The sequence below is a fragment of the Pseudomonas sp. QS1027 genome (assembly GCF_002814235.1).
Lineage (GTDB): Bacteria > Pseudomonadota > Gammaproteobacteria > Pseudomonadales > Pseudomonadaceae > Aquipseudomonas.
Map to the genome: position 1 here is coordinate 1 of NZ_PHSU01000007.1, position 57,671 is coordinate 57,671.

The 57,671-nt window shown below is 61.6% G+C and carries 52 protein-coding genes (1 of these 52 running past the window's edge); 28 read left to right on the forward strand and 24 right to left on the reverse strand.

The genetic code is table 11. The annotated features are described in order from the left end of the window. Positions 1-5: 5 nt before the first annotated feature. Positions 6-1,430: a type VI secretion system-associated FHA domain protein TagH gene (tagH, locus tag CWE01_RS06910; RefSeq protein WP_100939792.1), complete on the reverse strand. Its 1,425-nt coding sequence runs from the start codon at positions 1,428-1,430 to the stop codon at positions 6-8. A 392-nt stretch (positions 1,431-1,822) separates the two neighbouring features. Here tagH and tssA point away from each other — a divergent pair, with 392 nt between their 5' ends. From tssA to CWE01_RS06980, 14 genes are all read left to right on the forward strand, one after another. Next, the gene (gene tssA, locus CWE01_RS06915; RefSeq protein ID WP_177410456.1) at positions 1,823-2,851 is read left to right on the forward strand and encodes a type VI secretion system protein TssA; all 1,029 of its coding nucleotides are present in this window, start codon (positions 1,823-1,825) and stop codon (positions 2,849-2,851) included. Between the two features lie 81 nt (positions 2,852-2,932). Continuing rightward, positions 2,933-3,448: a type VI secretion system contractile sheath small subunit gene (gene tssB / locus CWE01_RS06920; protein ID WP_100939794.1), complete on the forward strand. Its 516-nt coding sequence runs from the start codon at positions 2,933-2,935 to the stop codon at positions 3,446-3,448. Between the two features lie 15 nt (positions 3,449-3,463). Beyond that, positions 3,464-4,957 carry a type VI secretion system contractile sheath large subunit gene (gene tssC / locus CWE01_RS06925; protein WP_100939795.1) on the forward strand — a complete coding sequence of 498 codons (1,494 nt, stop codon included), beginning with the start codon at positions 3,464-3,466 and terminating at the stop codon, positions 4,955-4,957. Positions 4,958-5,042: 85 nt separating this feature from the next. After that, positions 5,043-5,531, forward strand: coding sequence for a type VI secretion system tube protein Hcp (locus CWE01_RS06930; RefSeq protein WP_100939796.1), 489 nt, complete (start codon positions 5,043-5,045; stop codon positions 5,529-5,531). A gap of 146 nt (positions 5,532-5,677) precedes the next feature. After that, entirely contained in the window at positions 5,678-6,202 is a 525-nt protein-coding gene (gene tssE / locus CWE01_RS06935) for a type VI secretion system baseplate subunit TssE (RefSeq protein ID WP_152736654.1), read from the forward strand. Then, on the forward strand, positions 6,199-8,058 hold the full coding sequence (gene tssF / locus CWE01_RS06940) for a type VI secretion system baseplate subunit TssF (RefSeq protein ID WP_100939797.1): 1,860 nt from the start codon (positions 6,199-6,201) through the stop codon (positions 8,056-8,058). Before tssE ends, tssF begins: the two co-directional genes overlap by 4 nt. Further along, positions 8,022-9,074, forward strand: coding sequence for a type VI secretion system baseplate subunit TssG (gene tssG / locus CWE01_RS06945; RefSeq protein ID WP_100939798.1), 1,053 nt, complete (start codon positions 8,022-8,024; stop codon positions 9,072-9,074). The genes tssF and tssG overlap by 37 nt, the downstream gene beginning before the upstream one ends. Further along, positions 9,067-11,742: a type VI secretion system ATPase TssH gene (gene tssH / locus CWE01_RS06950; protein WP_100939799.1), complete on the forward strand. Its 2,676-nt coding sequence runs from the start codon at positions 9,067-9,069 to the stop codon at positions 11,740-11,742. Before tssG ends, tssH begins: the two co-directional genes overlap by 8 nt. Before the next feature lie 138 nt (positions 11,743-11,880). After that, positions 11,881-13,812 (forward strand): type VI secretion system tip protein VgrG, encoded by a 1,932-nt coding sequence (locus tag CWE01_RS06955; protein WP_100939800.1) that lies wholly within the window; start codon positions 11,881-11,883, stop codon positions 13,810-13,812. 15 nt (positions 13,813-13,827) lie between these two features. Continuing rightward, positions 13,828-14,262: a DcrB-related protein gene (locus tag CWE01_RS06960; protein WP_100939801.1), complete on the forward strand. Its 435-nt coding sequence runs from the start codon at positions 13,828-13,830 to the stop codon at positions 14,260-14,262. Between the two features lie 12 nt (positions 14,263-14,274). Beyond that, positions 14,275-18,720: an RHS repeat-associated core domain-containing protein gene (locus CWE01_RS06965; RefSeq protein ID WP_256579325.1), complete on the forward strand. Its 4,446-nt coding sequence runs from the start codon at positions 14,275-14,277 to the stop codon at positions 18,718-18,720. A gap of 2 nt (positions 18,721-18,722) precedes the next feature. Next, entirely contained in the window at positions 18,723-19,184 is a 462-nt protein-coding gene (locus CWE01_RS06970; RefSeq protein ID WP_100939802.1) for a hypothetical protein, read from the forward strand. Further along, the gene (locus CWE01_RS06975) at positions 19,153-19,653 is read left to right on the forward strand and encodes an immunity 22 family protein (RefSeq protein ID WP_256579326.1); all 501 of its coding nucleotides are present in this window, start codon (positions 19,153-19,155) and stop codon (positions 19,651-19,653) included. The genes CWE01_RS06970 and CWE01_RS06975 overlap by 32 nt, the downstream gene beginning before the upstream one ends. A 113-nt stretch (positions 19,654-19,766) precedes the next feature. Further along, positions 19,767-20,105: an Imm43 family immunity protein gene (locus CWE01_RS06980; protein ID WP_256579327.1), complete on the forward strand. Its 339-nt coding sequence runs from the start codon at positions 19,767-19,769 to the stop codon at positions 20,103-20,105. On the opposite strand, the gene CWE01_RS33270 is transcribed toward CWE01_RS06980, so the two are convergent. Together CWE01_RS33270 and CWE01_RS06985 are read right to left on the reverse strand one after the other, a co-directional pair. Further along, positions 20,073-20,582 (reverse strand): hypothetical protein, encoded by a 510-nt coding sequence (locus CWE01_RS33270; protein ID WP_157815191.1) that lies wholly within the window; start codon positions 20,580-20,582, stop codon positions 20,073-20,075. The two genes, CWE01_RS06980 and CWE01_RS33270, sit on opposite strands and share 33 nt — an antisense overlap. Beyond that, on the reverse strand, positions 20,575-21,048 hold the full coding sequence (locus tag CWE01_RS06985) for a Panacea domain-containing protein (protein WP_100939803.1): 474 nt from the start codon (positions 21,046-21,048) through the stop codon (positions 20,575-20,577). Before CWE01_RS06985 ends, CWE01_RS33270 begins: the two co-directional genes overlap by 8 nt. 509 nt (positions 21,049-21,557) lie before the next feature. Between CWE01_RS06985 and CWE01_RS06990 the strand changes: the two genes are divergently transcribed. Continuing rightward, complete coding sequence (locus tag CWE01_RS06990; protein ID WP_100939804.1) at positions 21,558-21,980, forward strand: hypothetical protein; 423 nt, start codon at positions 21,558-21,560, stop codon at positions 21,978-21,980. Between the two features lie 104 nt (positions 21,981-22,084). Here the strand turns inward: CWE01_RS06990 and CWE01_RS06995 are convergent, their stop codons facing one another. Both CWE01_RS06995 and CWE01_RS07000 read right to left on the reverse strand, forming a co-directional pair. Next, positions 22,085-22,558, reverse strand: a complete 474-nt coding sequence (locus CWE01_RS06995; RefSeq protein ID WP_100939805.1) for a type II toxin-antitoxin system HigA family antitoxin — start codon at positions 22,556-22,558, stop codon at positions 22,085-22,087. Between the two features lie 55 nt (positions 22,559-22,613). Continuing rightward, entirely contained in the window at positions 22,614-22,967 is a 354-nt protein-coding gene (locus CWE01_RS07000; RefSeq protein WP_100939806.1) for a type II toxin-antitoxin system HigB family toxin, read from the reverse strand. 240 nt (positions 22,968-23,207) lie between these two features. On the opposite strand from CWE01_RS07000, the gene CWE01_RS07005 reads away from it, so the two are divergent. From CWE01_RS07005 to CWE01_RS07015, 3 genes are all read left to right on the forward strand, one after another. Beyond that, the gene (locus tag CWE01_RS07005; RefSeq protein ID WP_256145624.1) at positions 23,208-23,546 is read left to right on the forward strand and encodes a hypothetical protein; all 339 of its coding nucleotides are present in this window, start codon (positions 23,208-23,210) and stop codon (positions 23,544-23,546) included. A 261-nt stretch (positions 23,547-23,807) separates the two neighbouring features. After that, on the forward strand, positions 23,808-28,229 hold the full coding sequence (locus tag CWE01_RS07010; RefSeq protein WP_256579328.1) for an RHS repeat-associated core domain-containing protein: 4,422 nt from the start codon (positions 23,808-23,810) through the stop codon (positions 28,227-28,229). Continuing rightward, positions 28,229-28,486 (forward strand): hypothetical protein, encoded by a 258-nt coding sequence (locus CWE01_RS07015; RefSeq protein ID WP_218274278.1) that lies wholly within the window; start codon positions 28,229-28,231, stop codon positions 28,484-28,486. Before CWE01_RS07010 ends, CWE01_RS07015 begins: the two co-directional genes overlap by 1 nt. 92 nt (positions 28,487-28,578) lie before the next feature. Here the strand turns inward: CWE01_RS07015 and CWE01_RS07020 are convergent, their stop codons facing one another. From CWE01_RS07020 to CWE01_RS07030, 3 genes are all read right to left on the reverse strand, one after another. Beyond that, positions 28,579-28,854: an HU family DNA-binding protein gene (locus CWE01_RS07020; RefSeq protein WP_100939808.1), complete on the reverse strand. Its 276-nt coding sequence runs from the start codon at positions 28,852-28,854 to the stop codon at positions 28,579-28,581. Between the two features lie 188 nt (positions 28,855-29,042). After that, positions 29,043-30,191, reverse strand: coding sequence for an NAD(P)/FAD-dependent oxidoreductase (locus CWE01_RS07025; RefSeq protein ID WP_100939809.1), 1,149 nt, complete (start codon positions 30,189-30,191; stop codon positions 29,043-29,045). Positions 30,192-30,233: 42 nt separating this feature from the next. Beyond that, a complete protein-coding gene (locus CWE01_RS07030) occupies positions 30,234-30,401 on the reverse strand; it encodes a rubredoxin (RefSeq protein ID WP_100939810.1) in 168 nt (55 codons plus the stop codon). A 203-nt stretch (positions 30,402-30,604) separates the two neighbouring features. Here CWE01_RS07030 and CWE01_RS07035 point away from each other — a divergent pair, with 203 nt between their 5' ends. Both CWE01_RS07035 and ubiA read left to right on the forward strand, forming a co-directional pair. Beyond that, a complete protein-coding gene (locus CWE01_RS07035; protein WP_100939811.1) occupies positions 30,605-31,168 on the forward strand; it encodes a chorismate lyase in 564 nt (187 codons plus the stop codon). Then, entirely contained in the window at positions 31,168-32,058 is an 891-nt protein-coding gene (gene ubiA, locus CWE01_RS07040) for a 4-hydroxybenzoate octaprenyltransferase (RefSeq protein ID WP_100939812.1), read from the forward strand. Before CWE01_RS07035 ends, ubiA begins: the two co-directional genes overlap by 1 nt. Positions 32,059-32,197: 139 nt before the next feature. Here the strand turns inward: ubiA and CWE01_RS07045 are convergent, their stop codons facing one another. Further along, on the reverse strand, positions 32,198-32,575 hold the full coding sequence (locus CWE01_RS07045) for a hypothetical protein (protein WP_100939813.1): 378 nt from the start codon (positions 32,573-32,575) through the stop codon (positions 32,198-32,200). Between the two features lie 154 nt (positions 32,576-32,729). Between CWE01_RS07045 and phoB the strand changes: the two genes are divergently transcribed. From phoB to CWE01_RS07060, 3 genes are all read left to right on the forward strand, one after another. Beyond that, on the forward strand, positions 32,730-33,419 hold the full coding sequence (gene phoB / locus CWE01_RS07050; RefSeq protein WP_003176964.1) for a phosphate regulon transcriptional regulator PhoB: 690 nt from the start codon (positions 32,730-32,732) through the stop codon (positions 33,417-33,419). A gap of 106 nt (positions 33,420-33,525) precedes the next feature. Next, entirely contained in the window at positions 33,526-34,848 is a 1,323-nt protein-coding gene (phoR, locus tag CWE01_RS07055; RefSeq protein ID WP_100939814.1) for a phosphate regulon sensor histidine kinase PhoR, read from the forward strand. A gap of 137 nt (positions 34,849-34,985) precedes the next feature. After that, positions 34,986-36,329 (forward strand): hemolysin family protein, encoded by a 1,344-nt coding sequence (locus tag CWE01_RS07060; RefSeq protein WP_100939815.1) that lies wholly within the window; start codon positions 34,986-34,988, stop codon positions 36,327-36,329. Between the two features lie 6 nt (positions 36,330-36,335). Here the strand turns inward: CWE01_RS07060 and CWE01_RS07065 are convergent, their stop codons facing one another. From CWE01_RS07065 to CWE01_RS07110, 10 genes are all read right to left on the reverse strand, one after another. Then, a complete protein-coding gene (locus CWE01_RS07065; protein ID WP_100939816.1) occupies positions 36,336-37,229 on the reverse strand; it encodes a M23 family metallopeptidase in 894 nt (297 codons plus the stop codon). 65 nt (positions 37,230-37,294) lie between these two features. Then, positions 37,295-37,600, reverse strand: a complete 306-nt coding sequence (locus CWE01_RS07070) for a helix-turn-helix domain-containing protein (protein ID WP_100939817.1) — start codon at positions 37,598-37,600, stop codon at positions 37,295-37,297. Beyond that, positions 37,597-37,929 (reverse strand): type II toxin-antitoxin system RelE/ParE family toxin, encoded by a 333-nt coding sequence (locus tag CWE01_RS07075; protein WP_100939818.1) that lies wholly within the window; start codon positions 37,927-37,929, stop codon positions 37,597-37,599. The genes CWE01_RS07070 and CWE01_RS07075 overlap by 4 nt, the downstream gene beginning before the upstream one ends. A gap of 252 nt (positions 37,930-38,181) precedes the next feature. Then, on the reverse strand, positions 38,182-39,108 hold the full coding sequence (locus CWE01_RS07080) for a response regulator (protein ID WP_100939819.1): 927 nt from the start codon (positions 39,106-39,108) through the stop codon (positions 38,182-38,184). A gap of 158 nt (positions 39,109-39,266) precedes the next feature. Further along, positions 39,267-40,028, reverse strand: coding sequence for a phosphate signaling complex protein PhoU (phoU, locus tag CWE01_RS07085; RefSeq protein ID WP_100939820.1), 762 nt, complete (start codon positions 40,026-40,028; stop codon positions 39,267-39,269). A 114-nt stretch (positions 40,029-40,142) separates the two neighbouring features. Next, entirely contained in the window at positions 40,143-40,976 is an 834-nt protein-coding gene (pstB, locus tag CWE01_RS07090) for a phosphate ABC transporter ATP-binding protein PstB (RefSeq protein ID WP_100939821.1), read from the reverse strand. A 160-nt stretch (positions 40,977-41,136) separates the two neighbouring features. Then, positions 41,137-42,807, reverse strand: a complete 1,671-nt coding sequence (gene pstA / locus CWE01_RS07095; protein ID WP_100939822.1) for a phosphate ABC transporter permease PstA — start codon at positions 42,805-42,807, stop codon at positions 41,137-41,139. 15 nt (positions 42,808-42,822) lie between these two features. After that, positions 42,823-44,856, reverse strand: a complete 2,034-nt coding sequence (locus tag CWE01_RS07100) for an ABC transporter permease subunit (protein WP_177410462.1) — start codon at positions 44,854-44,856, stop codon at positions 42,823-42,825. A 414-nt stretch (positions 44,857-45,270) separates the two neighbouring features. Continuing rightward, positions 45,271-46,269: a phosphate ABC transporter substrate-binding protein PstS gene (locus tag CWE01_RS07105; RefSeq protein ID WP_100939824.1), complete on the reverse strand. Its 999-nt coding sequence runs from the start codon at positions 46,267-46,269 to the stop codon at positions 45,271-45,273. Positions 46,270-46,527: 258 nt separating this feature from the next. Continuing rightward, positions 46,528-47,817, reverse strand: coding sequence for an MFS transporter (locus CWE01_RS07110; protein ID WP_100939825.1), 1,290 nt, complete (start codon positions 47,815-47,817; stop codon positions 46,528-46,530). A 372-nt stretch (positions 47,818-48,189) separates the two neighbouring features. Here CWE01_RS07110 and CWE01_RS07115 point away from each other — a divergent pair, with 372 nt between their 5' ends. Both CWE01_RS07115 and CWE01_RS07120 read left to right on the forward strand, forming a co-directional pair. Further along, positions 48,190-48,588 carry an acyl-CoA thioesterase gene (locus tag CWE01_RS07115; protein ID WP_040071787.1) on the forward strand — a complete coding sequence of 133 codons (399 nt, stop codon included), beginning with the start codon at positions 48,190-48,192 and terminating at the stop codon, positions 48,586-48,588. Positions 48,589-48,639: 51 nt separating this feature from the next. After that, positions 48,640-49,542, forward strand: a complete 903-nt coding sequence (locus tag CWE01_RS07120; RefSeq protein ID WP_100939826.1) for a D-hexose-6-phosphate mutarotase — start codon at positions 48,640-48,642, stop codon at positions 49,540-49,542. A gap of 142 nt (positions 49,543-49,684) precedes the next feature. On the opposite strand, the gene CWE01_RS07125 is transcribed toward CWE01_RS07120, so the two are convergent. The 5 genes from CWE01_RS07125 to CWE01_RS07145 form a co-directional block, all read right to left on the reverse strand. After that, on the reverse strand, positions 49,685-50,221 hold the full coding sequence (locus CWE01_RS07125) for a DUF3299 domain-containing protein (RefSeq protein WP_100939827.1): 537 nt from the start codon (positions 50,219-50,221) through the stop codon (positions 49,685-49,687). An 80-nt stretch (positions 50,222-50,301) separates the two neighbouring features. Next, a complete protein-coding gene (locus tag CWE01_RS07130; protein ID WP_100939828.1) occupies positions 50,302-50,547 on the reverse strand; it encodes a GlsB/YeaQ/YmgE family stress response membrane protein in 246 nt (81 codons plus the stop codon). 107 nt (positions 50,548-50,654) lie between these two features. Continuing rightward, the gene (locus CWE01_RS07135) at positions 50,655-51,737 is read right to left on the reverse strand and encodes a 5-(carboxyamino)imidazole ribonucleotide synthase (RefSeq protein WP_100939829.1); all 1,083 of its coding nucleotides are present in this window, start codon (positions 51,735-51,737) and stop codon (positions 50,655-50,657) included. Between the two features lie 11 nt (positions 51,738-51,748). Continuing rightward, positions 51,749-52,240 carry a 5-(carboxyamino)imidazole ribonucleotide mutase gene (purE, locus tag CWE01_RS07140; protein WP_040071792.1) on the reverse strand — a complete coding sequence of 164 codons (492 nt, stop codon included), beginning with the start codon at positions 52,238-52,240 and terminating at the stop codon, positions 51,749-51,751. Between the two features lie 211 nt (positions 52,241-52,451). Continuing rightward, the gene (locus CWE01_RS07145; RefSeq protein ID WP_100939830.1) at positions 52,452-53,369 is read right to left on the reverse strand and encodes a LysR substrate-binding domain-containing protein; all 918 of its coding nucleotides are present in this window, start codon (positions 53,367-53,369) and stop codon (positions 52,452-52,454) included. A 181-nt stretch (positions 53,370-53,550) separates the two neighbouring features. Here CWE01_RS07145 and aspA point away from each other — a divergent pair, with 181 nt between their 5' ends. The 3 genes from aspA to CWE01_RS07160 form a co-directional block, all read left to right on the forward strand. Next, positions 53,551-54,975: an aspartate ammonia-lyase gene (aspA, locus tag CWE01_RS07150; RefSeq protein WP_100939831.1), complete on the forward strand. Its 1,425-nt coding sequence runs from the start codon at positions 53,551-53,553 to the stop codon at positions 54,973-54,975. Between the two features lie 398 nt (positions 54,976-55,373). Beyond that, entirely contained in the window at positions 55,374-56,819 is a 1,446-nt protein-coding gene (locus CWE01_RS07155) for a sodium:alanine symporter family protein (RefSeq protein ID WP_100939832.1), read from the forward strand. 134 nt (positions 56,820-56,953) lie between these two features. Then, positions 56,954-57,671, forward strand: the 5' portion of a protein-coding gene (locus CWE01_RS07160; protein WP_100939833.1) for an asparaginase. The gene runs 287 nt beyond the window's last position; 718 of the gene's 1,005 nt are visible here — the first part of the coding sequence; its start codon is at positions 56,954-56,956; its stop codon lies off the right edge, out of view.

Below are 57,671 nucleotides of genomic sequence, written 5' to 3' on the forward strand. Positions count from 1 at the left end.
CGCGCCTACAGGCTCCCCGATCCCCGACGCAACCGCGCACTGTGTTCCTCATAGGCCCGACTGAACTCCCGACCAAACAGGTCCTGGAAATCCTCTTCGGCTTCACGGGAAATATTCGTGTACAGCTCGGTGAACTGCTGCCAGTACTGGGCCTGGCGCGAACCGCTGAACAGGTTCGACAACCCACCGGGCTTGCCCATGCGGGTTTCCAGCTCCGAAGGTTCGAAACGCTTGAGCAGGTGCTTGATCGCCGCCTCGACACCCGCCATCACCGCCATCTGGTGTGCCCGCAGGTCATCGAAACTGTCCCTGACCGCCTGGTCCGGCGCCATGAACGCCTGATTGCCGTGACGCAGCAGCAGGAGCAGCGCTTCATCGGCATTCGGGGCGAATTTCAGCGGATTGTTTTCCACCGGGCGAATCAGTGTCTGCTGCATGCGGAACTCGCCCTTGAGACTGCTACGGGCCCGCAGCACATCGATCAGCCCCTCGACCATCAGCCGGTAGCTGCGACCGATGGCCTCCATCTGCGCCTCCACCTGGGCGGTGTCGAGGCGCAACTGATCAAGGCCGGCACCGCGCAGGAAGGCTTGCAGCAAATCGGCTTGGGGCGCACCGCTCGACACCGCCACGGGGGCCGGTTGACTGACCGGAGCCACTGTCGGCGTGGGCATGGGCGTGGGAATCGATGTCGGCGCGGATATCGGCTCGACGACAACCTCGGCAATCGCCACGGGAACGGGCACGGCAATCGGCGCGCTGACCGGCACCTTGGGCGTATCGCCGAGCAGATCCCAGTCCTCGGGAATCACCCCGGCGCCCGGCGCTTTCGGCGCTACCACGGGGGCCGGAATAATCACCGGCGTCGGCGGACGAAAGTCATGCTGCTGGGCCGGCACATGGTCCGACTGGGTCGCCGGAGGCACGCTCGCCGGCGCCAGGAAATCAAACAGGTCCGGCAGCGTGTCCATCGCCGAACCGCCCTGGAAATGCGCGGCCGGGATATTCACCGGCGAGGCTGTCGGTACGGCGGCCGCCCGCCCCATCAACGCTTCGAAACTGTTGGACGAGTCGCCCCCCGACAGGCTGTCCTGGGCCAGTTGCAGGTTGAAATCGATACGCGCACGGATCTCGTACTCACCGATACGGATGATTTCGCCATCCTGCAACGGCTCGCTGTTACCCCGACGCAAACGAATACCGGCCTGAACCAACTCCACGCCATTGGTACTGGTGTCCGTCAGATAGTAACGGCCATCCTTGTATTGAATAACGCAATGTTTCGAGGAAACCAGCCGCTCCGGATCGGGAAGAACCCAGTCATTCTCGGGGGCACGGCCAATTGCCATCACTCCGGTGTCCATGGATTTCTCCGGACATTGACCTGGGGTGATCTTGTGATAACTAGTGATAGTCAAACACAGCGACATTGCGCCTCCTTGCAGTACATCCACGCACGAGCCGCCCGGCACAAACACCTTGCACCGGGCCCCGCCATGGCCACCAGAATCTTGTAAAAAGCCTATCGTTTTCAGCCAGTTCGCCGATTCTAGCGAATTCTACCTACAGAATTATGAAAAACGCACACGGTCTGACTCAGCAGTCGATAGCCTTGACGAGTGTGTCACAACGGTAACAAAGGGCCGATAGCTTACCTTGACAAGCTATAACTACTACACCAAAAATGCACAACTTCTTGTTTATGCGTAATAGCTAAATGATATCACTGCGTATATACCAGCAAGAAATATGAGAGTTTTCTGAAGGAACTTTCGGAACAAATGCCTGACTATCCCGCAGGCCGATAAGGAGATCGAATTTGGTGGATGTGCCGTTGTTGCTCGCCGCTGTTTCAGCCAACTCGCCTTGTGGCGAGGACCTGGAATATGACGCGCAATTCTTGCAATTGGAGCGTGATGCCCAAGGTAGACCCGAGCGCATCATGGGCGACTCGGTGCAAGCGGCCGAACCTCCAGCGTGGCGCGCCATCGAGCAGTCGAGCACGCTGCTCCTGCAACGCAGCAAAGACCTGCGCATCACCCATTTTCTCGTGCAAAGCGCCCTGGCCCTCGACGGTCTGCCGGGGCTCGCCAACGCCCTGACGCTGGTCAGCCAGATGCTCCAGCAGTACTGGGCCGAACTCTATCCGTTGCTCGACGCCGATGACGACAACGACCCCACGGTGCGGATCAACGCGCTCTCGGGGCTGGCCTGCGAGACCAATATCCGCCTGTTGCGCGAAAGCGTGCTGACCCGCTCCCGGGCCTTCGGCACCGTGAGCCTGCGCGCGGCGCTGCATGCCAGCGGCCTGCAAGGTTTCTCCGACGAAAGCCTGAACGCCGACGAGCTGTCCGGCGCCCTGCGCGACAGCGACCCCGAGCAGCTGGCTACCGTGCGCGCGGCGCTCAACGAAGCCCGCGGCGCCGTCGACGCCATCGAGCGTTTCGTCAGCGACCAGGTCGGCTCGGCCGAGGGCGTCGACCTCAACGCCCTGCGCCAACCCCTCAAGCTGGCCTTGCAGATCCTCGCCGAACACGCACCCGACACTGACACCGGCGAATCGACCGCGTCCGAATACGCCTCGGAGCCCGCCGTGCATGGCGAAGAACCTGCCGCCCCGATCACCCCGCGCGGCGCGACGCCGGGCGAGATCGGCAATCGCGACGACGTCCTGCGCAGCCTCGAGCGACTGCTGAATTACTACGCCCGCCACGAGCCCTCCAGCCCGCTGCCGGTGTTGTTGAACCGGGCGAAAAACCTGGTGCACGCCGACTTCGCGACCATTGTGCGCAACCTGATTCCCGACGGCCTGTCCCAATTTGAAAACCTGCGGGGCCCCGAGGGCGAATAAGCCCGCCGAGACCGCGCCGCTTAGTTAACGGCAACCACCGATAACGCCAACACCGTCGCTTGAGCGACCAGGAGCAACAACGTGGCGAACACCAGCTCTCAGAAATTCATTGCGCGCAACCGCGCGCCACGGGTCCAGATCGAGTACGACGTAGAGCTCTACGGCGCCGAGAAAAAGGTCCAGTTGCCCTTCGTCATGGGCGTGATGGCCGATCTCGCCGGCAAGCCCGTCGAGCCGCTGCCACCGGTTGCCGACCGCAAGTTCCTGGAAATCGACGTCGACAACTTCGACTCGCGCCTCAAGGCCATGCAGCCACGGGTGGCGTTCCACGTGCCGAACGAGCTGACCGGCGAAGGCAACCTGAGCCTGGACATCACCTTCGAAAGCCTGGAGGACTTCAGTCCGGCCAACGTCGCGCGCAAGGTCGATGCCCTGAACAAGCTGCTCGAGGCCCGTACCCAGTTGGCCAACCTGCTGACCTACATGGACGGCAAGACCGGCGCCGAAGAAATCATCATGAAGGCCATCAAGGATCCGGCGTTGCTCCAGGCCCTGGCGAGTGCGCCAAAGCCCCAGGACTCCGAGCCCAGCGCTTAATCAGGACGAACGATCATGACCCAGTTGCAGCAAGACAATCAGGCGTTGCCCGGCACCACCACCGAGCCCAGCGAATTCGCCAACCTGCTGATGCAGGAGTTCAAACCCAAGACCGAGCGCGCTCGCGAAGCCGTCGAGGGCGCCGTGCGCACCCTGGCCGAACAGGCCCTGGCGCAGACCGACCTGGTGTCCAACGACGCCATCAAGTCCATCGAGTCGATCATCGCCGCCATCGACGCCAAGCTCACCGCGCAGATCAACCAGGTGATCCATCACCCTGAGTTCCAGCAGCTGGAAAGCGCCTGGCGCGGCCTGCACTACCTGGTCAACAACACCGAAAGCGACGAACAGCTGAAGATCCGCGTGCTGAACATCGCCAAGCCGGAACTGCACAAGACCCTGAAGAAATTCAAGGGCACGGCCTGGGATCAGAGCCCGATCTTCAAGAAGATGTACGAAGAAGAATACGGCCAGTTCGGCGGCGAGCCCTACGGCTGCCTGGTGGGCGACTACTACTTCGACCAGTCGCCACCGGATGTCGAGCTGCTCGGCGAGCTGTCCAAGGTCTGCGCGGCAATGCACGCGCCGTTCATTGCCGCCGCCTCGCCGACCGTGATGGGCATGGGCTCGTGGCAGGAACTGTCGAACCCGCGCGACCTGACCAAGATCTTCACCACCCCGGAATACGCCGGCTGGCGCTCGCTGCGTGAATCGGAAGACTCGCGCTACATCGGCCTGACCATGCCGCGCTTCCTGGCACGCCTGCCCTATGGCGCCAAGACCGATCCGGTGGAAGCCTTCGCCTTCGAAGAAGACACCGACGGCGCCGACAGCGCCAAGTACACCTGGGCCAACGCGGCCTACGCCATGGCGGCGAACATCAACCGTTCGTTCAAGCACTACGGCTGGTGCTCGCGGATTCGCGGCGTCGAGTCCGGCGGCGAGGTGCAGAACCTGCCGGCCCACACCTTCCCCACCGACGACGGTGGCGTGGACATGAAGTGCCCGACCGAAATCGCGATCTCCGACCGTCGCGAAGCCGAGTTGGCGAAGAACGGCTTCATGCCGCTGCTGCACAAGAAGAACACCGACTTCGCCGCGTTTATCGGCGCCCAGTCCTTGCAGAAACCGGCCGAATACGACGACCCGGACGCCACCGCCAACGCCAACCTGGCCGCGCGCCTGCCGTACCTGTTCGCCACCTGCCGCTTTGCCCATTACCTCAAGTGCATCGTGCGCGACAAGATCGGCTCGTTCAAAGAGAAGGACGAGATGCAGCGCTGGTTGCAGGACTGGATCCTCAACTACGTGGACGGCGATCCGGCCCACTCCACCGAAACCACCAAGGCCCAGCACCCACTGGCGGCGGCGGAAGTGGTGGTCGAGGACGTCGAGGGCAACCCGGGTTACTACACCTCCAAGTTCTTCCTGCGCCCGCACTACCAGCTCGAAGGCCTGACCGTGTCGTTGCGCCTGGTCTCGAAGCTGCCGTCGGCGAAAGGGGCGTAAGCCCGAACCCGCAACCACAGCGCACCCGCCCCACGTGGCGGGTCCTGGCTAACCACATCGTGGTGAAGACCACACTGGAGAAAACATGGCTGTTGATATCTTCATCAAGATCGGCGACATCAAGGGCGAGTCCCAGGACAAGGCACACAAAGAGGAAATCGACGTCCTCAACTGGAGCTGGGGCATGTCCCAGTCCGGCAACATGCACATGGGCGGTGGCGGCGGCGCCGGCAAGGTCAATATCCAGGACCTGGCGCTGACCAAGTACGTCGACAAGGCTTCGCCGAACCTGATGATGCATTGCGCCAGCGGCAAGCACATCGACAAGGTCACCCTGGTGGTGCGCAAGGCCGGCGGCGAAAGCCAGGTCGAGTACATGAAGATCGACCTGGAAGAAGTGCTGGTCACCTCCCTCAGCACCGGCGGTTCGGGCAGCGATGATCGCCTGACCGAAAATGTCACCCTGAACTTCGCCCAGGTCATGGTCGAGTACCAGGAGCAGAAAGCCGACGGTTCCAAACAAGGCGGCCCGGTCAAGTTCGGCTGGAACATCCGTTCGAACACCAAGCGCTGATCCCCACGCCCCCGGCGCTCAGCGTCGGGGGCGTGCGGCGTTCCCCCGAATTCGATTCATTCCCGGTGTCCGAGCATGGCCAAGCCTTCGTTTCCCGTTCAGTGGCGCCGCCGCCGCGCAGTGTCCAGCCCCTGTGACGTCGTGCGATGAGCAACGTGCCGAGCGACCTCACCCTGCGCGAACGCCTGCAACCGTCGCTGCTCGACCGGCTGACCGACGACGAGCCGGGCAATCTCCAGGAGGGCAGCGACAAGCGCGTGCTGTCCCTGAGCCAACTCAAGGCCTCGGTATTGCGTGACCTGACCTGGCTGCTCAACAGCACCAGCCTGCTCGACGCCGACGCCACCCTGCATACCCCGGCCGGTACTTCAGTGATCAACTACGGCCTGCCGGCACTGGCGGGCAACAGTGCGTCGAGCATCGATGTGGCCGCCCTCGAAGGCCTGATCCACACCGCCATCACCACCTTCGAACCGCGCATCCTCAGCCATACGCTGCGGGTCCGGGCCCAGGTCGCCCACGGCGAGATGAACCACAACGCCCTGAGCTTCGAGATCGAAGGCGATCTCTGGGCGCTGCCGGCTTCATTGCCGCTGCTGCTGCGCACCGACCTCGACCTGGAATCCGGCCATGTGCGCGTGGTCCCCGCCGAGCAACGGAGACGTTCATGAACCCGCGCCTGCTCGACCTGTACAACCAGGAGCTGCAACACGTGCGCGAGAGCGCCGCCGAGTTCGCCAAGGAATACCCGAAGATCGCCGGGCGCCTGACGCTGTCCGGGCTCGACTGCGCCGACCCTTACGTCGAGCGCCTGCTGGAAGGTTTCGCCTATCTCACCGCGCGGGTGCAACTCAAGCTCAATGCCGAGTACCCGACCTTCACCCACAACCTGCTGGAAATCGCCTACCCGCACTACCTGGCACCGACGCCGTCGATGACCGTGGTGCAGTTGCAGACCGATCCGGACGAAGGCTCCCTGGCCGGCGGTTTCACCCTGCCCCGGGACAGTGTGTTGCGCGCCACTTTGGGCAAGGACACCCAGACCTCCTGCGAATACCGCAGCGCCCATGCCGTGACCCTGTGGCCGTTGCAGGTCAGCCACGCCGAGTACTTCGGCAACCCGTCGGCGGTGCTCGGGCGCCTGGCCGCCAGCGAGCCGAAAGCCAAGGCCGGCCTGCGCCTGACCTTGCGCACCGGTGCCGAGCTGCCGTTCAACCAGCTCGACCTGGACAGCCTGCCGCTCTACCTCAACGGTGCCGACGAGCAGCCGTTTCGCCTCTACGAACAACTGCTGGGCAATGCCTGCGCGGTGTTCGCCCGTGCCCCGGGTGGTGATTGGGTCGAACGCCTGCCCGCCGACGCCCTGCGCGCCTGCGGCTTCGACGACCGCGAAGCGGCGATGCCGGTGGTGGCCCAGGCCTTCCAGGGCTACCGACTGTTGCAGGAGTATTTCGCCCTGCCCCAGCGCTATCTGTTCGTCGAGTTCGCCGAACTGGGCCGCGCGGTCAAACGCTGCGCCGGCCAGGAGCTGGAACTGATCGTGCTCTTCGAGCGCTTCGACCCGAGCCTGGAAAGCAGCGTCGGCGCCGCGCAGTTCGTGCCGTTCTGCACCCCGGCGATCAACCTGTTCCCACGCCGGGTAGACCGTATCCACCTGTCCGAGCGGGTCAACGAACACCATGTGATCGCCGACCGCACCCGGCCCATGGACTTCGAGATCCACTCGCTGACCGGCGTCACCGGCCACGGCACCGGGCCCGACCAGCCATTCCTGCCGTTCTACGCCGTGCGCGATCCATCCCGCTATGGCCGCGACCAGGCTTACTACACCCTGCGTCGTGAACCGCGGGTGCTGTCCAGCGAACAACGGCGCAAAGGCACCCGCTCGACCTACGTCGGCAGTGAAACCTTCATCAGCCTGGTGGACAACCGCCAGGCGCCCTACGGCCACGACCTGCGCCAGCTGGGCGTCAGCGCCCTGTGCACCAACCGCGACCTGCCGCTGTTCATGAACGTCGGCACCGGCAAGAGCGACTTCACCCTGGCCGACAGCGCGCCGGTCTCGGCAATCCGCTGCCTGGCCGGTCCCAGCCGGCCGCGCGCGAGCCATGCCCATGACAACCAGGCCTGGCGCCTGATCAGCCAGCTGTCGCTGAACTACCTGTCGCTGAGCGAAGCCGGCCAGGGTGCCGCCGCCCTGCGCGAATTGCTGCGCCTGTATGGCGAGAGCAACGACGCCGCCCTGCAATTGCAGATCGAGGGCCTGCGCGAAGTCAGCAGCAAACCCTGCACCCGGCGCCTGCCGATGCCCGGACCGATCGTCTTCGGGCGCGGTTTGGAGATCACCCTGGAATTCGATGAAAACGCGTTTCGCGGCACCGGGGTGTTTCTCCTCGGCGCGGTGTTCGAACGCTTCCTGGCACGCTACGTGTCGATCAACAGTTTTACCGAGACGGTGATCCGTACCACCGAACGCGGCGAGATCATGCGATGGAAAGCCAAGCCCGGACGCCGTCCGACCCTGTGAGCACGCTCACGGCGATGCAGGCCGAACCCTGGGAATACGATTTCTTCCAGGCATTGCGGCGTATCGAGTGCGAATCGCCGCACCTGCCGCGCTTCGGCCATTCCCAGCGCCTGGCCGATGACCCCTTGCGCCTCGGCCAGCAGCTCGACTGCGCCTTCGCCCCGGCCACCCTGGCATCCATGACACCGGCCAGCGAGACCACACCAGCGCGGCTGGAACAGTTCTTCTTCGGCCTCGGCGGCCCCAACGGCCCGTTGCCGCTGCACCTGACCGAATACATGCGCGAACGCCAGCGCAACAATGCCGACAGCACCAGCAAGCGCTTCCTCGATATCTTCCACCATCGCCTGCTGAGCCTGTTCTACCGGGCCTGGGCCGAGGCACGGCCGACCGTCAGCCACGACCGCCCGGACGACGACTACTGGTCCGCGCGCCTGGCCGCCCTGAGTGGCCGGGGCATGCCCAGCCTGCTGAAACAGGGACTGATCCCGGACACCGCCAAGCTGCATTTCAGCGGCCACCTCGCCGCCCAGACCCGCTATCCGGATGGCCTGCGCGCCATCCTGCAAGAGTATTTCGGGCTGCCGGTGCAGATCGAGGAATACGTCGGCCAATGGCTGCACCTGCCGGAGCGCAGTCGCGTCGGCGTCAGCGCACACCAGCTGGGCGTCGACTTCTGCCTGGGCCAGCATGTCTGGGACCGCCAGCACAAATTCCGCATTCGCGTCGGCCCGCTCAAGCTGGCCGACTACATGGGCCTGTTGCCCGACGGTGAACCCTTCCGCCACCTGGTGGCCTGGGTCGCCGAATACCTGGGGCACGAGCTGGATTGGGACCTGAACCTGGTCCTGGAACAGCCGCAAGTGCCCAAGCTGCAACTCAACGGCCAGTTCCGCCTGGGTTTCAACACCTGGCTCGGCCAACCCCAAGAAGACGCCAAGGACCTGATCCTGGCCCGGCACTACGCCGATCAGGCCACCTCGGCCCACCATTCAAGGAGCCCGGACCATGGGTGAAATCAGCCGCGCCGCGTTATTCGGCAAACTCAACAGCGTCGCCTACAAGGCCATCGAAGCCGCCACGGTATTCTGCAAACTGCGGGGCAATCCGTATGTGGAACTGAGCCACTGGCTGCACCAGCTGCTGCAATTGCAGGACTCGGACCTGCACCGCCTGATCCGCCAGTTCAATCTCGAACCGGCGCGCCTGGCCCGTGACCTGACCGACGCCCTGGACCGCCTGCCACGGGGCTCGACCTCGATCACCGACCTGTCGTCCCACGTCGAAGAAGCGGTGGAACGCGGCTGGGTCTACGGCAGCCTGATGTTCGGCGAAAGCCAGGTGCGCACTGGCTACCTGGTGCTCGGCATCCTCAAGACCCCGAGCCTGCGCCATGTCCTGCTGGGGCTGTCGTCGGAGTTCGACAAGATCAAGGTCGAGGCCTTGAGCGAACGTTTTGACGAATACGTCGGCGACTCCCCGGAAAATAACCTGGGCGCCAGCGACGGCTTCAGCGCCGGTGCGGTGCCAGGCGAAGCCAGCGGCGCCATGGCCCCCAGCGCCATGGGCAAGCAGGAAGCCCTCAAGCGTTTCACCGTCGACCTGACCGAGCAGGCCCGCAGCGGCAAGCTCGACCCTATCGTCGGCCGCGATGAAGAGATTCGCCAGTTGGTGGACATCCTGATGCGTCGGCGCCAGAACAACCCGATCCTTACCGGCGAGGCCGGCGTCGGCAAGACCGCCGTGGTCGAAGGCTTCGCCCTGCGCATCGTTGCCGGCGACGTGCCGCCGGCCTTGAAGGATGTCGAACTGCGCAGCCTCGACGTCGGCCTGCTGCAAGCCGGCGCGAGCATGAAGGGCGAATTCGAACAGCGCCTGCGCCAGGTCATCGAAGACGTCCAGGCCTCGCCCAAGCCGATCATCCTGTTTATCGACGAAGCCCACACCCTGGTCGGTGCCGGTGGCGCCGCCGGTACCGGTGACGCGGCCAACCTGCTGAAGCCGGCACTGGCTCGCGGCACCTTGCGTACCGTGGCCGCGACCACCTGGGCCGAGTACAAGAAGCACATCGAGAAAGACCCGGCCCTGACCCGCCGTTTCCAGGTGGTGCAGGTCGCCGAGCCGTCGGAAGACAAGGCCCTGCTGATGATGCGCGGCGTCGCCTCGACCATGGAGAAACACCATCAGGTGCAGATTCTCGACGAAGCGCTGGAAGCTTCGGTGAAGCTGTCGCACCGCTATATTCCGGCGCGCCAGTTGCCGGACAAATCCGTCAGCCTGCTGGACACCGCCTGCGCCCGGGTTGCCATCAGCCTGCATGCGGTGCCCGCCGAAGTGGATGACAGCCGTCGGCGTATCGAAGCGCTGGAAATCGAGTTGCAGATCATTGCCCGCGAACATGCCATCGGCGTCGATACCACCGCGCGCCGCAACAACAGCGAGAACCTGTTGGGTGCCGAACGCGAACGCCTGGCCGAGCTGGAAGTGCGCTGGGCCGATGAGAAAGCCCTGGTGGACGAATTGCTCGCCACTCGCGCCGAGCTGCGCGCAAGCGCCGGCGTGGTGGACAGCGATATCGAGCTGGGCCACGCGCTGCGGGAAAAACTGGTCGATCTGCAACAGCGCCTCAGTGCCCTGCAAGGTGAAAGCCCGCTGATCCTGCCGACCGTGGACTACCAGGCGGTGGCCTCGGTGGTGGCCGACTGGACCGGCATTCCGGTGGGCCGCATGGCCCGCAACGAACTGGAAACCGTGCTCAATCTCGACCAGCACCTGAAGAAACGCATCATCGGCCAGGACCACGCGCTGCGGATGATCGCCAAGCGCATCCAGACCTCCCGCGCCGGCCTCGACAACCCGAGCAAGCCGATCGGCGTGTTCATGCTCGCCGGCACCTCGGGCGTGGGCAAGACCGAAACCGCCCTGGCCCTGGCCGAAGCCATGTACGGCGGCGAGCAGAATGTCATCACCATCAATATGAGCGAGTTCCAGGAAGCCCATACCGTTTCGACGCTCAAGGGCGCTCCGCCGGGCTACGTCGGCTATGGCGAAGGTGGCGTGCTGACCGAAGCGGTACGGCGCAAGCCTTACAGCGTGGTGTTGCTGGACGAGGTGGAAAAAGCCCACCCGGACGTGCACGAGATCTTCTTCCAGGTGTTCGACAAGGGCGTGATGGAGGACGGCGAAGGCCGGGTGATCGACTTCAAGAACACCCTGATCCTGCTGACCACCAATGCCGGTACCGAACTGATTTCGCACCTGTGCAAGGACGCCGGCAACGTGCCGGACCCGGAGGAGATCGCCAAGGCCTTGCGCCAACCGCTGCTGGAGATTTTCCCGCCGGCGCTGCTGGGGCGATTGGTGACCATTCCTTACTACCCGCTGAGCGACACCATGCTCAAGGCGATCACCCGCTTGCAGTTGGGGCGGATCAAGAAGCGCGTGGAAAACACCCACAAGGTGGCCTTCGATTTCGACGACGGAGTGGTGGACCTGATCGTTTCGCGCTGCACCGAGACGGAGAGCGGCGGCAGGATGATCGACACCATCCTGACCAACAGCCTGCTGCCGGACATGAGCCGCGAATTCCTCACACGCATGCTCGAAGGCAAGGCGCTGGCGGGGGTGCGGATCAGTGAGCGGGATAACGAATTGCATTACCAGTTCAGCGACGCGGGCGCCTGATCCGACGTCTTCGCGGGCAAGCTCCGCTCCCACAGTGTCTGTGTCGTTCCCGTATTTTGTGTACGACAGAAGACCTGTGGGAGCGGAGCTTGCCCGCGAAGAGGCCCGCCCGAACACCACAATACCCAGAGATAACCCATGCTATTCACCCAAGCCACCCGCCTGGCCCAGATCAACAGCCCCCTCGGGCCGGATGTCCTGTTGCTCAAGGATTTCGGCGGCGGCGAGGAGCTGGGGCGGCTGTTCGACTACGAATTGCACCTGACCTCCAACGACGGCGCCCTGGACCTCAACCAGTTGCTCGGCAAGCCCATGAGCCTGTCGCTACAGGTCCAGGGCGGCCTGCGTTACTTCCACGGCATCGTCGCCCGTTGCAGCCAGAACGTCAGCCAGGGCCAGTTCGCCAGCTACTCGGTCACCCTGCGCCCCTGGCTCTGGCTGCTGACCCGCACCTCCGACTGCCGGATCTTCCAGCACCAGAGCATCCCGCAGATCATCAAGCAGGTGTTCCGCGACCTGGGTTTCTCCGACTTCGAAGACGCCCTCAGCCAGCCCTATCGCGAGTGGGAATACTGCGTCCAATACCGCGAAAGCAGCTTCGACTTCGTCAGCCGGCTGATGGAACAGGAAGGCATCTACTACTACTTCCGCCATGAAAAGGACCGCCACGTGCTGGTCCTCGCCGACGCCTACGGCGCCCACCACAGCGCCCCGGGCTACGAATCCCTGCCCTACTACCCGCCGGACGGCCAGCATCGCGAGCGCGATCACCTCAACGGTTGGCACCTGGCCCAGGAAGTCCAGCCCGGCTCCCTGGAACTCAACGACTATGACTTCCAGCGCCCCAGCGCACGGATCGACGTGCGCTCGGCCATGCCGCGCCCGCACACCGCCGGCGACTATCCGCTGTACGACTACCCCGGCACCTACGTGCAGAGCCAGGACGGCGAGCATTACGCACGCACCCGCATCGAAGCGATCCAGAGCCTGCATGAACGGGTCGAGCTCAACGGCAATGCCCGTGGTGTGGGTTCCGGGCACCTGTTCAGCCTCACCGGCTTCGGTCGCCAGGACCAGAACCGCGAATACCTGATCGTCGGCGCCCGTTACTACATCGCCCAGGAAAACCTGGAATCCGGCGCGACGGGGGCCGGCGCGCAGTTCGAAAGCAGCCTGAGCTGCATCGACGCGCAACAGAGCTTCCGCCCCCTGGCGAACACCGCGCGGCCCACCGTCAAAGGCCCGCAGACCGCCGTGGTGGTGGGCCCGGCCGGCGAGGAAATCTGGACCGACCAGTTCGGCCGGGTCAAGGTGCACTTCCACTGGGACCGCCACGACCAGTCCAACGAAAACAGCTCCTGCTGGATTCGCGTGTCCCAGGCCTGGGCCGGCAAGAACTGGGGCTCGATGCAGATTCCGCGGATCGGCCAGGAAGTCATTGTCAGTTTCCTCGAAGGCGACCCCGACCGGCCGATCATCACCGGCCGGGTCTACAACGCCGAACAGACGGTGCCCTACGACCTGCCCGCCAATGCCACCCAGAGCGGCATGAAAAGCCGTTCGAGCAAGGGCGGCACGCCGGCCAACTTCAACGAAATCCGCATGGAAGACAAGAAAGGCGCCGAGCAGCTGTATATCCATGCCGAGCGCAACCAGGACATCGTGGTCGAGGTCGACGAGAGCCATGCGGTGGGCCACGACCGCAACAAGAGCGTGGGGCGCGACGAGACGGTGACTATCGGCTCGGTGCGCCTGCGGGCGGTCAAGGACGACGACATCCTGGTGGTGGGCCGCAAGAAGACCGACAGCATCAGCCAGAGCTATGTCATCGAGGTCGGCGAAAACCTGCGCCTGGTCTGCGGTGAAAGCGTGCTGGAACTGAATGCCAGCGGCCAGATCAACCTGAGCGGCGTGCAGATCAGCTTCCATGCCTCGGGCGACGCCGAGTTCAACACCGGCGGCACCCTGCACCTGAACAACGGCGGCGGCCCCGGCGCCGCGCCCGAAGGCCAAGGCGTCAAAGGCAGCATCGACGCCAGCGTCAACGCGATGTTCCCCAAGCCCAAATAACGAGATTCGCGAGCCATGACCTACCGCCTCAATGAATTCCAGTTCGCCCTGCCCGAGAGCGAGCTGCTGGACGCCTCGATCAATATCCTCAAGTTCCCGGAGCTGGGGACTTCGCTGATCGTCAGCCGCAGCCAGCTGGCCGAAGGCGAGACCCTGCAAAGCAACTTCGACGCCCAGCTCAAGCGCCTGGAACAACAGGTCCAGGAACTGCGCTACCAGCCGGGCCAGGCCGTGCGCCTGGGGGCCGATCAGTCGGTGGACGGCATCGAGTTGCGTAGCCAGTTCAGCAAGGGTGCGGAGAAGGTCTTCCAGTACCAGCTCGCGCTGGTGTTGCCGGGCACCCGCAAGATGCTCGCCCTGAGCTACGTCAAGGCTGACAAGCTGGGGGACGCTGAAGCGGCGCATTGGGCGACGATCAAGCAGTCCTTGCAGTTCGACCGGGTGGTGTGACGGAAGCCGTGCATGTCTGACGCACTGTGGGCCGCCCGGCTGGGCGATGGACTGTCCCATACCTCGATGATGGCCGATATCCTCGGCGGCGTGCTGGAGGTGGCGGCCAACGTCGCCATCGGCGCGCTGGCGACAGCTGCGGTAGTTGCCGCGACCGGGATCACGGTGGCAACCGGCGGGCTTGGGGCCTGTGTGCTCGGCGCGGTGGTCGGGGTCATTGTCGGCGTGGCGATGAGCAAGACCGGTGCCGACAAGGGCCTGAGCAAGATGTGCGAGGACATCGGCAACGGCCTCTTTCCGCCCACGGTGCAGGCGACGATTCTCAGCGGTTCCACCGACACCCTGATCAACTCGATTCCAGCCGCCCGCGCCGCCGGTGCGGTGCCGTCCCATGTCGCTCCGGCGGGGACGCCCGAGAGCGAAGACGCCGCTCCCGCCGAGGGTGACAAGGCCGAGGAACCGGGCTTCCTCGATATGGCCAAGGGCTTTTTCTCGCAGATGTGGCGGCCCACGGTGGCGACTCCGGCCCCCGGCGCGGTGCCCAAGCCGCTGGACCTGGTGACCTGCATGAAGCATCCGCCGATGCCGCCGCAGTTTCTTGCCGAAGGTTCGGAAAAGGTCAGCATCAACGGGCAACCCGCCGTGCGCAGTGGCGATCGCAGCACCTGCGAGGCCACCGTGGTTTCGGCTGGGCTGATCTCGCCCAATGTCACCATCGGTGGCGGTTCGGTGGTGGTGCGCGAGATTCGCAGCGGCAAGACACCCGGCGTCGGATTGGCGATTACCGCGCTGATGATGCTCAAGGGCAGCAAAGGCAAGTTCCTCAGCAATCTGCCGTGCATGTTGCTGGCCGGGGTCAATTCCTTCGTTACCAGCCAGGCCATCGGTGCGCTGACCAACGCTATCGCGGGTTCGCCGAATCCGGTGCATGCCGCGACGGGCGCCAAGGTGCTGGGCAGCGAGGACGAGCTGGACTTTGTCCTGCCCGGCATCCTGCCCATCGACTGGCAGCGTTTCTACAACAGTCGTGATGAACGTCGCGACACATTGCTCGGTACAGGCTGGAGCCTGCCCTATGAAGTCGGCGTGCGTATCGAGGTGCATCCCGAAGGCGGCGAGCGGCTGATCTATACCGATGAACAGGCGCGACGTATCGATATGGGCTCGATCCCGTTGGGCGGCGCGGTGTTCAGTCCGGGGGATGGTCTGGCGGTGCGGCGCAACGGTAACGGGCAACTGCTGATCGAGAGCGATGATGGTTTGTATCGCCTGTTCGAACCGACCCTGACCGATCCTTCGACCTTGCGCCTGAGCCAGTTGGGTGACCGCAACGACAACCGAATCTATCTCGACTACGACGAGTCGGGGCGGCTGGTTCGGCTGCGCGATACCTTCGATCTTGTGCAGGTTGAATTGATCTACAGCGCCCAATGGCCCCGGCGTGTCGGTCAGGTCGAGCGCCTATACCCCGATCAACAGCGCGAAGTGCTGGTCAGCTACGACTACGACAGCAGCGGCGACCTGGCCGAAGTGCGTGACCCTCCAGGCCAAGTGCAACGGCGCTTTGCCTACGATAACGGGCGACGGATGGTCGAGCATCAGTTGCCCACCGGGCTGCGCTGTTTCTATCAGTGGGCGCAAGTCGAGAACCTTGAGTGGCGAGTGACTCGGCACTGGACCGATGACGGCGACGAGTATGTATTCGACTACGACCTGAGCAACGGCATCACCCGTGTTACTGACGGCTTGAAGCGTGGGAGTACCCGTCGCTGGAATCCGCAGCACCAGATCACCGAATACACCGACAACCTCGGCCACACCTGGCAATTCGAGTGGAACGACGAGCGCCAGCTGCTCGGCGCCACCGATCCCCAGGGCGGGCGGCATCAGTTCAGCTACGACGAAGCGGGCAATCTCAGCGCCAGCGTCGATCCGCTGGGGCGCAGCGAGTCGACCTTGTGGTTGGAGCACTGGTCGTTGCCGCTGGTGGAGACCGACGCGACGGGCAACAGTTGGCAATACCGCTATGACCCACGCGGCAACTGCACTCACGAAACCGATCCGCTGGGGCAAGTCACCCAATACCGTTTCGATGCCCAGGGCCAGGTGGTCGAGATCATCGACGCCACGGGTAAAAGCAAAACCTTGCAGTGGAACGACCTGGGGCAGTTGATTCGCCATGTGGACTGCTCGGGAACCCCGACCACCTTCAGTTACGATCGGCGTGGTCACCTGCAAACAGTCACCGATGCCCTCGGCGAACGCGTGACCTACCAGCACGATGCCCAGGGTCATCTGTTGCAGAGCCAGTTGCCGGATGGTCGTGTCGAACAGTACCTGCGCGACAGTAGCGGCCAACTTACCGGCTATGTCGATCCGGCCGGGCACAGCACGGGTTATCAATACGACCGGCGCGGCCAGGTGCGCCAACGCATCGACGCCCATGGCCGGCAGGTGCAGTTCAGCTATGACACCTATGGGCGTTTGCAGGCGCTGACCAACGAAAATGGCGAGAGTTATCGCTTTGCCTGGGATGCCGGCGACCGCCTGACCGAACAACGCGATCTCGACGGCAGCGCTCGCTGTTATGCCTATGACGTGCTGGATAACGCGATTCGTGTGGAATACGTTCCGGCACCGTTTGGCACTGGACTGGCGCTGGTACCGACGCAGCCTGTGGCGCCTATCGTTCATCAGTTGGAACGTGATGCGGTGGGTCGGCTGATCACCAAGCTCACCGACGATGGGCGTACCGAGTACGACTACAACCCGCTGGACCAACTCACCGCCATCACCTTTACCGACAACGACGCTAACGAACAAAAGCTTGGCTTCGCCTATGACGCCCTGGGCCAGTTGCTGGAAGAACAGAGCTCGGCGGGCAGCCTGCAGCATCACTACGATGAGTTGGGCAATCTGATCCAGACGCAGTTGCCGGATGGGCGTTGGCTGAATCGGCTGTATTACGGCAGCGGCCATCTGCACCAGATCAATCTGGACGGCCGGGTTATCAGCGATTTCGAGCGTGATCGCCTGCACCGCGAGGTGTTGCGCACTCAGGGCCAGCTCAGCACACGTAGTGAGTACGACCGGGTTGGACGCCTACGTTCACGCTTGCGTCGCCCTTCCAGTCAACCGTCGGCACTGCCGGCCCCCGCGCAGAAGCATTTCGACTACGACCCCAGCGACAATCTGATCGGCCGCCTTGACCGCCAGCCACGGGGCGACCAACGCCAGCTGCTGCATTACGACGCGACGGGCCGGATCATCGCCAGCCAGGACAGCGTGCAGGGCCAAAGCGAAACCTTCGCCTACGATGCCGCTGCAAACCTGTTGGACGGCCCATCAGCAAGCGCTGGGCTGGTGGTGCACAACAAGCTGCTGACCTATCAGGACAAGCGTTATCGCTACGATGGGTTTGGGCGGATGATCGAGAAGCGCAGCGGTAGTCATCGGGTGCAGCGCTTTGCTTATGACGCCGAACACCGGCTGATCGAGGTGCGCAACCAGGACGGTGCGCGGGAAACCGTTGTGCGCATGACCTACGATCCGCTGGGGCGGCGTACCGGCAAGACCGAGCACGACAACCACGGCTATCCGCTGGGCGAAACGCACTTTACCTGGGATGGCCTGCGCTTGTTGCAGGAACACCGCAATAGCCAGACCAGCCTGTATCTGTATGCCAACGACGGTTATGAACCGCTGGCCCGGGTCGATGGCAATGGCGCATTGCAGAAGGTCCGTTACTACCACAACGACCTCAATGGCCTGCCCGAGCAACTGACCGAAGCGGATGGCGCGACAGTGTGGCAAGCCCGGTATCGGGTCTGGGGCAACACCCTTGAGGAGATACGCGAGCCATATTACATCGAGGAACAGAACCTGCGATTCCAGGGTCAGTACCTGGACCGGGAGACGGGGCTGCACTACAACACGTTCCGGTTCTATGATCCGGATGTGGGGCGGTTTACGACGCCGGATCCGATTGGGCTCGCTGGCGGGATCAATTTATATGCCTATGCGCCGAACCCCACAGGCTATGCTGACCCCTTAGGTCTAAGCTGCGGCTCGCCAAAAGGCTTTGCCAGAAAAAATACGATCACCAAAAGATGGGTTGGAAAGCTGTCGGGGAAAAAACCTGCTGACGTCGATGGATATCTAACAGCCCGAGGCTGGACAAAAACCTACCCACAGGCAGGCCGCCCCGACGCCATTCAACACGTTCAATATTCCCGCACCACAAAATCCGGCGCCACCTATAAGCTCGACTACCATCCAGGCGGTAGCTCAACCCAACCTAATATCCATGGAAACGATTACTGGAAAGTGTATAAAGTCAATAAATCCGGAGAAGATGTCGTGTTCGGCAGGATTGGGCACGGTAACTTCCAGAATTACGACTTGATCAAAGATTCCCCAGTGTATGTGAATGGCAATTTAATGAATGGCGGACTTTAAAAGTGATCGATTTCACCGCAGACATAAAATCCATGTGCTCCATAGCAAACATCGCACTGGAAGAAAACATTTCCACCTATATTGACGAATTGTATGCAAGTCATAAAATCGAGATAAAAAAATACAATCTGCCGAACGGTGAAGTGAGATCAGCCTATGTAGTGGACGACATTGTTACAGTGGTTACCCTTCCTGATGGCAAAATATTCTCAATTGGTTGCAACCGTCATTATCAAGGACTCTACAAAGGAATACTTTCCACTGGCATGTCGTTTGCCCAAGTACAGAAGCTTACAAAACGCCAACGAATTTTCAATGGAGCCATTATTCTTGATGATGACTTTGGGGTTTCCTACACACTACCTTCCCCCTATGACGAGATAGCCGATAGCGTTGCTGATATACCTCAAGAGTTAATGCTTGAAGAGATATATGTCTCTGATTTTTCATCTTGGCTTGGGTGAGTCCGCAGAAGCAAAGGCCCTCGCATCAATGATGCGTTATCGTTGTAAAACGCATAGATACTTAAGCATGCTGAATGACAACAATGTTCATGTCTGGATCGGAAGCAACTTCGCTCCAGAAACTGAGTACACGGACTACTTCAAACTGGACTATTCCGTTGAAGGTGACTTTGACGATCCCAGCTATAAGCTCTGCGGGTTTTGTAAAGACATCGGTACGCTTTGGTATGACGAAGACTTCATAGGCATCATACCGCGCTGCGACAATGAAGTTTCGCTGGATGAAATTCTCGTCGAGGCCGCCGTTGATCAAGACGAACTACCTCTAGTAAAAAAGGGCTGTGAAGCGCTGGGCATTAAAAACGCCAATGCAATATTTTGGTATCAGGATGCAGATCTGCTTATCAAACAACCCATTAAAGACCACTACAACGGCCTGAAATACATCGGTTTATTCAAAGGCGACTGAATTGATTCACCATGCAATGCGCGGATCAGAAGGGAGCCGGATCTCCCCCTTTTACCGAGAGGCTGCCAGGAAGGCCTTTGAGGTAGCGATTCGGTCACCTTCAAGAGACTTTCATGTTCTACACCCTTGCATTCAAGAAAGACAAAAACTGTCCCACCTTCATCGATGGCGTCATTCATGAGTCGTTCAGCCCTGGCGCCTATGACGACTCGATGGACGCCGACTGGCACGACGCCGGCCCCGACGAAACACTCGCTCCCCTCCCGGAAAAGCTGGTGCTGATTACCAAGGAAAAGCGCTATGACTTTGATTTCTGCACAGCCTTTGAAGGGCATATTGTCAGTGAGCGTTTCCTGAAGGTCTTCCAAAACCTCAAGACCTCTCGATGGGAAGTCGCAGAACTGGAGATCGTCAATCATTCATCCTGGAAATACTTTGTGCTCCCTGTCTAATAAGACCATAAAAAATGCCGATTGCGATTGAAACCCATGAACGCGCATTTTTTGACTGACACGCAGCTCTATCAAGCTGATCTCAGGAGAAAGACCGGCCAAGACCTTTTTCACATGAGGACCACCTGCTTTCATGTCCTCAGCCTTATAGGGCGTATAACCCAACCCCGCTTTATTCCGTCCCTTGCCTCCACTCCTGTATACGCTGTCCCACGTATGCCTACCTAGTGTTGCCAGGAAATTCGAAAATTGACCAAGCTCATCTTTTGTCCAAGCGGAGAAACACTCCCAATCCTTTTGGAAATACTTTAAAACCACGTACGGATTTTTATTTAATGGTCCCTCACGCGCACCATCTTTCTTAAACGCGGGAAGGTCATATATTTTCCGTTCCAACGCAGTAGTAGCGGCAATTTCCTCTTTCTCAATCGTTCTTACTTCCTCATTAACTTTACTCTTTGGCAACTTGCTAGCCATCGATTTCCGCCGCATACTTCGTTTTGAAAAACTCGCAAATTTCAAATTTTGGCATAATGACTTCGCAACGCTCCTCTGGGCTCAAACCACCTCGAGCTTTAACCCATGGCGCATCTTTATGAGTCATGTCCTCAAGTGTTTTTGCAGGCAGGTCAGCGTAAGCCTCAAAAACCTGAATCAATATGTCTTCGGCCTCAGCGCAAACGGCTGGAATTTTTTCATCTTCGGGAGCCGGCAGCGGGCTCCACCCATACTTCTTAAGCTCCTGAAACACCTCAGGAACAACTGGCCCATGAGCCCAAGCCTGAATCTGTTCAGGGAAAAGCTCTTTACCAATCAGCGTCTGAGTCCAGGCTTCCGCATAATAAAGTAGCTTCTGAACTTTCAAATGCGTAATAAGATCGCCTGACTCAGCACACTTCGCTATAAACCAATTCGCTATATCCAGAGCTTTATGAAACGCCATAATCACCCCCTCCTATTTATTGCTGCATATTCTCACCCACCCCATAATGAGTCAATCCACCGAATTTCATGAGAGTCTTTTCTATTTTTTGCTCTACATTCCCAGAGCGCTTATCCTACAAACCTCAGAGCTATTTCCTCAATGGATCACAAATAACCGCTACGCCACACTGGACAGGCGCTGGATCGTGATAACTCACGTCACAGCAATGAGTACCGCTCGCTATGCAAATCTCATCACATACTCACTTTGCGAATAAAGAAATAGGAGTCTGCGGTACAGACTTACCAATCCGACACCATGCTCGCCCCATCCGCCGCCAACAGATGAAACATCCCACAAAAAATCCTCGTATTTCCCACGCACCTCAGCGCATGAAGGATATCGCCTGCACCACCAGTGATAAGCTACCGTTTGTTTGTCGCTGAAAATTCAGCGATACGGGGTTCGCAGCCCGGTTGTGAATAGGCACACAGCGTCGCAAAAGCGGCTGTTTAAGGAGCCTAACAATGACAAATAACATTACCCCCAATCTGCCTCTCACTCGCCAAGCACCTAGCACGGTCGAAAAAGCGGTATACCTGCGTAAAATCTCTGACGTCCCTTCCAGCGAGGCTGAGTCGGGTCCGGCAAATACGCCAGGATTACTCAGTGCCCTCGCCGTCACTTCCTCCAAACCCGTCATCCCTGAAGATCCCTGCAAGCCCACGCTGTTTTCCATCCAACCAGGCATCAACGCCCAGGATGCGCTGACCTACGTGTCGCGACTGCTCGAAACGGCTGAACTCAATGGCGACGAAATCAGCCTGCATACCAACCCCGTCGAACGGGCGCTGTTCTGGGGCATGCTGCATTCGGTGGAAGTCGCTCGGGCGGTGGTGGATGCGTTGCTGGAAGGTTCGTCCTCACCTAATCCTGCATCGCCTTCATAAATTTCCCAGGCGGTAAGCAGAGCCTTATCCGCACCCTCTGAAAATCCCGGTAACGATCAGCCTGTCGTTTTTCGGCGCGTTATCGGGATAACGCATCGCTCAAACTAAACAACACCCTGCATAAAAAATTCAGCAGGGACCTTAAAAAAATCGGAAAACTTTTTTACCTGTGCAACGGTCATCTTTCTTTTATCGTTCAAAATCTCAGAAATCGCACTTTGAGTTGCAATGGCAGAAAGATCCTTTTGCTTAATCCCTCTTTCATCCATCAGAAATGCCAATGCTTGCGACTGAGAAGAATAAGGGATCAGAACCGTTTCGTTCTCATATTCATACACACGATCAGCCACCAACTCCGCAAAGCGCGCAGCCGCATGATCCTCACTGTCCGCATGTGAGTAAAGCTCATCAATCAACGCCATTCGATCTTTAAGATCGCTGTCATCCTTGATTTTCTCACGGCATGCGGATAGCAACCGAGCCAAGGTCGCTACTTGATCGTTCAGACCTTCAAGCATGGGGGAAATATTGGCTATGAAAATATCAAAGTCTGTTGGACCGACCTTATTACGTTTCATTTCGTCACCTGCTATTGCATTTTGCAAGACTGTAGAAACCCGTCCTGAATCTTGTTTACTTAACTTCACTCTGCCACCACTTGTCATAGCTGGCATGCGGCAAAATATCTTTTATGAAAATGCTGCCATTTTTCGTATTAATCCAAGAAATAATTCGACACTCATTCTTCTTGATATCAAAGATATAGATATCCAAGGGGCCCTTTTTACTGCTGACCTTGAGCTTGGAATGAGGAATTCGGTCGACATTCCACCCTGATACAGTTGCCCAGACCTCTCGAAATTGCTCAAAGGACTCGTAGCGCAAGCCTGGCCGATCAAATGTCGTGAGCCAAAGACTCAAAGGGACTCGCCACTGGCTGTAAGTGTTCATCGCTTGTGTCACCGCTGCTTTTGCTATCACTCGCATGGTTGTTGACCTTCAGCATAGGCGAAAATATCTCAAATCCAGATATTTGTCAAAGTTCAAGCCCTCATCCTAAGTGATCGAAACCCCGTGCGGCCCCAACGGAAAAACAATGAAACGCTCTGGTGCAGAGTGCTACTACCAGACCAGTCGTCGCTCACCCGCCCCGTCAAAAGCACCATCCCCAGCGTGGTCTATCCTTGAGTCGTCACTAGAGCCGGACCTCGACACAGGAGACAGCGAATGGATGCACGAGAAAGAGCGTTGATGCGGGCCAGCGTGGCCTTGGGGTTGCTGATCAGCACCCTGAAGAAGCACGATCTGGAAGCCCCCCTTTCCCTGGACGATCCACATTTCAAGGAGCTGATCACTCACCTGCGGGACAACTTGCTGGAGGCGCAGGCAGACGAGAGCGTTTCCAGTGTCATGGTCTCGATCAACAAGGCCTTCACCGATGGCGTGCGGCTCAATGCCCGTAGCGTGGGGAGCTTGTTGACGGCGCTGAAGAAGGTCGATGGGCTGCTTATCGAGGCCGGCGAGAGGCACGCTCCGTTGCCGCTGCTTCAGGTGAACGCGGGCTGAAATAAATACAGCCCCCCTGTAGCGGCCGGCTTGCTGGCGATGGCGGTCGGACAGACGATGCAAGGCTTGCTGGCCTCTTCGCGGGCAAGCCCTGCTCCTACAAGAGGCGCGGTGTTCTTGGAGGCCTGCGCCCGCTATTTGCTCGACAACTGTGATCCACCCCCACAATCGCAGTAGGAATAATTTCCCGCCAACATCAGATCATTCATACTCAGCCCCGCTCTTGACCTGATGATGGACCACTTGTCTTGCTGACCTTCCATGTCTGACCCGCTCTGGGCTGCCCGCCTGGGTGACGCGTTGTCCCATACCTCGATGATGGCCGATATTCTTGGCGGTGTACTCGAGGTCGCGGCCAACGTCGCCATCGGCGCACTGGCCACCGCCGCCGTGGTTGCCGCCACCGGGATCACCGTCGCTACCGGCGGCCTCGGGGCCTGTGTGCTGGGCGCTGTGGTCGGGGTGATCGTCGGCGTGGCGATGAGCAAGACCGGCGCCGACAAGGGCCTGAGCAAGATGTGCGAGGGCATAGGCAACAGCCTCTTTCCGCCCACGGTGCAGGCCACCATCCTCACCGGTTCCACCGACACCCTGATCAACTCGATTCCCGCCGCCCGCGCGGCCGGCGCGGTGCCGTCCCATGTCGAAGCGGCCGGTACGCCAGACAGTGAGGAACCCGCCCCGGAAGCCAGCTACCTGGATATCGCCAAGGGCTTCTTTGCCCAGATGTGGCGACCCACGGTAGCAACGCCCGCCCCCGGTGCCGTGCCCAAGCCGCTGGACCTGGTGACCTGCATGAAGCATCCGCCGATGCCGCCGCAGTTTCTCGCTGAAGGGTCGGAAAAGGTCAGCATCAACGGCCAGCCCGCCGTGCGCAGTGGTGACCGCAGCACCTGTGACGCCACCGTCGTTTCGTCAGGGCTGATCTCACCCAACGTCACCATCGGCGGCGGCTCGGTGGTGGTACGCGAAATCCGTAGTGGCAAGACTCCGGGCGTCGGCCTGGCAATCACCGCGCTGATGATGCTCAAGGGCAGCAAGGGCAAATTTCTCAGTAACCTGCCGTGCATGCTGCTGGCCGGGGTCAATTCCTTCGTCACCAGCCAGGCCATCGGCGCGCTGACCAATGCCATCGTCGGGTCGCCCAATCCGGTGCACGCAGCCACCGGCGCCAAGGTACTCGGCGGCCAGGACGAGCTGGACTTTGTCCTGCCCGGTCTCCTGCCCATCGGCTGGCAACGCTTCTACAACAGCCGCGACGAGCGTCGCAACGGTCTGTTCGGTGCCGGTTGGAGCGTGCCCTATGAAGTCAGCGTACGGATCGAACCGCACCCCGAAGGCGGCGAACGGCTGATCTACACCGACGAACAGGCCCGGCGTATCGACATGGGCTCGATAGCCCTGGGCAGCGCGGTATTCAGTGCCGGAGAAGGTTTGAGCGTCCGCCGGCATGGCAATGGTCAGTTATTGATCGAAAGCGACGACGGCCTTTATCGCCTCTTCGAAGCCCTGCCCGGCGAGCCCACTCACTTGCGCCTGACGCAACTGGGCGACCGCAACGACAACCGGATCTATCTCGACTATGACGTCTCCGGTCGGCTGGTGCGCCTGCGCGACACCTTCGATCTCGTACAGGTCCAACTGATCTATAGCGACATATGGCCGAACCGGGTCAGCCATATCGAGCGCCTCCATCCGGATCGCCCGAACGAGCTGCTGGTCAGCTACACCTACGACTCGAGCGGTGACCTGGCGCAAGTACTGGACGCCACCGGCCATGCACAACGACGCTTCGCCTACGACGACGGTCAGCGACTGGTAGAGCATCAACTGTCCGTCGGCCTGCGTTGCTTCTATCAGTGGGCACAGGTCGACGGTCGCGAATGGCGGGTGGTGCGGCACTGGACCGACGAAGGCGATGAATATGCCTTCGACTACGACCTGGATGCCGGGACCACCCGCATCACCGACAACCTCAAGCGCACCAGCACCCGCAACTGGAACCCGCAACACCAGATCACCGAATACACCGACAACCTCGGCCAGACCTGGCAGTTCCAGTGGAACGACGAACGCCAGTTGCTCGGCGCCACCGATCCCCAGGGCGGCCAGTACCAGTTCAGCTACGACGAGTCTGGCAACCTCAGCGCCACCGCAGACCCGCTGGGCCGTAGCGAGTCGACCCTGTGGCTGGACCACTGGGCCTTGCCACTGGTGGAAACCGACGCGGCCGGCAACAGCTGGCAATTCCGCTACGACAGCCGCGGCAACTGCATCCAGGAAACCAATCCGCTGGGGCACGTCACCCGGTATCGCGTCGATGCCCAGGGCCAGACCGTCGAGATCATCGACGCCAGCGGCAAAAGCAAGACACTACGCTGGAGTCCCCTCGGCCAACTGCTCGAACATATCGACTGCTCCGGCTACCCGACACGCCTGGGTTACGACGAGCGCGGCCTGTTGCGCACGATCACCGATGCCCTGGGCGAACGTACCCAGTACGACTACGACCCCCAGGGCCGGCTGCTGAACAGCCACTTGCCCGACGGTCGCACGCACCAATACCAACGCAATGCCGACGGCCAGTTGATCGGCTACACCGACCCGGCCGGACAGACCGTCGCCTACCACTACGACCGTCGCGGTCAGGTACGCCAGCGCATCGATGCCAGCGGTCGGCAGGTGCAGTTCAGCTACGACGCCTATGGACGCTTGCAGGCACTGACCAATGAGAATGGCGAAAGCTATCGCTTCGCCTGGGATGCCGGCGACCGCCTGGTGGAACAGCAGGACCTGGACGGCAGCGCTCGCCGTTACACCTACAACGCCCGGAACGACGTCACTCGCGTCGACGCTCTGCCCGCACCTTACGGCAGCGGTCTGGCGGCGGTCCCCGCAACACCGGTCACACCGATTGTCCATCACCTTGAGCGCGATGCCGTCGGGCGCCTGACAGCGAAGATCACCGACGACGGCCGCACCGAATACGGCTACGACGCGCTGGACCAACTGACAGCGGTCACTTTTACCGACAACGACGGCAATGCACAGACACTGGGTTTCGCCTACGACGCCCTTGGTCAGTTACTGGAAGAGCAAGGCGCGGCGGGCAGCCTCCAGCATCACTACGACGAACTGGGAAATCTGATCCAGACACAGTTGCCGGATGGCCGCTGGCTCAATCGGCTGTATTACGGCAGCGGCCACCTGCACCAGATCAATCTGGACGGCCGGGTCGTCAGCGACTTCGAGCGCGACCGCCTGCACCGCGAGGTGCTGCGCACCCAAGGGCAACTCGGCACCCGTAGCGAATACGACCGCGCCGGACGCCTGCGTTCGCGCCTGCGTCGCCCGGTCGGCCAACCCTCGGCGCTGCCCGCGCCGACGCAACAACATTTCGACTACGACCCCGCCGATCACCTGGTCGGCCGCCTCGACCAGCAGCCGGGCAGCCCCCATCGACAGTTGATGCACCACGATGCCAGCGGTCGTATCGTCGCCAGCCAGGACAGCGTCCAGGGCCAGAACGAGACCTTCGCCTACGACGCCGCCGCCAACCTGCTGGACGGCCCCCAGGGTGGCCGGGTGCTGCACAACAAGCTGCTGACCTACCAGGACAAGCGCTACCGTTACGACGCCTTCGGCCGGATGATCGAGAAGCGCAGCGGCAGTCATCGGGTCCAGCGTTTTGCCTACGATGCCGAACACCGTCTGATCGAAGTGCGCAACCAGGACGGCGCGCGGGAAACGGTCGTGCGCATGAGCTACGACCCGCTGGGCCGGCGCATCGCCAAGGGCGAGCACGACAGCCACGGCTATCCCCTGGGCGAAACCCGTTTCACCTGGGACGGTTTGCGCCTGCTGCAGGAGCACCGACACAGCCTGAGCAGCCTGTACCTCTACGCCGACGACGGTCACGAGCCGCTGGCCCGGGTCGACGGCAGCGGCGCGTTGCAGAAAATCCGCTATTACCACAACGACCAGAGCGGCTTGCCGGAACAACTGACGGAAAGCGACGGCCATGTGGTCTGGCGGGCCCGCTACCGGATCTGGGGCAATACCGTCAGCGAAACCCGCGAGCCCTATTACCTGGAAGAGCAGAACCTGCGTTTCCAGGGGCAATACCTGGACCGGGAAACCGGGCTGCACTACAACACTTTCCGCTTCTATGACCCGGATATCGGCCGCTTTACCACCCCCGACCCAATCGGCCTGGCCGGTGGCATCAACCTGTACGCCTATGCGCCGAACCCACTGACCTGGGCCGATCCGCTGGGACTGAGCAAATGCAGTGGTGGGGCCGCCAAGGGACCGCCGGGGCCGACACTGCCGAAGAACATCGCCGAGACCTTCACCGGTGGCACGTACAAAAACCGCAAACTCGCCAACAACGAGACGTACTACAAGTACCATGGCGTCGATAACCGGACCGGGCGCAAATTCGCCTGGCTCACCAACCAGAAATACACATCGGAAGACCAACTGCGCGCCGACCTCGCGATCCGTCATGACTGGGGCGTCAAGATCACCCGGGTCTCGGAATTCAACGTGCCCAAGGGCACCTGGATCAGCGAAGGGCCGGCGGCGCCGCAAGGTGCCGGCTACCCGGGTGGTGGCTATCAGGGCGTGGTCTCGAACCTGCCCCGCGCGTGGGTCGTCAATACCTTAGGAGTCCCCTGGTAATGCCGTTGAACGCTTTATTGACCGCCTTGGACACACTGATCGCGCAGTTGCAGAAGAGCCGCAACGAGTCCGCGCCGTTTTTCATCGACAAGGCCGCTGAACTCAGAGCCGCCGGAGACATTCGCGAAGCCCTGGAAAGGCTCTCGACCTGCCGGGCCATGGCGCAATACGGCAATTTCTCCTACATCGAGGAGAGCCAGTTGGAAGTAGTGGTCGATGCCGCCGCCGCTTGCCTGGCAGCCCTGCCGAAACCCTGAATCGCGGGCATGAAAAATGGGCACCCGATCCAATCGGCGTGCCCATTTTTTCTACAGCACTCCCGTTGCTCCGAGAGTCGTGTACCTGATGCTTACGGGTTGACGCTGTCTTTGAGAAACTTGCCCGGTTTGAACGCGACGGTATTGCTGGCCTTGATTTTCACCGGCTCGCCCGTTTGCGGGTTCTTGCCGGTACGGGCACCGCGATGACGCTGCAGAAAGGTGCCGAAACCTACCAGGGTGACGCTGTCTTTGCGGTGCAGCGCGCCGGTGATTTCTTCGAGGACGGCGTTGAGCACGCGGCTGGCCTGTTCTTTCGTGAGGTCCGCTTTTTCAGCAATTGCAGCGGCGAGTTCTGGTTTACGCATAATGAAGCCTCTTTGACGGTTTTTTGTTGTTATGTCCGTGCTGTTCTTCCGGAACAGCGCCCAAGGCGCCGCAGGCTCTACTCTGCGGCAGACGGGAGTGAGGATGGCACGAGGCAAGGCACCGCGCCAGTCTCGTTACGACCTTTGTAGAGGCAAAAACAGGGTGTTTACGACAGAAGGACCGGTATTTACGCCAGCAGCGGCGGAAGTTCCTTGTTCAGGGCCAGTTTTTCCATCACCGCCGCACCGGTCAGGGCATAACCCAGCAGCCGACCGCCGGTGTCGCGGCACAAGGCCTTGATGTCGGCGCCCTGCCCTTCGACCGCCCAGACGCCTTCACTACCCCGGGGCGGCGGCGACACCACCAGCGGGCACACCGGCGTCTTCACGGTGATCGGCATCGCGCCGTAGCTCACCGCCGTGGCGTTGCCGGCCAGGGTCTGGGCCAGCGCCCGGGCACAGCTCATCAGCGGCATGACGTACAGCAGGTTCAAGCCATCGACCTCGGCGCAGTCGCCCAGGGCATAGATATTGGCGTGGGAGGTTTTCAGGTGACGGTCGACCACCACCCCACGATTGACCTGCAAGCCGGCCGCCGCCGCCAGGTCGATGCGCGGGCGCAGGCCGATGGCCGAGACCACCACGTCGCAGACCACGGTGGCGCCGTCTGACAGGTGCGCCTCCAGATGATCGCCGCTGCGTTGCAGGCGGGTCAGCACCGGGCCCAGGTGGAAGCGCGCACCGAGGCTTTCCAGGCCGGCTTGCACAGCAGCGGCCGCCGCCGGGTGCAGCAGCGTCGGCATGACCTGCTCGCACGGCGCGACCAGTTCCACCTGGTAACCGCCGAGGATCAGGTCATTGGCGAACTCACAGCCGATCAGCCCGGCGCCCAGCAGCAGCACGCGCTGCTTACCCGCTGCCGCCGCGCGGAAGCGCGCGTAGTCTTCCAGGTCGTTGATCGGGAAAATCGCCTCGGGGGCATCGCCTTCCACCGGCACCCGCACGGTTTCCGCGCCCCAGGCCAGGATCAGGTCACGGTAGCTCACCGCTTCCTCGCCGATCCACAGGCGCTTGTGGCCCGGGTCGATGCCGCTGATACGGGTGTGGGTGCGGATCTCGGCCTTGAGTTGCTCGGCCATGGCGCCGGGCTCGGCCATGCTCAGGCCGTCGGCGTCCTTGTTCTTGCCGAAGCCGGTGGAGAGCATGGGCTTTGAGTAGGAACGCCCGTCATCGGCGGTGATCAGCAGCAGTGGGGTTTCGCTGTCGAGCTTGCGAAACTCCCGGGCCAGGTTGTAACCGGCAAGCCCGGTACCGACGATCACGACAGGTGCGCTCATTCCTTTCTCCAAATCCATAGATTGTGTTTAAAAATTGATCAATCAGCCGATTTCGATCATTTCGAAATCTGTTTTGCCGACGCCACAGTCCGGGCACAGCCAGTCGCCGGGGACATCTTCCCAGCGGGTCCCGGGGAGGATGCCATCATCCGGCCAACCGTCTTTTTCGTCGTAGATCAGCCCGCAGACCACACATTGCCACTTCTTCATCTCGTTACTTCCTCGGTTCCCAGGCGTTTGACGGCACGGACAGTCGATAGGTGCAGCGTTGCCGTCCGGCTCAGGGCGTTTTGTACTGATCGAAGCCCGCCGATGCAAGCACGATCGACAGTGCTGATAAACCGGGCGCTCTAAACGGCCGGACCGCCTGTGATAAGCTCGGCGCCTCACTGGCTGCCAATCAACTGCCCATCGTGCCGCACAAAGCCCCCGTTCCAGCGTCTCCCGCCTGGCTCACGCAGAGCCGGCTGACCACCCCGCCAGACGCACACACCCTCGACTGGTTATTTGACGAAGGGTCTCTTACCCGTCGCCTTACCGCACTTTCCGATAATGCTTTCAGTGTCACGCCACTGTTCGAAGGCTGGCAACCGCTGCGCGACGACGAGTGCGCCGCACTGGAGTTGCCCGGTGAAAGCCTGGGTTGGGTGCGCGAGGTGTATTTGCGCGGTCACGGCCAGCCCTGGGTGTTCGCCCGCAGCGTCGCGGCGCAGAGTGCCTTGCGCGAAGGCGGCCTGAATATGGATGAATTGGGCAGCCGTTCACTGGGTGAACTGCTGTTCTGCGATCAGGCGTTCGAGCGCCAGGCCATCGAGGTCTGCCATTACCCGGCGCCCTGGCTGCCACTGGAGCACCGCGCCGATAACCTCTGGGGCCGCCGTTCACGCTTCAATCGCGGGCCGCTGAGCCTGCTGGTGGCGGAGACTTTCCTGCCGAGCCTGTGGCAAGCCGTCAGTGCCTGTAGGGAGAACTGCTGATGTACCTGAACCTGCTCAAATCCCTGAATCGCTTGCACCCACGGGCCTGGGACTTTATCCAGCTGACCCGCATGGACAAGCCCATCGGCATTTACCTGCTGTTGTGGCCGACCCTGAGTGCCCTGTGGATCGCGGCCAAGGGTGTACCGTCGCTGGGCAACCTGCTGATCTTCACCCTCGGCGTGGTCCTGACCCGCGCCGGCGGCTGCGCCATCAATGACTTCGCCGACCGCAAGGTCGACGGCCACGTCAAACGTACCGAACAACGGCCCCTGGCGGCCGGGCGGATCAGCGGCAAGGAAGCCCTGGCGGTGTTCGCGCTGCTGATGGGGATCAGTTTCCTGCTGGTGCTGTGCACCAACGCGACCACGGTGTGGCTATCGTTCGGTGCCCTGGCGGTAGCGGCCTGCTATCCGTTCATGAAGCGCTACACCTATTACCCGCAGGTGGTGCTGGGCGCGGCGTATTCCTGGGGCATCCTGATGGCCTTCACCGCCGAGACCGGCAGCCTGCCCGCCGCGGCCTGGTTGCTGTATATCGCCAACCTGCTGTGGACGGTGGCGTTCGACACCTACTACGCCATGACCGACCGTGAGGACGACCTGAAGATCGGCGTGAAATCCACCGCCATTCTGTTCGGCGAGGCCGATCGGGTGATTATCCTGACCTTGCAGGGCCTGATGCTCGGCTGCCTGCTGCTGGCCGGAGCGCGGTTCGAGTTGGGGGGCTGGTTCCATGTCGGGCTTTTGGCCGCGGCGCTGTGTTTTGTCTGGGAATCCTGGGTCACTCGGGGCAAGGACCCGCAGCTCTGCTTCAAGATGTTCCTGCACAACCACTGGGCGGGGTTGGCGATTTTCCTGGGAGTGGTGCTGGACTACGCGACGCGCTGATCAACCCTGCTCGCCAGCCAGGCACCCGTTCCAGAGGACACAACGGAACCTGTAGGAGCCTGGCTTGCCAGCGAAGCTTTTAGCGGTCTCAAGGGCCTCTTCGCGGGCAAGCCCTGCTCCTACAAGGTATTGCGGTGAATCAGTGCTTGGCCACGTGCCACATGCCGCCTTTGCCATCACCCATCATATCTCCAGGCTTGGCGTCCATCTTGAAGGTGTACATCGGCTTGCCGTCATGCGCCCACTGCATCATGCCGTCGTCGCGCTTGATCACCGTCCACTTGCCCTCCGGCTTGGCATCCGCCGGAGCCATCATCGGCGGCCAGTTCTCGGCGCACTTGTCGGCGCACATGGATTTACCACCCTTGTCCTTATCAAAGGTGTACAACGTCATGCCTTTGCTATCGACCATCATGCCGTCTTTCATCATGGCTGGCTCAGCCGCGAAAGCCAGGACCGGCAGCGTTAGCGCCGCCGTTACCATCAAGGCTTTCAACGAAAACGAAGAGTAAGTCATAAGAACCTTCCTTTTGTGGTTGTAGGTTTCGAACCCCCAGCGTAGCCCATGAATGTGACCATTGCGGCGTGCAGAAAAAAGCTGTCACATGTCTGCAATAATTTCGTTATCTAATGCGGCGCAAGACAGTTAAATGACAAGAGGGTGAAGGGATATGGTTGGCAGGAGCATTCTGATCGTCGACGACGAAGCGCCCATCCGCGAGATGATCGCCGTGGCGTTGGAAATGGCCGGCTATGACTGCCTGGAAGCCGAAAACTCCCAGCAGGCCCACGCGATCATCGTCGATCGCAAACCCGACCTGATCCTGCTTGACTGGATGCTCCCCGGCACCTCGGGCATCGAGCTGGCCCGGCGCCTCAAGCGCGACGAGCTGACCGGCGACATCCCGATCATCATGCTCACCGCCAAGGGCGAAGAGGACAACAAGATCCAGGGTCTTGAAGTCGGCGCCGATGACTACATCACCAAGCCGTTCTCCCCACGGGAACTGGTGGCCCGCCTCAAGGCCGTGCTGCGCCGTGCCGGTCCGACCGACGGCGAAGCCCCCATCGAAGTCGGCGGCCTGCTGCTCGATCCCATCAGCCACCGGGTGACCATCGACGGCAAACCGGCGGAAATGGGGCCTACCGAATACCGCCTGTTGCAGTTCTTCATGACCCACCAGGAGCGCGCCTACACCCGTGGCCAGTTGCTGGACCAGGTCTGGGGCGGCAATGTCTATGTCGAGGAGCGCACCGTCGACGTGCATATCCGCCGCCTGCGCAAAGCCCTGGGCGATGCCTACGAGAATCTGGTACAAACCGTGCGCGGCACCGGCTATCGTTTCTCGACCAAGGGTTGAGAACAGCTGCAAACAACCCGCAATACATCGGTAACCGAGCCGCTTCACACTGGCAGCGTTGAAGCGTGTCGCTCGAATGGCTTCGCCTCCAAGGACGCATGTTGAAGTGAATCAAAACTGGCATGGCACCCTGATCCGCCATCTGTTGTTGCTGGTGACCGGCTGCCTGGCGGCTGGCCTGGCCAGCGGCTATTACGGTTGGAGCCTGGCCGTGGGCCTTGGGCTTTACCTGGGCTGGACCCTCAAGCAACTGCTGCGCCTGCATCAATGGCTGCGCCAGCACAAACCCGAAGAGTCACCGCCGGACGGCTACGGCCTGTGGGGCGATGTATTCGACAGCATCTATCACCTGCAACGCCGCGACCAGCGCGTGCGCGGGCGCCTGCAAGCGGTGATCGACCGTGTCCAGGAGTCCACCGCCGCCCTCAAGGACGCGGTGATCATGCTCGACAGCGACGGCAACCTGGAATGGTGGAACCGCGCGGCGGAAACCCTGCTGGGCCTCAAGACTCCCCAGGACAGCGGCCAGCCGGTGACCAACCTGGTGCGCCATCCGCGCTTCAAGGAATACTTCGAGCAGGAAAGTTACGCCGAGCCGCTGGAAATCCCCTCGCCGACCAATGACCGGCTGCGTATCCAGCTCTATATCACCCGCTACGGCAACAACGAGCACCTGATGCTGGTGCGCGACGTGACCCGCATCCATCAGCTGGAACAGATGCGCAAGGACTTCGTCGCCAACGTCTCCCATGAGCTGCGCACGCCGCTGACGGTGATCTCCGGCTACCTGGAAACCCTGCTCGACAACGTCGAAGAGGTGAACCCGCGCTGGGTCCGCGCCCTGCAGCAGATGCAGCAGCAAGGCAGCCGCATGCAGACCCTGCTCAACGACCTGCTGCTGCTGGCCAAGCTGGAAGCCACCGACTACCCGTCGGACAACCAGCCGGTACGCATCGACACGCTGTTGCAGTCGATCAAGAACGACGCCCAGGCCCTGTCCGGGCAACGCAACCAGACCATCACCCTGGAAGCCGACGGCGCCATCCGCCTCAAGGGCAGCGAGGCGGAATTGCGCAGCGCCTTCTCCAACCTGGTGTTCAATGCCGTCAAATACACCCCGGCCGAAGGCAATATCCGCATTCGCTGGTGGGGCGACGAGCACGGCGCGCACCTGAGCGTGCAGGACTCGGGCATCGGCATCGACAACAAGCACCTGCCGCGCCTCACCGAACGCTTCTACCGGGTCGACTCCAGCCGCAACTCCAACACCGGTGGCACCGGCCTGGGCCTGGCGATCGTCAAACACGTGTTGTTACGACATCGCGCGCGCCTGGAAATCAGCAGCGTATTGGGCCATGGCAGCACCTTCACCTGCCATTTCGCCCCGGTCCAGGTGACACGCAACAGCACCCACAACCTGCCCGCCTGAGGCCTTGCCGGGACACCGGCCAGGCCAGGCCACTAGGCAACGGGCGCATCTGCCGCTACATTGGATGACTTGTGCCTGCCTTTCAGGCCTCAGCCCACCTACTTCAAATTGAAATACGGAACCCGTAAAACCCCATCATGGACCCTTCCCCTAGTAGCTTGACCCTCGCTTCGCTCTTCGCCGACTTCGGCATGATTCTTTTCGCTCTGATCCTGGTATTGCTCAACGGTTTCTTCGTTGCGGCGGAATTCGCCATGGTCAAGCTGCGCTCGACCCGGGTCGAGGCCATCGCCCACAAGAACGGCTGGCGCGGACAGATCCTGCGCACGGTGCACAGCCAGTTGGACGCCTACCTGTCCGCCTGCCAGCTGGGTATCACCTTGGCCTCCCTGGGCCTCGGTTGGGTCGGCGAGCCGGCCTTCGCCCACTTGATGGAGCCGTTGCTGAGCGTCCTCGGGGTGAACTCCGCCGAAGTGGTCAGGGGCGTGTCGTTCTTTACCGCCTTCTTCATCATTTCCTACCTGCACATCGTGGTCGGGGAGCTGGCGCCCAAATCCTGGGCGATCCGCAAGCCCGAGTTGCTGTCGCTGTGGACGGCGGTGCCGCTGTACCTGTTCTACTGGGCGATGTACCCGGCCATCTACCTGCTCAACGCCAGCGCCAACGCCATCCTGCGGATCGCCGGCCAGGGCGAGCCCGGCCCCCATCACGAGCACCATTACAGCCGTGAAGAACTCAAGCTGATCCTGCACTCCAGCCGTGGCCAGGACCCCAGCGACCAGGGCATGCGCGTACTGGCGTCGGCGGTGGAAATGGGCGAACTGGAAGTGGTCGACTGGGCCAACTCCCGTGAAGACCTGGTGACCCTGGACTGCAACGCGCCGCTCAAGGAAATCCTCGCGCTGTTCCGTCGCCACAAGTTCAGCCGTTATCCGGTGTACGACGCCGAACGCAACGTGTTCGTCGGCCTGCTGCACATCAAGGACCTGCTGCTGGAACTGGCGGCCCTGGACCATATTCCCGAGTCGTTCAACCTCGCCGAGCTGACCCGGCCGCTGGAGCGGGTATCGCGGCACATGCCACTGTCGCGCCTGCTGGAGCAGTTCCGCCAGGGCGGCTCGCACTTCGCCCTGGTGGAAGAAGCCGACGGCAAGGTGATCGGCTACCTGACCATGGAAGACGTGCTCGAAGTGCTGGTCGGCGATATCCAGGACGAACACCGCAAGACCGAGCGCGGCATCCTCGCCTATCAGCCAGGCAAGTTGCTGGTGCGTGGCGATACGCCGTTGTTCAAGGTCGAGCGCCTGCTGGGCATCGACCTGGACCATATCGAGGCCGAAACCCTCGCCGGGCTGGTCTATGACAGCCTGAAGCGGGTGCCGGAAGAGGAAGAAGTGCTGGAAGTCGAAGGCCTGCGCATCATCATCAAGAAGATGAAAGGGCCGAAGATCATCCTGGCCAAGGTCCTCAAGCTCGACTGATAGGGGTCATTTCCCTCTCAGGGCAAAATTCGGCAGCATCTCCAGCGGCTGGCTGAACTGATAGGGAATCGACACCAGCCCCATCCCGGTATTGCGCTGCACCACGAAGTGCAGGTGCGGCCCGGTGGTGTTGCCGGTGTTGCCCGACAGCGCCAGCGGGCTGCCCACTTCCACCCGCTGGCCTTCGCGCACGCTCACCGAGCCTTGCTTGAGGTGCAGGTACACGCCCATGGTGCCGTCGTCGTGCAGCACCCGCACGAAGTTGCCCGAAGGGTTCTTGCCGCCGCCGCTCTGGTCGTTCTCGGTCTTGATCACCACTCCGCCCCGCGCCGCGATGATCGGCGTGCCCACCGGCATGGCGATATCCATCGCGTAACGGCTCTTGGCGCCGAAGTGGCTGTATTGCCCGTTCGGCCCCTGGGTCAGGCGAAACGGCCCGCCACGCCAGGGAAAGGGGTAACGATAGCCCTGGGCCTGCCCTGAAGGGTCACCCAGGAAGTATTGGAACTTGGGGACGTAGCGCATCGGCTCGCCGGTCTGGATCGGCGTGAGCAGCGCCAGGCGCTGGTTGCTGCGGGCCGGCAGGACCTTGCGGATCGACTGCGGCGCGCCGCTGACATTCTTCAGGGCACCGAAACCGAGCTCGATCTCCACCGGGGCATACAGGTCGTTGCGCACGTAGACCTCATCACCGCCCTTCTGCTTGCGGATATCCAGGCGCACCTGACGCTCCAGGTGCTCGACCATCCGATCACGAAACACGAATACCTGGGCACCCGGCGCCGGGCGGTCACTGTAGGAGACCACCCCATTGGCATCGGTGTACTTGTAGATGGTCATGGCCACAGCCGAGGTGGCGGCCATCAACAGACCACAGGAAAGCAGCAGGCGCAGGAACATAAGCGAGAGTCGCCGAATAAAACATGGCGACCAGACTAGCAGGTGGCCAGGGGCATTTGTGTGAATCACGCCAGCTGGATGGTCCCGGGGCCAAAACACAGGTCGACGTTCAATTGAGCCGGCTCGGACAGGTTCACCAGCGCATCGAGGGAGAACTTGTCGATCTTGCCGTTCAGCAGGTCATTCAACCTCGGTTGGGTGATCCCCAGGCGCTTGGCTGCGTCCTTCTGGGACAGCTCCCAGGCGTTGACCCGGCTGATCAGCTCCATCATCAGCTTGGAGCGCAGACGCATGTTGGCGGCCTCTCTCGGGGTGTCCTCAAGGGCATCCCAAACAGAGGCGAAACGTTCAGTCTTGTTGGGGTCTGTCATGGCGTTGCTCCTATCTCGTACAGTCTGGCCCGCGCCAGTTCAATATCCCGGGTTTCCGTTTTCTGGGTGGTCTTTCTGAAGGCGTGAAGGACATACAGGGCATCGGCCCGGTTGACCACATAGAACACCCGAAATGCGCCACTCTCTTCGCTCACCCTGATCTCGTAGACACCCTTGCCTACCGTCTTCATGGGCTTCCAGTCGCAGGGCGCTTCACCCTGCTGCAGAAGATCCAGCTGAAAACCGACGGCTCTTCGCGCATCCAGCGGGAACGCCTTGAGATCCCTGAGTGAGCTCCCTACAAACACCACATCCTTGTGCCTTGGCATCGACTTCTCCTGTTGCTGACAGGAAAAGCCTAATCAATGGACGGGATGTCCGTGGTGCGAGGTTGTTTCAAAGCTTGGCTGAAGGGCCGTCCGCCCAGCTGTACCACTCAAAATCAGCTTATATCGAAATAGATATAAAACAACTTGAACGGAAGGATTCGGACGAAAGGTTTTTCGAGTACAGGAGCCGATACAGGAGGAAGGTCAGGCAAACGGCGCGGTGTGCGAGGCCACCACGCCGTCAGGCGGGCATCAAGCCCCGGGAACGAAGTGCTTGAGAGCGGTGCCGCGGGCGATCAGGCGGGAGATGTAGTCCAGCTTCTGGGCGTCCTGGTCGACAAAGCGGAAGGTCAGTTGCAGCCATTCGCTGTCCGGCTTCGGCTCATGGGCAACAATCGCATGCAGATAGCCGTTCAAACGGGCGATCTCGGCGTTGTCGCCCTGCTCCAGGTCCAGCACGGCGTTTTCCAGGACCTGCGGGAGGATCTCGGTACGCCGTACCACCAGCAAGGCTTCCTTGATGCTCAGCGCCTTGATCACGCATTGCTGGGTGCCGCTGGACAGGCGCAACTGGCCCTGGCCACGACCGCCCGAGGCCGCTGCTGCACCTGCCGGCGATGCGGCAGTGGCCGGACGCACCGGCGGGCTGTTGAGCAGGCCTTTGGACGGTGCCGCCGGGGCTTGCGCAGCCGCCGGGCTGACCACTTCGGCGCGGCCGCCGGTCAGGGCACTCAGGGAGTCATTGGCAAAAGCCGAGTTGGCCTTGGTCGGCGCGCTGTTCATCAAGGTGTCGAGCTTGCCGACCTTGTGCAGCGCCTGCTTGACCTTGGTCAGCAACTGTTCGTTGGTAAACGGCTTGCTCACATAACCGGAAACACCGGCCTGGATCGCCTGAACCACGTTTTCCTTGTCGCCACGGCTGGTCACCATGACAAACGGCATGCCCTTGAGATTGTCCTGCTGGCGGCACCAGGTCAGCAACTCCAGACCGGACATTTCCGGCATTTCCCAGTCGCACAACACCAGGTCGAACGCTTCGCGAGCCAGTATCGCCTGGGCCTTGCGCCCGTTGACAGCGTCTTCGATCCGGATGCCCGGGAAGTAGTTGCGCAGGCATTTCTTCACCAGATCGCGGATGAACGACGCGTCATCCACCACCAACACACTGACTTTACTCATTGACCATTCCTCTGAAAATCCCGGCTAGCATACTGACTAATGGCTATTTGCCAACAGCGATTGGTCACACCGGGACTTTTCGTTCGCGGGTGCTCGTAAATTCGTACGCCACAAACAAAAACGCCCGGCCTTAGGCCGGGCGTTTCTCTCAGGCAATCTTACTTATCGTCAGCTTCGCCGGGAACATTAGCAGTTTCGGACAAGGTGCCCTCAACTTCCTGGCGCATGCGCTTGAGGCCCATGTGCCGGACATCAGTGCCGCGCACCAGGTAGATCACCAGTTCGGAGATGTTACGTGCATGATCGCCGATGCGCTCCAGGGAACGCAGCACCCAGATGATGCTCAACACCCGGCTGATCGAGCGCGGATCTTCCATCATGTAGGTCGCCAGCTCGCGCAGGGCAGTCTTGTACTCACGGTCGATGATCTTGTCGTATTGCGCCACCGACAACGCCAGTTCGGCGTCGAAGCGGGCAAAGGCGTCCAGTGAGTCACGGACCATGTTGCGCACCTGGTCGCCAATGTGCCGCACTTCGACATAACCCCGCGGCGCCTCGCCTTCCTCGCACAGCTGGATGGCGCGACGGGCGATCTTGGTCGCTTCGTCACCGATGCGCTCCAGGTCAATCACCGACTTGGAGATGCTGATGATCAGGCGCAGGTCGGAGGCCGCCGGCTGGCGACGGGCCAGAATGCGCAGGCACTCCTCGTCGATGTTGCGTTCCATCTGGTTGATCTGGTCGTCGATTTCGCGCACTTGCTGGGCCAGGCCCGAGTCGGCTTCGATCAACGCGGTGACCGCGTCGTTGACCTGCTTCTCGACCAGACCGCCCATGGCCAGGAGGTGGCTGCGTACTTCTTCCAGTTCCGCATTGAACTGTGCGGAAATGTGATGGGTAAGACCGTCTTTATCAATCATTGTGTCGCTCCGCGAAAGCTGCAAGCTTCAAGCTGTAAGCTTCAAGCCGAATTATGAATATGCTCAGGCTGCCCGTGCTTGCCGCTTGTCGCTGACGACTTGCAGCTTCCTCACCTAGCCATAACGACCGGTGATGTAGTCTTCTGTCTGTTTCTTCGCCGGGTTGGTGAACAGGGTGTCGGTATCACCGAACTCCACCAGCTTGCCCATGTACATGAAGGCGGTGTAGTCGGAAACCCGCGCCGCCTGCTGCATGTTGTGGGTGACGATCACGATAGTGAACTTAGATTTCAACTCATAGATCAGTTCTTCGACCTTGAGGGTCGAGATCGGATCGAGTGCCGAGCACGGTTCGTCGAGCAGCAGCACTTCCGGTTCGACCGCGATGGTCCGGGCAATCACCAGACGCTGTTGCTGACCGCCGGACAGGCCCAGGGCCGAGTCGTGCAGGCGATCCTTGACCTCTTCCCACAGCGCCGCGCCCTTGAGGGCCCATTCCACGGCTTCATCGAGAATACGCTTCTTGTTGATGCCCTGGATACGCAGGCCATAGACCACGTTTTCGTAGATGGTCTTGGGGAACGGGTTGGGCTTCTGGAACACCATGCCGACCTTGCGGCGCAGCTCGGCGACGTCCTCGCCCTTGCGGTAGATGTTGTTGCCGTAGAGGTTGATTTCACCCTCTACACGGCAACCGTCCACCAGGTCGTTCATGCGGTTGAAGGTGCGCAGCAACGTCGACTTGCCGCAACCGGATGGGCCGATGAAGGCGGTCACGCGCTGCTTGGGGATGTTCATGCTGACGTCGAACAGCGCCTGCTTCTCGCCGTAGTACAGGCTCAGTTTCGGGACTTCGATGGCGACGGTTTCGCTCGCCAGGTCCAGGCTCTGCTTGCTACGGCCCAGGGCGGACATGTTGATGCCGTGGGTTTGGGTTTCATGCTGCATGGGGTAACTCCCTGCGCTAACAAATTCGGTTCAATGAGCCGTCGACACAACGCCTGGGTCAACGGTAACGCCGTTCTGTAGGAGCGTGGCTTGCCCGCGAAGGGGGCCTCAAGACCGCCAAAAGCTTCGCGGGCACGCCACGCTCCCACAGGGACGGCAATCAGCTATCCAGCGCCTTGTACTTCTCGCGCAGGTGGTTGCGAATCCATACGGCCGACAGGTTCAAGGTGGCGATCACCAGCACCAGCAACAACGCCGTGGCGTAGACCAACGGACGAGCGGCCTCGACGTTCGGGCTCTGGAAGCCGACGTCGTAGATATGGAAGCCCAGGTGCATGATCTTCTGGTCCAGGTGCAGGTACGGGTAGTTGCCGTCCACCGGCAGCGACGGCGCCAGTTTCACCACACCCACCAGCATCAGCGGGGCCACTTCGCCGGCGGCACGGGCCACGGCGAGGATCATGCCGGTCATCATCGCCGGGCTGGCCATCGGCAGGACGATCTTCCACAAGGTCTCGGCCTTGGTCGCACCCAGGGCCAGCGAACCCTCACGCACGGTACGCGGGATCCGCGCCAGGCCTTCCTCGGTCGCCACGATCACCACCGGCACGGCCAGCAGCGCCAGGGTCAGGGACGCCCAGAGCAGGCCCGGGGTGCCGAAGGTCGGTGCCGGCAGCGCTTCTGGGAAGAACAGCCGGTCCAGCGAGCCGCCCAGCACATAGACGAAGAAGCCCAGGCCGAACACGCCGTAGACGATCGCCGGAACGCCGGCCAGGTTGTTCACCGCGATGCGGATGATCCGGGTCAGCACGTTCTGCTTGGCGTATTCACGCAGGTAGACCGCCGCCAGCACGCCGAATGGGGTCACGATCATCGCCATGATCAGGGTCATCATCACGGTGCCGAAGATCGCCGGGAAAATCCCGCCTTCGGTGTTGGCTTCACGCGGGTCGTCGCTGAGGAACTCCCAGACCTTGCTGAAATAGAAGCCCAGCTTGGTCAGCTTGCCCATGGCGTTCGGCTGATAGGCATGGACCACTTTGCCGATGCTGATTTCCAGTTCCTTGCCGTTGGCATCGCGGGCCGTCAGGCTGTCGCGGTTGAACTGGGTGTGCAGATCGCTCAGGCGTGCTTCGATGTCCTGGTAGCGGGCATTCAGTTCCGCGCGTTCGGTCGCCATGTCGGCTTGCGCGGTGGCGTCGAGACGGCCTTCGAGCTCCAGCTTGCGGCTGTGCAGACGGATCCGCTCGAGGCCGGCGTTGATCGCGCCGATGTCGCTCTTCTCGAGCGTCTTGATCTGCGCCGCCAAAGCGTTCACGCGCTGGACACGGGCCTGCAACTCGGGCCAGGCGGCTTCGCCTTCGGCGATCACCTTGCCGCTTTCCTTGACGTTGACCAGGGTGCCGTAGAAGTTGCCCCACTCACGCCGCTCGATGGTCATCAGTTCGGCCGGGTAGGTCTGGTCCTGCAACCACTCGCCGACGATCCAGGTGAAGTCGTTGCCGTTCAGGTCGCGGTTACCGACCTTGATCAGCTCCCGGGTCATGAACTCGGGGCCTTCATCCGGTACCGGCAGGCCGGCCGTCTTCAGGCGCTCGCGAGGGACCTCTTCCTTCTGTACCACCTCGCCGACCACGACCTGATTGGCCTGGCCCGGCACGTTGTACTGGGCATGCACCAGGTCGGCCGGCCAGAAGTGGCCCAGGCCGCGCACAGCGATCACGGCCAGCAGGCCGATGGTCATGATGACCGCGATGGATACCGCACCACCGCTGATCCAGACGCCGGGGGCGCCGCTCTTGAACCAGCTGTTCAGGGAGTTCTGTTTCACAGACTTCTACCTTTCTTAAAGCGACGAGTATTTCTTGCGCAGACGCTGACGAATCAGTTCCGCGAGGGTGTTCATGATGAACGTGAACAGCAGCAGCACCAGCGCCGAGAGGAACAGCACGCGGTAGTGACTACCACCCACTTCCGACTCCGGCATCTCCACCGCGACGTTGGCCGCCAGGGTGCGCAGGCCTTCGAACAGGTTCATCTCCATGACCGGGGTGTTGCCGGTGGCCATCAGCACGATCATGGTCTCGCCGACGGCGCGGCCCATGCCGATCATCAGCGCCGAGAAGATCCCCGGGCTGGCGGTCAGGATCACCACCCGCGTCATGGTCTGCCACGGCGTGGCGCCCAGGGCCAGCGAGCCCAGGGTCAGGCCGCGCGGTACGCTGAACACGGCGTCTTCGGCGATGGAGTAGATGTTCGGGATCACCGCGAAGCCCATGGCCAGGCCGACCACCAGGGCATTGCGCTGGTCGTAGGTGATGCCCAGGTCGTGGGAGATCCACATGCGCATGTCGCCACCGAAGAACCAGGTCTCCAGGTGCGGGCTCATGAACAGCGAGAGCCAGCAGACGAACAGGATCACCGGGATCAGGATCGCACTTTCCCAGCCGTCCGGCACCCGCAGGCGCAGCGACTCGGGCAGGCGGCTCCAGCCGAAACCGGCCACCAGGATGCCGATCGGCAGGAGCATCAGCAGGCTGAAGATCCCCGGCAGGTGCCCTTCTACATAAGGCGCCAGGAACAGGCCGGCGAAGAAGCCGAGGATCACCGTCGGCATCGCTTCCATCAATTCGATCACCGGCTTGACCTTGCGGCGCATGCCCGGAGCCATGAAGTAGGCGGTGTAGATCGCGGCGGCGACGGCCAGCGGTGCGGCCAGGAGCATGGCGTAGAACGCGGCCTTCAGGGTACCGAAGGTCAGCGGCGACAGGCTCAGCTTGGGTTCGAAGTCGGTGTTGGCGGCGGTCGATTGCCAGACGTACTTGGGTTCGTCGTAGTTCTCGTACCAGACCTTGCTCCACAGCGCGCTCCAGGAAACTTCCGGGTGCGGGTTGTCGAGAACCAGCGGCTGGATCTTGCCACCTTGCTCGACGATCACCCGGTTGGCCCGTGGCGACAGGCCGAACAGGCCCTGGCCGTCGACCACCTGGTTGACCAGCAGGGTCCGGTGCGCGGTGCTGTGGAAAATGCCGAGCTTGCCGGAGGCATCCATGGCGACAAAGCCCTTGCGACGCTCTTCGGCGGTGATTTCAACGATAGGCGCGGTGCCCATCTGGAAACCCCGGATGTTTTTCAGGCGCAGCTCGCCATCCGGATCGCGGGCCATGAACCACTGGGCCAGGCCACCGGTGGAGTCACCGATGATCAGTGAAATACCGCCCACCAGTTGGGTACTGGCGGTCACTTCGGCCGTGGCGCTTTCCAGCAGTTTGTAGCGACCGTTCAGGCTCTTGTCGCGCAGGCTGAAGACATCGGCCTGGGCGCGTCCGTTGATCACATACAACCATTGCTGGCGCGGATCGATATAGATCGCCTTCACCGGCTCGGTCATCTGCGGCAGCTCGATGCTCTTCTGCTCGCTGGTGACCTCGCCGGTCATCATGTTTTCTTCTTTGGTCAGCGCCAGCACGTGCAGTTGCGCGCCGGTGGAGCCGGCCACGACCAGCGTGGTGTCGGCGGCGTTCAGGTTCACATGCTCAAGGGCACGGCCCTGATCGTCGAGAATGATCGGCGCTTCGCCGTAGGGGTACTCGACCGCGGGTGAAATGGTTTTCTTGCCGTCCGGATACGTCACTTTATAGGTGTGACGGAACACCAGCGCCTGGCCATTGGACAGGCCGACAATCACCAACGGGATACCCGGCTGGTCCTTGCTGATAGAGGTGACCGTGGTGCCGGCCGGAAGCGGCAGGTTGACCCGCGACAGTTCGCTGGCGTCCTGGGCATTGAAGAACAGCACCTGGCCCTTGTCGGAAACCCGCATGCCGACCTGGTTCTGCTCTTCCAGGGAGATCATCAGCGGTTTGCCGGCGTCCTGGATCCAGGCGGGGGTAATGCTTTTCTCGGCGGTCAGCGAGGCACCCTGGAACAGGGGCAGGACCACATAACCGAGAAAGAAGAAGATCAGCGTGATCGCCCCGAGGACGGCGAGGCCGCCAATGAACACATACCAACGGGTCAGGCGATCTTTCAGCGCGCGGATACGGCGCTTGCGTTGCAGCTCAGGCGTATTGAAATCAATGCGCTTGGGGGGTGAAGTCGTAGTCATGGTGGAATTGGCCAGATCGTTCATGCGCACACCCTAGCGGTCCTGTATGACAGAAAGATGACAATGCAGTGACGCACTGAAGCCGCCGCCCAGCAAGGCTGGCAGCGGTTTCGGAATGAGGGGCGCGGTCGATCGGGATCAAACCGCGCCTTGTCTTGCTACCGGGACGAGCGCCCGGTTGAAGGCTTACTGCTTGGCGACGTTACCTTCGCCCAGGCCCAGGTCAGCCAGTGCCTTGGCGGCAACTTTGGCTGGCAGTGGGATGTAGCCGTCTTTCACAACCACTTCCTGGCCCTGTTTGGACAGAACCAGTTTCACGAACTCGGCTTCCAGGGGAGCCAGAGGCTTGCCCGGTGCCTTGTTGACGTACACGTAGAGGAAACGCGACAGCGGGTATTTGCCGTTCAGTGCGTTTTCTTCGCTGTCTTCGATGAACTCGGTGCTGCCTTTCTTCGACAGGGCAACGGTTTTCACGCTGGCGGTCTTGTAGCCGATACCCGAGTAGCCGATACCGTTCAGCGAGGAGCTGATGGACTGCACAACGGAAGCCGAACCCGGTTGTTCGTTCACGTTAGGCTTGTAGTCGCCTTTGCACAGGGCTTCTTCCTTGAAGTAGCCGTAGGTGCCGGATACCGAGTTACGGCCGAACAGTTGAACCGGCTTGTTGGCCAGGTCGCCGGTCACACCCAGGTCACCCCAGGTCTTGACTTCGGCTTTGGCGCCGCACAGACGAGTCGAGGAGAAGATCGCGTCGACTTGTTCCATGGTCAGGTGCTTGATCGGGTTGTCCTTGTGCACGAACACGGCCAGGGCATCCACAGCGACCGGGATAGCGGTCGGCTTGTAGCCGTACTTCTGCTCGAAGGCAGCCAGTTCGGTGTCCTTCATCTTGCGGCTCATCGGGCCCAGGTTCGAAGTGCCTTCAGTCAGGGCGGGCGGCGCGGTAGCGGAACCGGCGGCCTGAATCTGAATGTTCACGTTCGGGTATTCTTTCTTGTAGCTCTCAGCCCACAGGGTCATGAGGTTAGCCAGGGTGTCGGAACCAACACTGGACAGGTTACCCGATACGCCCGTGGCTTTTGTATAAGGCGGAATGGACGGGTCCACACCAGCGGCGACCGCGTGGGCAGTTGCAACGCCAGCAGCGACAAAAGTCATTGCCGCCATCAAACGCTTCAGTTTCATGCCTTGCTCCTAGCAGAGAGGGTTTATCAGATCGGGGCCAAGTATCAGCAGGCCGGATGAACACTCTATGACTGGTATATGACAGTTAGATGAAAGGCCATCACGCTTAAAACGCTGGATTTCTAAACGCAAAAGCGGGCAAACGCCCGCCTTTACTGGTCCGCGGCGCCGTCGCGCGGCGCTGGATCATGTCAACACTGAAACAATTTGAAACCCTCTTCCTTTATATAGAGGCGTTCCGATTTTCACCGTTGCGACTCAACGCCCCTTCGACCACAGATACCCGCCCACCAGCACGCCGATGCCGCAAATGATCGCCACATAATAGGCAGGCCCCATCGGGCTTTCCTTGAGCAGCAAGGTGACCACCATCGGGGTCAGGCCGCCGAAGATCGCGTAGGCCAGGTTGTAGGAGAACGACAGGCCACTGAAACGCACCACCGCCGGGAACGCCTTGACCATCACGTAAGGCGTCGCGCCGATGGTGCCGACGAACAGGCCGCTCAGGGCATACAGCGGGAACAGCCACTCGGGGTGAGTCGGCACGGTGCTATAGAAGGTCCAGAACGTCACCATCAACCCCAGGCTGCCGAACACGAAGACCCGCCCGGCACCGAAACGGTCGGCCAGCGCGCCGGAAAGAATGCAACCCAGGGTCAGGCAGATCGTCGCCAGGCTGTTGGCTTCCAGAGAGAGGGTTGGGGAAAAGTGAAAGGCCGTTTGCAGCACGGTCGGGGTCATCAGGATCACCACCACCACACCGGCGGACAGCACCCAGGTCAACAGCATCGAAATCAGGATCGCACCGCGATGATCACGCAGTACCGCGCCCAGCGGGATGCCGTCGGACAGCGCCTTGCGTTTCTGCAGCTCGGCGAACACTGGGGTCTCGTGCAACCAGCGGCGCAGGTAGACCGAGAACAGGCCGAATACACCGCCCAGCAGGAACGGAATCCGCCAGGCGTAATCCGCCACTTCCACCGGGGTATAAACGCTGTTGATCAGGGTCGCCACCAGCGAACCCAGCAGGATGCCGGCGGTCAGGCCCGAGGTCAGGGTGCCGCAGGCAAAGCCGATCTTGCGCTCCGGTACGTGTTCGGCGACGAACACCCAGGCGCCCGGCACTTCACCACCGATGGCCGCGCCCTGGATCACCCGCATCAGCAACAGCAGGATCGGCGCCCAGATGCCGATCTGCGCATAGGTCGGCAGCAGACCCATGATCAGGGTCGGCACCGCCATCAGGAAAATACTCAGGGTGAACATCTTCTTGCGCCCCAGCAGGTCGCCGAAGTGCGCCATCACGATGCCGCCCAGTGGCCGCGCCAGGTAGCCGGCGGCGAAAATCCCGAAGGTCTGCATCAAACGCAGCCATTCGGGCATATCCGCCGGGAAAAACAGCTTGCCGACCACAGCGGCAAAAAACACGAAAATGATAAAGTCGTAGAACTCCAGCGCGCCGCCCAGGGCAGACAGCGATAAAGTCTTGTAGTCATTGCGGGTCAACGGGCGCGCAGATTGCGCAGTGGGGGTGGACGCGGTGGTCATGGGCTTCTCTTATTGGGCACGTCTATGAGCCACGCAAGGCTCGACTCAGGCTGGGGGCAGGTCTGGCACGATAGCAAATTGTTCGTAAAAGCACATGGATCAGCGCATTCGTCGGGAAAAATGAGAACCGGGAGGTCGTCTCGCGGTCTACCGACCGATATACTCGTGCCCTGCGCCGGGTAAAACCCGCAGGCTAGAGGGGTATTGTGCGAAAACGCCGTTGGGCCGAACCAGCCGCTTTCGCAGAGTTTCCCTTAGTGCGGCTTACGAGAAACGTAACGAACGTAGTATGTTCGGGCTGAATCGTTTTTCTTGAAGACGGCTATTCACCTGCAGTACCAACGTAGCGTTACGGGTCAGAGGCACCCCGGCATGATCGAACTCGAACAAGAAGATCCAATCCCGCAAGGCGATCTCGCCCTGCAAATCACCGCGCTCCCGCGCGAAGCCAACGGTTTCGGCGACATTTATGGCGGCTGGCTGGTCAGCCAGATGGACCTGGCCGGCACCGCCATGGCCAGTAAAGTGGCCGGCGGCCGGGTGGCCACGGTGTCCATCGACCGCATGGCGTTCCTGGTCCCGGTCGCCGTCGGCGCGCAACTGTCCTTTTATACCCATACCGAAGAAATCGGCCGCAGCTCGATGCGGATGATGGTCGAGGTGTGGAGCGACGATCCGCTGACCAGCGAATGGCGCAAGGTCACCGAAGCGGCGTTTGTGTTCGTGGCCATCGACGGCAGCGGGCGCACCCGCTCCGTGCCACGGCGTTAATCCGGCCGCCCGCGCGCGGCCCGTTACAACTCCCTGTCTTGCGAGAACACCATGACCACGCCCCATGTTGAAGCGGTAAAACTGGATGAGCTGAACGGCTGGCGGATCAGCCACGGCCAGGCCGAATTGCTGGTGGCGCAACAAGGCGCGCAGATCCTCAGTTACCAGTTGGCCGGGCAACCGCCGCTGATCTGGCTCAACAACGAGGCGGTGTTCAAGCAAGGCAAGGGTATCCGGGCCGGCGTGCCGGTGTGCTGGCCGTGGTTCGGCAACTTTTCGCGTAATCCGGACAGCGTCCAGGCCATGCGCCAGAGCAGCGAGGCCGCCACGGCCCACGGTTTTGTGCGGACGATGAACTGGACGCTGCAGGGCATCGAGGCCGAAGGCGAGGCGGTGAATGTGACGTTCAGCCTGCCGCTACCCGAAGGCGGCCTGCCGGGCTGGCCGCACAAGGTCGGCCTGACCCTGCGTATTCGCCTGGGTGAGACGTTGCACGTCGAGCTCATCAGCGAAAACCAGGACGATCATCCGGTCAGCATCAGCCAGGCGCTGCACACCTATTTCGCCGTCAGCGATGTACGCAATGTGCAGGTTGAAGGGGTCGAGGGCCTGAGCTATATCGACACGCTGGAGGACTGGCAGTCGACGACGCAGGTGGGCAGCTTGCACTTTAGCGGCGAGACCGACCGGATCTACCAGGATGCGCCGTCGCAGCTGGGCATTGTCGATTCGGACTGGCAGCGGCGTATCCAGCTGACCAGCAGCGGTTCACGGACGGCGGTGATCTGGAATCCGTGGATTGGTCGGGCCAGTCAGTTCAGCGATATGGCCGACGATGGCTGGCAGAAGATGCTCTGCATCGAGACCGCGAACGTGATGGATGATGTGGTGACGCTGGCGCCGGGGGCTAGTCATACGTTGGGTGTGACCATCGGTAGTCAGCGCCTGGCTTGAGACCGCGTCGCGCGCCTTCGCGGGCAAGCTCCGCTCCCACAAGGGCCGAGTCGTACGCAAATTTTGTGCACGACTCAGGACTTAATGTGGGAGCGGAGCTTGCCCGCGAAGGCGATCTGACAAGCACCGAAGATCTCGAACCTTACAGATCCGACTCCTTCACCGCCCTCACCTTCCCCGCATCCAGCGCATACGCCGCGTCGGCCAGGTCATTGCTGACCTTCTCGATCTTCAGCGTGCCGGTCACCCACAGCGGCGTATAGATATCGTCCAGCTTCAACCCCTTGGGATACCGCACCAGCACCAGTTGATTGGGCGGCGGTGGCGGCACGTGGATGCAGGCGCCCGGGTAAGGCACCAGGAAAAACAGCGTGCTGCGGCCCTTGGCGTCGGTCTCCAACGGCACCGGATACCCACCGATGCGAATATCCTTGCCATCCATCGCCGCTACGGTCTTGGTCGAATACATCACCGCCGGCAAACCCTTGCTCTGCTTCAACCCACCCTTGGCGGTAAAGGTACCGTCGCCCTCGGGCGTGTTGTGGGTGATTTCCGGCATTTGCTCAAGGGCTTTCTGGTCCGACTTGGGCATCAGTTCCAGCCAGTCGGTTTCCGGGAGTTCAGCGGCATGGGCCAGGCCACTGCCCAGGAAAAGAAGTGTCAAAAGAAGACGGCGCATGGGGAGACTCGAAAACAGAGAGGATGTCGCACATTCTAGCCCTCTCCGCCATGGCGGCGGAGAGGGTTTGATCGCCTGGATCAGTTCTTTCTGACCAGGTTGTAGATCACCAACAAGACAATCGCGCCAACAACTGCACCGATAAAACCGGCACTCTGACCCGCGTGATAGATCCCCAGCGCCTGACCACCATAGGTCGCCGCCAGCGAACCGCCGATACCCAGCAGGATGGTCATGATCCAACCCATGCTGTCGTCGCCTGGCTTGAGGAAACGCGCCACCAGGCCGACGATGAGGCCGATAAAAATTGTCCAGATAATGTGCATGGCATTTCCTCTCGGTGAGTGTGCACAGTCAAAGCCTAGTCAGCACTTTGACATCCTGCAATCAGAGGCCAACGGCAACCGTAGGTTCCCGCCAGCACTGACTATCTTTACTCGGCGATCAACGCCTCGACCCGCAGGATCTGCTCCTGCAACGTCGCCTTGTCCGCGCAACGCAGCGTCGCGTGACCGACCTTGCGGCCGACCTTGAACGCCTTGCCATAGTGATGCAGATGGCAATCGGCGATGGCGATCACTTGCTCCACCGGCGGGACTACACCGATGAAGTTGAGCATCGCGCTTTCGCCGACCTTGGCGGTCGAACCCAGCGGCAGCCCGGCAATCGCCCGCAGGTGGTTTTCGAACTGGCTGCACTCGGCGCCTTCGGTGGTCCAGTGCCCGGAGTTGTGCACCCGTGGCGCGATTTCGTTGGCCTTGAGGCCACCGTCGACTTCAAAGAACTCGAACGCCAGCACGCCGACATAATTCAGCTGCTTGAGCACCCGGCCGGCATACTCTTCGGCCAGGGCTTGCAGCGGATGGTCGGTGCTGGCCACGGACAGGCGCAGGATGCCGTTGTCGTGGGTGTTGTGCACCAGCGGGTAGAAGCAGGTTTCGCCGTCACGGCCGCGTACGGCAATCAGCGAGACTTCACCGGTGAAGGGCACAAAGCCTTCCAGCAGGCAGGCAACGCTGCCCAGCTCGGCGAAGGTGCCGACCACATCGGCCGCGGTGCGCAGGACTTTCTGGCCCTTGCCGTCATACCCCAGGGTGCGGGTTTTCAGCACGGCCGGCAGGCCTATCTGGGCAACAGCGGCGTCCAGGTCCGCCTGGGACTGGATATCGGCGAAGGCCGGGGTGGGAATCCCCAGGTCCTTGAACATGCTCTTTTCGAACCAGCGATCACGGGCGATGCGCAGGGCTTCGGCGCTCGGATAGACCGGCACGAACTGCGACAGGAAGGCCACGGTTTCCGCCGGGACGCTTTCGAACTCGAAGGTCACCAGGTCGACTTCGTCGGCCAACTGGCGCAGGTGATCCTGATCGCCGTAATCGGCGCGCAGATGCTCGCCCAGGGCGGCTGCACAGGCATCCGGCGCCGGGTCCAGGAAAGCGAAGTTCATCCCCAGCGGCGTACCCGCCAGCGCCAACATGCGGCCCAACTGGCCGCCACCGATTACACCGATCTTCATCGTCATCAACCTCAGGCGACGCGTGGGTCTGGATTGTCCAGCACGCTGTCTGTCTGTTCTGCACGGAATTTCTTCAGCACGGTGTGGAAATGCGGGTGCTTGGCGCCCAGGATGCTCGCCGAGAGCAGCGCGGCATTGATCGCGCCGGCCTTGCCGATGGCCAGGGTCGCCACCGGAATACCGGCCGGCATCTGCACGATCGACAGCAGCGAGTCGACGCCCGAGAGCATCGCCGACTGCACCGGCACGCCGAGCACCGGCAGGTGGGTCTTGGCCGCGCACATGCCTGGCAGGTGCGCCGCACCGCCGGCACCGGCGATGATCACCTCGATCCCGCGGGACTCGGCCTCTTCGGCGTACTGGAAGAGCAGGTCCGGGGTGCGGTGGGCAGAGACCACTTTCACCTCGTAGGGGATGCCGAGCTTTTCCAGCATATCGGCGGTGTGGCTAAGGGTGGACCAATCGGACTTGGAGCCCATGATCACGCCAACCAGTGCACTCATCGTCGTGCCTCTTCTCTTGGGCGCCCGCAGGCGCGTCAAAAAACAACAAGCCACGCGGGAGACCGGCGTGGCTTGTCATACGAATCGGGGCCGGGCAAGCCGGCCGAAGGCCGCGCAGTATACCGAAAAAAGTGCGTTAAACGCACCTTTACCGACCATCTGTCGTTTGCTGGATTTTAGCCGCTGAAGGCCGGTTTACCTGACTTTCAGGTCAATTCGGACCCGGTGCCTGCGCCGCCGCGCCTTCGAGCTTGCGCCACAATAAACGCACGTTGGCCTTGCGCACCAGCGCACAGCGATACAGGCGGATTTCCAGCGGCACATGCCATTGCGGCCCGCCGCACACCACCAGTTCTCCCCGCGCCAACTCGGCCCGGACACTGAGATGCGGCACCCAGGCAATGCCCAGCCCTTCCAGCGCCATGCTCTTCAAACTGTCGGCCATTGCGGTTTCGTAGATCGTGGTAAAGCGCAGATTGCGCTGGCGCAGCAACAGGTTCACCGAGCGCCCGAGAAACGCCCCGGCGCTGTACGCCAGCAACGGCACGCTCACCTCGCCCTCCAGGTCGAACAGCGGCTGGCCATCCGGCCCCGTCGCGCACACCGGCAACATCTCGGTCTGCCCCAGGTGCAGGGACGGAAAGATCTCCGCGTCCATCTGCAACGCCGCATCCGGGTCATAGAAGGCCAGCATCAAGTCACAACCGCCCTCGCGCAACGCATGCACCGCGTCACCGACGTTGGTTGCCACCAGCCGCGTGGCGATATTCAGCCCTTCATTGCGCAACTGCGCGATCCAGCGCGGAAAGAAGCCCAGCGCCAAAGAGTGCGCCGCCGCCACCTGCATGACTTCGCCCTGCCCGCCTTCCAGATGATGCAGATGGCGCACCACCTCGCCCAGTTGCTCAACCACCGTACGCGCCGTCACCAGGAACAACTGCCCCGCCGCCGTCAGTTCGATCGGTGTGCGCGAGCGGTTGACCAGGGTCAGCCCCAGCGCCGACTCCAGGCTGCGGATCCGTCGGCTGAACGCCGGCTGCGTGACAAAGCGTCGCTCCGCTGCCTGGGAAAAGCTGCGGGTCGCCGCCAGGGCACTGAAGTCTTCCAACCATTTGCTTTCGAGATTCATCGGTTCCTCCCGCCATGCGCACCATTTTGGTTCACACGTCCGTCATACACAACGCGTCACATCCACATTATGCCGTTTGTGCATAGGCCAGTGCTGAACAGCATTGGCCCTAGAATTCGGCCAAGCCTAGCATTGCCAACGTTCCGGCACCGACCGGGTTCTTATCGAGATGATTTCTATCATGTCCTCCGCTGCATCTTTCCGCACAGAAAAAGACCTGCTTGGCGTACTCGAAGTACCCGGCGACGCGTATTACGGCATCCAGACCCTGCGAGCGGTGAACAACTTCCGTCTCTCCGGCGTCCCGATCTCGCACTACCCGAAGCTGGTCGTGGCCCTGGCCATGGTCAAACAAGCTGCCGCTGACGCCAACCGCGAGCTCGGTCACCTGACCGAAGCCAAACACGCGGCCATCAGCGAAGCCTGTGCCCGACTGGTGCGCGGCGACTTCCACGAGCAGTTCGTGGTCGACATGATTCAAGGCGGCGCTGGCACTTCGACCAACATGAATGCCAACGAAGTCATCGCCAACATCGCGCTGGAGGCCATGGGCCACAGCAAGGGCGAATACCAGTACCTGCACCCGAACAACGACGTGAACATGGCGCAGTCGACCAACGACGCCTACCCGACGGCCATCCGCCTGGGTCTGCTGCTGGGCCACGACGCCCTGCTCGCCAGCCTCGACAGCCTGATCCAGGCCTTCGCCGCCAAGGGCCAGGAGTTCAGCCACGTCCTGAAAATGGGCCGTACCCAGCTGCAAGACGCCGTGCCGATGACCCTCGGCCAGGAGTTCCGCGCCTTCGCCACCACCCTGAGCGAAGACCTGGCCCGCCTGAAGACCCTGGCACCGGAGCTGCTGACCGAAGTCAACCTGGGCGGCACCGCCATCGGCACCGGCATCAACGCCGACCCGCGCTACCAGCAACTGGCGGTCGACCGCCTGGCCCTGATCAGCGGCCAGCCGCTGGTACCCGCCGCCGACCTGATCGAAGCCACCTCCGACATGGGTGCCTTCGTGCTGTTCTCCGGCATGCTCAAGCGCACCGCGGTCAAGCTGTCGAAGATCTGCAACGACCTGCGCCTGCTGTCCAGCGGCCCACGCACCGGCATCAACGAAATCAACCTGCCAGCGCGTCAGCCCGGCAGCTCGATCATGCCCGGCAAGGTCAACCCGGTGATCCCGGAAGCGGTCAACCAGGTGGCGTTCCAGATCATCGGCAACGACCTGGCCCTGACCATCGCGGCCGAAGGCGGCCAACTGCAACTGAACGTGATGGAGCCGCTGATCGCCTTCAAGATCTTCGACTCGATCCGTCTGCTGCAACGCGCCATGGACATGCTGCGCGAACACTGCATCGTCGGCATCACCGCCAACGAAGCGCGCTGCCGCGAACTGGTGGAGCACTCCATCGGCCTGGTCACCGCGCTGAACCCCTACATCGGCTATGAAAACGCCACCCGGATCGCCCGCATCGCCCTGGAAAGTGGCCGTGGCGTACTGGAACTGGTGCGCGAAGAAGGCCTGCTCGACGACGCGATGCTCGCCGACATCCTGCGCCCGGAAAACATGATTGCCCCGCGTCTGGTGCCCCTGAAGGCCTGACCTTCAATGCCGGACTGCAACACGCTCACCAGGTCGAGGGACTAGACACCTCTCACCTTTTGAGGGCCTGAAGGTCACTCTTCAGGCCCTTTTTTTTACAACCGAAAGTAGGACGAAGGCTCTATCCCGGCCCCTGCCTTCACCAGAAATACCCTGCGCTTCGTCGTTTGTACTACAAACCAGTACAGACGACTGCGGTGCTCATAGGTATAGTGCCGCCCCTCTTCGCGTAAGCGATCCGCAGTACAGCGGCACTGAAACACGCGAAACAACACTAAAAACAACCCGCGCAAGCTCGGGATGAAAGATCGCCAGCCCACACTGCCCAGTGACATCGGGTGTAACGCGATATTTCGAACGAGCCGCCTTTGCATCAAAAAACAGCGAGGAACCACTCCATGCTTGAGGTCATCAACGACTTCCTCTCAGGGAAATTACTGATCGTGCTCATTGTCGGGCTCGGTAGCTACTTCACGATCCGTTCGCGGTTCGTCCAGTTCCGCCATTTCCGCCACATGTTCACCGTCTTCAAAGAGTCCCTTCGTGGTCAAGCAGGCCAACTGAGCTCGTTCCAGGCCCTGATGCTGAGCCTCGCCGGCCGTGTTGGCGCCGGTAACATCGCCGGTGTCGGCATCGCCGTGACCCTCGGTGGCCCGGGCGCCGTGTTCTGGATGTGGGTCACCGCACTGGTCGGCATGTCCAGCAGCTTCTTCGAATGCACCCTGGCCCAGGTCTACAAGCGCGCCGATGGCGACGGCCTGTACCGCGGCGGCCCGGCTTACTACATCCAGCACGGCCTGAAGTTGAAAGGCATGGCGGTGGTGTTCTCCATCCTGCTGCTGGTCACCTACGGCTTCGCCTTCAACGGCCTGCAGTCGTACACCGTGACCCACTCGCTGCAGAACGCCTTCGGCTTCTCGCCGAACCACACCGGCATCGCCCTGGCCGTCCTGCTGGCGATCGTCTTCGTCGGCGGCATCAAGCGCATCGCCTCGGTTTCCGACCTGCTGGTTCCGGTCAAGACCCTGGCCTACATCGGCGTCACCCTGTACGTGATCTTCAGCCAGATCGAACACGTGCCGGCCATGCTGGAAACCATCTTCAAGAGCGCCTTCGGCCTTGACCCAGCGTTCGGCGGCCTGCTCGGCAGCGCCATCGTCATGGGTGTGAAACGTGGCGTGTTCGCCAACGAAGCCGGCCTGGGCAGCGCGCCCAACGTCGCCGCCGTGGCCGCTGTGAAGCACCCGGGCGCCCAAGGCGTGGTCCAGGCGTTCAGCGTGTTCCTCGACACCTTCGTGATCTGCACCTGTACCGCCCTGCTGATCCTGCTGTCAGGTTTCTACACCCCAGGTTTCGAAGGTGACGGTATCGTCCTGACCCAGAACTCCCTGGCCGCCGTGGTCGGTGACTGGGGCCGCCTGTTCGTCAGCGTCGCCCTGTCGCTGTTCGTCTTCACCTGCATCCTCTACAACTACTACCTGGGTGAAACCAGCCTGCAGTTCCTGACCCGCAACCGCATCGTGCTGATGGTGTACCGCGCCCTGGTGCTGGCACTGATCGTATGGGGTTCGGTGCAGAACCTGTCGACCGTGTTCGCCTTCGCCGACATCACCATGACCTGCCTGGCCTTCGTCAACCTGATCGCCCTGGCCATGCTGTTCAAGATCGGCCTGCGTGTGATGCGCGACTACGACGAACAACGCCGCGCCGGCGTCGGCCAACCGGTGTTCGATTCGAGCAAGTTCGCCGATCTGGACCTGGACCTGGCAGCCTGGCCAACCCCGGGCCAAGCCGCGCCACGCGAGCAAGACGCCGCCCAAGGCGTGCCTGCCACGCAACGCTGATCGTAGCTTTCGGGCGGCGCCCTGCCGTCCGACGCGACAGACCTTACCGGGTGGCGTCCTGCCACCCGACGTGACACACCTTGCGCACGCAGGCATGCTGCGGCGCAAGGTGCATTCGTCCAGGAGAACCCGCAATGACTTCCGTCTCTTATCCTGCCGCACAGTGCGTCATGGTGCTCTACACCGGCGGCACCATCGGCATGCAGGCCAGCGCCAGCGGCCTGGCCCCGGCTTCCGGTTTCGAAGCGCGGATGCGCGAGCACCTCACCGGGCAGCCCGGCCTGAAAGTGCCGGACTGGTGTTTCCGCGAAATGGCCCCGCTGATCGACAGCGCCAACATGACCCCCGAGTACTGGCTGCGCCTGCGCGATGCGGTGGTCGAGGCGGTGGAAGTGCAACAGTGCGACGGCGTGCTGATCCTGCACGGCACCGACACCCTGGCGTACAGCGCGGCGGCGATGAGCTTCCAGTTGCTTGGGCTGCCAGTGCCGGTGGTGTTTACCGGTTCCATGCTGCCGGCGGGCGTGCCGGACAGCGATGCCTGGGAGAACGTCAGCGGTGCGCTGGTCGCGTTGGGCCATGGCCTGGCGCCGGGCGTGCACCTGCACTTCCATGGCGAGATGCTCTCGCCGACCCGTTGCGCGAAGATTCGCAGCTTTGGGCGGCATCCGTTTGCGGCGCTGAAGCGCACGGGCGGCGTGGCCAAGGCGCAGACCTTGCCGGTGCAACTGGGTTACCGCCAGGCGCGACAACTGACGACGGTCGGTGTGTTGCCGCTGGTTCCGGGCATCACCGCCGCGCAATTGGATGGCCTGATCGACAGCGGTATCCAGGCGCTGGTGCTGGAGTGTT

What these genes read in the sequence shown, in the direction of transcription:
- tagH (WP_100939792.1), bottom strand. Translation starts at nt 1,430, where the DNA reads ATGTCGCTGTGTTTGACTATCACTAGTTATCACAAGATCACCCCAGGT.
- tssC (WP_100939795.1), top strand. Translation starts at nt 3,464, where the DNA reads ATGACCCAGTTGCAGCAAGACAATCAGGCGTTGCCCGGCACCACCACC.
- CWE01_RS06930 (WP_100939796.1), top strand. Translation starts at nt 5,043, where the DNA reads ATGGCTGTTGATATCTTCATCAAGATCGGCGACATCAAGGGCGAGTCC.
- tssE (WP_152736654.1), top strand. Translation starts at nt 5,678, where the DNA reads ATGAGCAACGTGCCGAGCGACCTCACCCTGCGCGAACGCCTGCAACCG.
- tssF (WP_100939797.1), top strand. Translation starts at nt 6,199, where the DNA reads ATGAACCCGCGCCTGCTCGACCTGTACAACCAGGAGCTGCAACACGTG.
- tssG (WP_100939798.1), top strand. Translation starts at nt 8,022, where the DNA reads ATGGAAAGCCAAGCCCGGACGCCGTCCGACCCTGTGAGCACGCTCACG.
- tssH (WP_100939799.1), top strand. Translation starts at nt 9,067, where the DNA reads ATGGGTGAAATCAGCCGCGCCGCGTTATTCGGCAAACTCAACAGCGTC.
- CWE01_RS06955 (WP_100939800.1), top strand. Translation starts at nt 11,881, where the DNA reads ATGCTATTCACCCAAGCCACCCGCCTGGCCCAGATCAACAGCCCCCTC.
- CWE01_RS06960 (WP_100939801.1), top strand. Translation starts at nt 13,828, where the DNA reads ATGACCTACCGCCTCAATGAATTCCAGTTCGCCCTGCCCGAGAGCGAG.
- CWE01_RS06965 (WP_256579325.1), top strand. Translation starts at nt 14,275, where the DNA reads ATGTCTGACGCACTGTGGGCCGCCCGGCTGGGCGATGGACTGTCCCAT.
- CWE01_RS06975 (WP_256579326.1), top strand. Translation starts at nt 19,153, where the DNA reads ATGTCTCTGATTTTTCATCTTGGCTTGGGTGAGTCCGCAGAAGCAAAG.
- CWE01_RS06980 (WP_256579327.1), top strand. Translation starts at nt 19,767, where the DNA reads ATGTTCTACACCCTTGCATTCAAGAAAGACAAAAACTGTCCCACCTTC.
- CWE01_RS33270 (WP_157815191.1), bottom strand. Translation starts at nt 20,582, where the DNA reads ATGGCTAGCAAGTTGCCAAAGAGTAAAGTTAATGAGGAAGTAAGAACG.
- CWE01_RS06985 (WP_100939803.1), bottom strand. Translation starts at nt 21,048, where the DNA reads ATGGCGTTTCATAAAGCTCTGGATATAGCGAATTGGTTTATAGCGAAG.
- CWE01_RS06990 (WP_100939804.1), top strand. Translation starts at nt 21,558, where the DNA reads ATGACAAATAACATTACCCCCAATCTGCCTCTCACTCGCCAAGCACCT.
- CWE01_RS06995 (WP_100939805.1), bottom strand. Translation starts at nt 22,558, where the DNA reads ATGAAACGTAATAAGGTCGGTCCAACAGACTTTGATATTTTCATAGCC.
- CWE01_RS07000 (WP_100939806.1), bottom strand. Translation starts at nt 22,967, where the DNA reads ATGCGAGTGATAGCAAAAGCAGCGGTGACACAAGCGATGAACACTTAC.
- CWE01_RS07005 (WP_256145624.1), top strand. Translation starts at nt 23,208, where the DNA reads ATGGATGCACGAGAAAGAGCGTTGATGCGGGCCAGCGTGGCCTTGGGG.
- CWE01_RS07010 (WP_256579328.1), top strand. Translation starts at nt 23,808, where the DNA reads ATGTCTGACCCGCTCTGGGCTGCCCGCCTGGGTGACGCGTTGTCCCAT.
- CWE01_RS07015 (WP_218274278.1), top strand. Translation starts at nt 28,229, where the DNA reads ATGCCGTTGAACGCTTTATTGACCGCCTTGGACACACTGATCGCGCAG.
- CWE01_RS07020 (WP_100939808.1), bottom strand. Translation starts at nt 28,854, where the DNA reads ATGCGTAAACCAGAACTCGCCGCTGCAATTGCTGAAAAAGCGGACCTC.
- CWE01_RS07025 (WP_100939809.1), bottom strand. Translation starts at nt 30,191, where the DNA reads ATGAGCGCACCTGTCGTGATCGTCGGTACCGGGCTTGCCGGTTACAAC.
- CWE01_RS07030 (WP_100939810.1), bottom strand. Translation starts at nt 30,401, where the DNA reads ATGAAGAAGTGGCAATGTGTGGTCTGCGGGCTGATCTACGACGAAAAA.
- ubiA (WP_100939812.1), top strand. Translation starts at nt 31,168, where the DNA reads ATGTACCTGAACCTGCTCAAATCCCTGAATCGCTTGCACCCACGGGCC.
- CWE01_RS07045 (WP_100939813.1), bottom strand. Translation starts at nt 32,575, where the DNA reads ATGACTTACTCTTCGTTTTCGTTGAAAGCCTTGATGGTAACGGCGGCG.
- phoB (WP_003176964.1), top strand. Translation starts at nt 32,730, where the DNA reads ATGGTTGGCAGGAGCATTCTGATCGTCGACGACGAAGCGCCCATCCGC.
- CWE01_RS07060 (WP_100939815.1), top strand. Translation starts at nt 34,986, where the DNA reads ATGGACCCTTCCCCTAGTAGCTTGACCCTCGCTTCGCTCTTCGCCGAC.
- CWE01_RS07065 (WP_100939816.1), bottom strand. Translation starts at nt 37,229, where the DNA reads ATGTTCCTGCGCCTGCTGCTTTCCTGTGGTCTGTTGATGGCCGCCACC.
- CWE01_RS07070 (WP_100939817.1), bottom strand. Translation starts at nt 37,600, where the DNA reads ATGACAGACCCCAACAAGACTGAACGTTTCGCCTCTGTTTGGGATGCC.
- CWE01_RS07075 (WP_100939818.1), bottom strand. Translation starts at nt 37,929, where the DNA reads ATGCCAAGGCACAAGGATGTGGTGTTTGTAGGGAGCTCACTCAGGGAT.
- CWE01_RS07080 (WP_100939819.1), bottom strand. Translation starts at nt 39,108, where the DNA reads ATGAGTAAAGTCAGTGTGTTGGTGGTGGATGACGCGTCGTTCATCCGC.
- phoU (WP_100939820.1), bottom strand. Translation starts at nt 40,028, where the DNA reads ATGATTGATAAAGACGGTCTTACCCATCACATTTCCGCACAGTTCAAT.
- pstB (WP_100939821.1), bottom strand. Translation starts at nt 40,976, where the DNA reads ATGCAGCATGAAACCCAAACCCACGGCATCAACATGTCCGCCCTGGGC.
- CWE01_RS07105 (WP_100939824.1), bottom strand. Translation starts at nt 46,269, where the DNA reads ATGAAACTGAAGCGTTTGATGGCGGCAATGACTTTTGTCGCTGCTGGC.
- CWE01_RS07110 (WP_100939825.1), bottom strand. Translation starts at nt 47,817, where the DNA reads ATGACCACCGCGTCCACCCCCACTGCGCAATCTGCGCGCCCGTTGACC.
- CWE01_RS07115 (WP_040071787.1), top strand. Translation starts at nt 48,190, where the DNA reads ATGATCGAACTCGAACAAGAAGATCCAATCCCGCAAGGCGATCTCGCC.
- CWE01_RS07120 (WP_100939826.1), top strand. Translation starts at nt 48,640, where the DNA reads ATGACCACGCCCCATGTTGAAGCGGTAAAACTGGATGAGCTGAACGGC.
- CWE01_RS07125 (WP_100939827.1), bottom strand. Translation starts at nt 50,221, where the DNA reads ATGCGCCGTCTTCTTTTGACACTTCTTTTCCTGGGCAGTGGCCTGGCC.
- CWE01_RS07130 (WP_100939828.1), bottom strand. Translation starts at nt 50,547, where the DNA reads ATGCACATTATCTGGACAATTTTTATCGGCCTCATCGTCGGCCTGGTG.
- CWE01_RS07135 (WP_100939829.1), bottom strand. Translation starts at nt 51,737, where the DNA reads ATGAAGATCGGTGTAATCGGTGGCGGCCAGTTGGGCCGCATGTTGGCG.
- purE (WP_040071792.1), bottom strand. Translation starts at nt 52,240, where the DNA reads ATGAGTGCACTGGTTGGCGTGATCATGGGCTCCAAGTCCGATTGGTCC.
- CWE01_RS07145 (WP_100939830.1), bottom strand. Translation starts at nt 53,369, where the DNA reads ATGAATCTCGAAAGCAAATGGTTGGAAGACTTCAGTGCCCTGGCGGCG.
- aspA (WP_100939831.1), top strand. Translation starts at nt 53,551, where the DNA reads ATGTCCTCCGCTGCATCTTTCCGCACAGAAAAAGACCTGCTTGGCGTA.
- CWE01_RS07155 (WP_100939832.1), top strand. Translation starts at nt 55,374, where the DNA reads ATGCTTGAGGTCATCAACGACTTCCTCTCAGGGAAATTACTGATCGTG.